The organism is Pseudomonas retamae (assembly GCF_043496865.1).
Classification (GTDB): Bacteria; Pseudomonadota; Gammaproteobacteria; order Pseudomonadales; family Pseudomonadaceae; genus Aquipseudomonas; species Aquipseudomonas retamae.
The window spans coordinates 576,382-633,809 of record NZ_JBIEIL010000004.1; the positions used below are offsets into that span (position 1 = coordinate 576,382).

50 protein-coding genes and 1 tRNA gene (2 of these 51 only partly in view) are annotated in these 57,428 nt (G+C 61.2%); 11 read left to right on the forward strand and 40 right to left on the reverse strand.

The window, feature by feature from the left end; translation table 11 throughout:
* Together ACGSLL_RS11405 and ACGSLL_RS11410 are read left to right on the forward strand one after the other, a co-directional pair.
* Nucleotides 1–584: the 3' portion of an ABC transporter ATP-binding protein gene (locus ACGSLL_RS11405; protein WP_394505809.1), read on the forward strand. It extends 232 nt beyond the left edge of the window; only the last 584 of its 816 coding nucleotides appear in the window; its start codon lies beyond the left edge, outside the window; it ends in the stop codon at nt 582–584.
* A 14-nt stretch (nt 585–598) separates the two neighbouring features.
* Nucleotides 599–2,209, forward strand: coding sequence for an arylsulfatase (locus ACGSLL_RS11410; RefSeq protein WP_394505811.1), 1,611 nt, complete (start codon nt 599–601; stop codon nt 2,207–2,209).
* Nucleotides 2,210–2,312: 103 nt separating this feature from the next.
* Here the strand turns inward: ACGSLL_RS11410 and ACGSLL_RS11415 are convergent, their stop codons facing one another.
* Entirely contained in the window at nt 2,313–3,386 is a 1,074-nt protein-coding gene (locus ACGSLL_RS11415; protein ID WP_394505813.1) for a fatty acid desaturase, read from the reverse strand.
* A gap of 100 nt (nt 3,387–3,486) precedes the next feature.
* Here ACGSLL_RS11415 and ACGSLL_RS11420 point away from each other — a divergent pair, with 100 nt between their 5' ends.
* Entirely contained in the window at nt 3,487–4,491 is a 1,005-nt protein-coding gene (locus ACGSLL_RS11420; protein ID WP_394505815.1) for an AraC family transcriptional regulator, read from the forward strand.
* 37 nt (nt 4,492–4,528) lie between these two features.
* Here the strand turns inward: ACGSLL_RS11420 and ACGSLL_RS11425 are convergent, their stop codons facing one another.
* From ACGSLL_RS11425 to ACGSLL_RS11435, 3 genes are all read right to left on the reverse strand, one after another.
* Entirely contained in the window at nt 4,529–4,774 is a 246-nt protein-coding gene (locus ACGSLL_RS11425) for a helix-turn-helix domain-containing protein (RefSeq protein WP_186632139.1), read from the reverse strand.
* A gap of 108 nt (nt 4,775–4,882) precedes the next feature.
* Complete coding sequence (locus ACGSLL_RS11430) at nt 4,883–6,271, reverse strand: heavy metal sensor histidine kinase (protein WP_394505818.1); 1,389 nt, start codon at nt 6,269–6,271, stop codon at nt 4,883–4,885.
* Nucleotides 6,261–6,941: a heavy metal response regulator transcription factor gene (locus tag ACGSLL_RS11435; RefSeq protein WP_090288178.1), complete on the reverse strand. Its 681-nt coding sequence runs from the start codon at nt 6,939–6,941 to the stop codon at nt 6,261–6,263. Before ACGSLL_RS11435 ends, ACGSLL_RS11430 begins: the two co-directional genes overlap by 11 nt.
* 136 nt (nt 6,942–7,077) lie before the next feature.
* On the opposite strand from ACGSLL_RS11435, the gene ACGSLL_RS11440 reads away from it, so the two are divergent.
* On the forward strand, nt 7,078–7,563 hold the full coding sequence (locus ACGSLL_RS11440; protein WP_394505820.1) for a GlcG/HbpS family heme-binding protein: 486 nt from the start codon (nt 7,078–7,080) through the stop codon (nt 7,561–7,563).
* A gap of 11 nt (nt 7,564–7,574) precedes the next feature.
* On the forward strand, nt 7,575–7,985 hold the full coding sequence (uraH, locus tag ACGSLL_RS11445; protein ID WP_394505822.1) for a hydroxyisourate hydrolase: 411 nt from the start codon (nt 7,575–7,577) through the stop codon (nt 7,983–7,985).
* 124 nt (nt 7,986–8,109) lie between these two features.
* Here uraH and ACGSLL_RS11450 read toward each other — a convergent pair whose 3' ends face one another.
* Nucleotides 8,110–8,787, reverse strand: a complete 678-nt coding sequence (locus tag ACGSLL_RS11450) for a Crp/Fnr family transcriptional regulator (protein WP_394505825.1) — start codon at nt 8,785–8,787, stop codon at nt 8,110–8,112.
* Between the two features lie 84 nt (nt 8,788–8,871).
* Here ACGSLL_RS11450 and ACGSLL_RS11455 point away from each other — a divergent pair, with 84 nt between their 5' ends.
* Nucleotides 8,872–9,396 carry an Mpo1 family 2-hydroxy fatty acid dioxygenase gene (locus ACGSLL_RS11455; RefSeq protein WP_394505827.1) on the forward strand — a complete coding sequence of 175 codons (525 nt, stop codon included), beginning with the start codon at nt 8,872–8,874 and terminating at the stop codon, nt 9,394–9,396.
* A gap of 146 nt (nt 9,397–9,542) precedes the next feature.
* Here ACGSLL_RS11455 and ACGSLL_RS11460 read toward each other — a convergent pair whose 3' ends face one another.
* From ACGSLL_RS11460 to dibA, 6 genes are all read right to left on the reverse strand, one after another.
* The gene (locus ACGSLL_RS11460; protein ID WP_394505829.1) at nt 9,543–10,532 is read right to left on the reverse strand and encodes a sulfate/molybdate ABC transporter ATP-binding protein; all 990 of its coding nucleotides are present in this window, start codon (nt 10,530–10,532) and stop codon (nt 9,543–9,545) included.
* Between the two features lie 3 nt (nt 10,533–10,535).
* Nucleotides 10,536–11,408: a sulfate ABC transporter permease subunit CysW gene (gene cysW, locus ACGSLL_RS11465; RefSeq protein WP_090288166.1), complete on the reverse strand. Its 873-nt coding sequence runs from the start codon at nt 11,406–11,408 to the stop codon at nt 10,536–10,538.
* Between the two features lie 12 nt (nt 11,409–11,420).
* Nucleotides 11,421–12,239 (reverse strand): sulfate ABC transporter permease subunit CysT, encoded by an 819-nt coding sequence (gene cysT / locus ACGSLL_RS11470; RefSeq protein WP_090288164.1) that lies wholly within the window; start codon nt 12,237–12,239, stop codon nt 11,421–11,423.
* 153 nt (nt 12,240–12,392) lie between these two features.
* Nucleotides 12,393–13,406 (reverse strand): sulfate ABC transporter substrate-binding protein, encoded by a 1,014-nt coding sequence (locus ACGSLL_RS11475; RefSeq protein ID WP_394505832.1) that lies wholly within the window; start codon nt 13,404–13,406, stop codon nt 12,393–12,395.
* A gap of 131 nt (nt 13,407–13,537) precedes the next feature.
* Nucleotides 13,538–13,720 (reverse strand): sulfur starvation response protein OscA, encoded by a 183-nt coding sequence (oscA, locus tag ACGSLL_RS11480; protein WP_007917682.1) that lies wholly within the window; start codon nt 13,718–13,720, stop codon nt 13,538–13,540.
* A 95-nt stretch (nt 13,721–13,815) separates the two neighbouring features.
* Entirely contained in the window at nt 13,816–15,768 is a 1,953-nt protein-coding gene (dibA, locus tag ACGSLL_RS11485; RefSeq protein ID WP_394505835.1) for a phosphodiesterase DibA, read from the reverse strand.
* A gap of 146 nt (nt 15,769–15,914) precedes the next feature.
* Between dibA and desA the strand changes: the two genes are divergently transcribed.
* Nucleotides 15,915–17,099: a delta-9 fatty acid desaturase DesA gene (gene desA / locus ACGSLL_RS11490; RefSeq protein ID WP_394505837.1), complete on the forward strand. Its 1,185-nt coding sequence runs from the start codon at nt 15,915–15,917 to the stop codon at nt 17,097–17,099.
* 146 nt (nt 17,100–17,245) lie between these two features.
* The gene (locus tag ACGSLL_RS11495) at nt 17,246–18,235 is read left to right on the forward strand and encodes a GGDEF domain-containing protein (RefSeq protein ID WP_394505839.1); all 990 of its coding nucleotides are present in this window, start codon (nt 17,246–17,248) and stop codon (nt 18,233–18,235) included.
* A 136-nt stretch (nt 18,236–18,371) separates the two neighbouring features.
* On the opposite strand, the gene ACGSLL_RS11500 is transcribed toward ACGSLL_RS11495, so the two are convergent.
* The 3 genes from ACGSLL_RS11500 to gabD all read right to left on the reverse strand — a co-directional run bounded on the left by ACGSLL_RS11500 (nt 18,372) and on the right by gabD (nt 22,628).
* Entirely contained in the window at nt 18,372–19,583 is a 1,212-nt protein-coding gene (locus ACGSLL_RS11500) for an HDOD domain-containing protein (protein ID WP_394505841.1), read from the reverse strand.
* A gap of 139 nt (nt 19,584–19,722) precedes the next feature.
* Entirely contained in the window at nt 19,723–21,000 is a 1,278-nt protein-coding gene (gabT, locus tag ACGSLL_RS11505; RefSeq protein WP_394505843.1) for a 4-aminobutyrate--2-oxoglutarate transaminase, read from the reverse strand.
* A 185-nt stretch (nt 21,001–21,185) separates the two neighbouring features.
* Nucleotides 21,186–22,628, reverse strand: coding sequence for an NADP-dependent succinate-semialdehyde dehydrogenase (gene gabD / locus ACGSLL_RS11510; protein WP_024011131.1), 1,443 nt, complete (start codon nt 22,626–22,628; stop codon nt 21,186–21,188).
* A 431-nt stretch (nt 22,629–23,059) separates the two neighbouring features.
* Between gabD and ACGSLL_RS11515 the strand changes: the two genes are divergently transcribed.
* Nucleotides 23,060–23,136: transfer RNA gene (locus ACGSLL_RS11515), tRNA-Arg, on the forward strand.
* A gap of 77 nt (nt 23,137–23,213) precedes the next feature.
* Here the strand turns inward: ACGSLL_RS11515 and ACGSLL_RS11520 are convergent.
* Entirely contained in the window at nt 23,214–23,444 is a 231-nt protein-coding gene (locus ACGSLL_RS11520; RefSeq protein WP_394505846.1) for a hypothetical protein, read from the reverse strand.
* A gap of 70 nt (nt 23,445–23,514) precedes the next feature.
* Nucleotides 23,515–24,075 (reverse strand): YbhB/YbcL family Raf kinase inhibitor-like protein, encoded by a 561-nt coding sequence (locus ACGSLL_RS11525; RefSeq protein ID WP_090288133.1) that lies wholly within the window; start codon nt 24,073–24,075, stop codon nt 23,515–23,517.
* A gap of 138 nt (nt 24,076–24,213) precedes the next feature.
* Here ACGSLL_RS11525 and ACGSLL_RS11530 point away from each other — a divergent pair, with 138 nt between their 5' ends.
* A complete protein-coding gene (locus ACGSLL_RS11530) occupies nt 24,214–25,737 on the forward strand; it encodes an FAD-dependent oxidoreductase (RefSeq protein WP_394505848.1) in 1,524 nt (507 codons plus the stop codon).
* A gap of 135 nt (nt 25,738–25,872) precedes the next feature.
* Here ACGSLL_RS11530 and pgaD read toward each other — a convergent pair whose 3' ends face one another.
* The 24 genes from pgaD to ACGSLL_RS11650 form a co-directional block, all read right to left on the reverse strand.
* Nucleotides 25,873–26,400 (reverse strand): poly-beta-1,6-N-acetyl-D-glucosamine biosynthesis protein PgaD, encoded by a 528-nt coding sequence (gene pgaD, locus ACGSLL_RS11535; RefSeq protein ID WP_394505851.1) that lies wholly within the window; start codon nt 26,398–26,400, stop codon nt 25,873–25,875.
* Nucleotides 26,397–27,752, reverse strand: a complete 1,356-nt coding sequence (pgaC, locus tag ACGSLL_RS11540; protein WP_258450962.1) for a poly-beta-1,6-N-acetyl-D-glucosamine synthase — start codon at nt 27,750–27,752, stop codon at nt 26,397–26,399. Before pgaC ends, pgaD begins: the two co-directional genes overlap by 4 nt.
* Nucleotide 27,753: 1 nt before the next feature.
* Nucleotides 27,754–29,751, reverse strand: coding sequence for a poly-beta-1,6-N-acetyl-D-glucosamine N-deacetylase PgaB (gene pgaB, locus ACGSLL_RS11545; RefSeq protein WP_394505854.1), 1,998 nt, complete (start codon nt 29,749–29,751; stop codon nt 27,754–27,756).
* A 12-nt stretch (nt 29,752–29,763) separates the two neighbouring features.
* Nucleotides 29,764–32,244, reverse strand: a complete 2,481-nt coding sequence (gene pgaA / locus ACGSLL_RS11550) for a poly-beta-1,6 N-acetyl-D-glucosamine export porin PgaA (RefSeq protein ID WP_394505856.1) — start codon at nt 32,242–32,244, stop codon at nt 29,764–29,766.
* A 260-nt stretch (nt 32,245–32,504) separates the two neighbouring features.
* Nucleotides 32,505–34,010 (reverse strand): YdgA family protein, encoded by a 1,506-nt coding sequence (locus ACGSLL_RS11555; RefSeq protein WP_394505858.1) that lies wholly within the window; start codon nt 34,008–34,010, stop codon nt 32,505–32,507.
* A gap of 291 nt (nt 34,011–34,301) precedes the next feature.
* The gene (locus ACGSLL_RS11560; RefSeq protein ID WP_093095998.1) at nt 34,302–34,937 is read right to left on the reverse strand and encodes an NADH:ubiquinone oxidoreductase subunit N; all 636 of its coding nucleotides are present in this window, start codon (nt 34,935–34,937) and stop codon (nt 34,302–34,304) included.
* A 93-nt stretch (nt 34,938–35,030) separates the two neighbouring features.
* The gene (locus ACGSLL_RS11565; protein WP_394505860.1) at nt 35,031–36,473 is read right to left on the reverse strand and encodes an efflux transporter outer membrane subunit; all 1,443 of its coding nucleotides are present in this window, start codon (nt 36,471–36,473) and stop codon (nt 35,031–35,033) included.
* The gene (locus ACGSLL_RS11570) at nt 36,470–37,360 is read right to left on the reverse strand and encodes an efflux RND transporter periplasmic adaptor subunit (RefSeq protein ID WP_394505862.1); all 891 of its coding nucleotides are present in this window, start codon (nt 37,358–37,360) and stop codon (nt 36,470–36,472) included. The genes ACGSLL_RS11565 and ACGSLL_RS11570 overlap by 4 nt, the downstream gene beginning before the upstream one ends.
* Nucleotides 37,357–37,566 carry a DUF1656 domain-containing protein gene (locus ACGSLL_RS11575; RefSeq protein WP_016772264.1) on the reverse strand — a complete coding sequence of 70 codons (210 nt, stop codon included), beginning with the start codon at nt 37,564–37,566 and terminating at the stop codon, nt 37,357–37,359. Before ACGSLL_RS11575 ends, ACGSLL_RS11570 begins: the two co-directional genes overlap by 4 nt.
* Nucleotides 37,563–39,626: an FUSC family protein gene (locus tag ACGSLL_RS11580; RefSeq protein WP_394505865.1), complete on the reverse strand. Its 2,064-nt coding sequence runs from the start codon at nt 39,624–39,626 to the stop codon at nt 37,563–37,565. Before ACGSLL_RS11580 ends, ACGSLL_RS11575 begins: the two co-directional genes overlap by 4 nt.
* Nucleotides 39,623–40,051 (reverse strand): MarR family winged helix-turn-helix transcriptional regulator, encoded by a 429-nt coding sequence (locus ACGSLL_RS11585; RefSeq protein WP_394505924.1) that lies wholly within the window; start codon nt 40,049–40,051, stop codon nt 39,623–39,625. The genes ACGSLL_RS11580 and ACGSLL_RS11585 overlap by 4 nt, the downstream gene beginning before the upstream one ends.
* Nucleotides 40,052–40,241: 190 nt before the next feature.
* Nucleotides 40,242–41,711 carry a Fic family protein gene (locus ACGSLL_RS11590; protein ID WP_394505867.1) on the reverse strand — a complete coding sequence of 490 codons (1,470 nt, stop codon included), beginning with the start codon at nt 41,709–41,711 and terminating at the stop codon, nt 40,242–40,244.
* Between the two features lie 187 nt (nt 41,712–41,898).
* Complete coding sequence (locus ACGSLL_RS11595; protein ID WP_394505869.1) at nt 41,899–42,144, reverse strand: type II toxin-antitoxin system Phd/YefM family antitoxin; 246 nt, start codon at nt 42,142–42,144, stop codon at nt 41,899–41,901.
* An 89-nt stretch (nt 42,145–42,233) separates the two neighbouring features.
* Nucleotides 42,234–42,479, reverse strand: coding sequence for a DUF2789 domain-containing protein (locus tag ACGSLL_RS11600; protein WP_394505871.1), 246 nt, complete (start codon nt 42,477–42,479; stop codon nt 42,234–42,236).
* Between the two features lie 78 nt (nt 42,480–42,557).
* Entirely contained in the window at nt 42,558–44,153 is a 1,596-nt protein-coding gene (locus ACGSLL_RS11605) for an efflux transporter outer membrane subunit (protein WP_394505873.1), read from the reverse strand.
* Nucleotides 44,150–45,217: an HlyD family secretion protein gene (locus ACGSLL_RS11610; protein ID WP_394505875.1), complete on the reverse strand. Its 1,068-nt coding sequence runs from the start codon at nt 45,215–45,217 to the stop codon at nt 44,150–44,152. Before ACGSLL_RS11610 ends, ACGSLL_RS11605 begins: the two co-directional genes overlap by 4 nt.
* Before the next feature lie 26 nt (nt 45,218–45,243).
* Nucleotides 45,244–46,782 (reverse strand): MFS transporter, encoded by a 1,539-nt coding sequence (locus ACGSLL_RS11615; RefSeq protein WP_394505877.1) that lies wholly within the window; start codon nt 46,780–46,782, stop codon nt 45,244–45,246.
* A 224-nt stretch (nt 46,783–47,006) separates the two neighbouring features.
* Nucleotides 47,007–47,924, reverse strand: coding sequence for a LysR family transcriptional regulator (locus ACGSLL_RS11620; protein WP_394505879.1), 918 nt, complete (start codon nt 47,922–47,924; stop codon nt 47,007–47,009).
* A gap of 175 nt (nt 47,925–48,099) precedes the next feature.
* Nucleotides 48,100–48,966, reverse strand: a complete 867-nt coding sequence (locus ACGSLL_RS11625; protein WP_394505881.1) for an ABC transporter permease — start codon at nt 48,964–48,966, stop codon at nt 48,100–48,102.
* Nucleotides 48,967–48,986: 20 nt separating this feature from the next.
* Nucleotides 48,987–49,847 carry an ABC transporter ATP-binding protein gene (locus tag ACGSLL_RS11630; protein WP_394505883.1) on the reverse strand — a complete coding sequence of 287 codons (861 nt, stop codon included), beginning with the start codon at nt 49,845–49,847 and terminating at the stop codon, nt 48,987–48,989.
* Between the two features lie 21 nt (nt 49,848–49,868).
* Nucleotides 49,869–50,765: a TauD/TfdA dioxygenase family protein gene (locus ACGSLL_RS11635; protein ID WP_394505885.1), complete on the reverse strand. Its 897-nt coding sequence runs from the start codon at nt 50,763–50,765 to the stop codon at nt 49,869–49,871.
* Nucleotides 50,766–51,127: 362 nt separating this feature from the next.
* Complete coding sequence (locus ACGSLL_RS11640; RefSeq protein ID WP_090288088.1) at nt 51,128–52,495, reverse strand: HlyD family type I secretion periplasmic adaptor subunit; 1,368 nt, start codon at nt 52,493–52,495, stop codon at nt 51,128–51,130.
* The gene (locus ACGSLL_RS11645; RefSeq protein WP_090288085.1) at nt 52,485–54,641 is read right to left on the reverse strand and encodes a type I secretion system permease/ATPase; all 2,157 of its coding nucleotides are present in this window, start codon (nt 54,639–54,641) and stop codon (nt 52,485–52,487) included. The genes ACGSLL_RS11640 and ACGSLL_RS11645 overlap by 11 nt, the downstream gene beginning before the upstream one ends.
* Before the next feature lie 33 nt (nt 54,642–54,674).
* Nucleotides 54,675–56,027 carry a TolC family outer membrane protein gene (locus tag ACGSLL_RS11650; RefSeq protein ID WP_394505888.1) on the reverse strand — a complete coding sequence of 451 codons (1,353 nt, stop codon included), beginning with the start codon at nt 56,025–56,027 and terminating at the stop codon, nt 54,675–54,677.
* A gap of 360 nt (nt 56,028–56,387) precedes the next feature.
* Between ACGSLL_RS11650 and ACGSLL_RS11655 the strand changes: the two genes are divergently transcribed.
* On the forward strand, nt 56,388–57,428 hold part of the coding region annotated (locus ACGSLL_RS11655; protein WP_394505890.1) for a retention module-containing protein (this coding region is incomplete at its 3' end). Its footprint extends 9,143 nt past the window's final position; 1,041 of 10,184 annotated nt are visible.

A 57,428-nucleotide genomic window follows, 5' to 3' on the forward strand; every position in this document is an offset into this window, starting at 1 on the left:
GCGAACGCGGCATCGTCTTTCAGGAGCACCGTTTGTTTCCCTGGCTGAGCGTCGCCGACAACATCGGTCTGGGCCTGGTTAATGAGCCGCTGAGCGCCGCGCAAAAGCAACAGCGGATCAACGATTTCATCGATCTGGTCGGCCTGCGCGACTTCACCCGCGCCTATCCGCACCAGTTGTCCGGCGGCATGGCCCAGCGTGTGGCGATCGCTCGCGGACTGGTTGCCAGCCCACGGATTCTGCTGCTCGACGAACCCTTCGGCGCCCTCGACGCACTGACCCGCCAGCAGATGCAGGACGAGCTGCTGGCGATCCGCGAACGCGCAAAAATCACCACAATTCTGGTCACCCATGATGTCGAGGAAGCGATCTTCCTCGCTGACCGCGTGGTGGTGATGGAGCCGCGTCCGGGACGGATCAAGCAATTGGTCGACATTGCCCTGGCGCACCCGCGCCAGCGCAGCAGTTTCGACTTCCATCAGTTGCGTGAAGAACTGCTGCACGAGCTGACCAGTGACGACCATTACCAACCGAGCGTGCCGGTGCAGATCCGCGATCTGCCGCTGACGTTCATAGCCTGCTGAACAGGAGTTTCGCAATGCCGCAACGTCCCAATTTCTTGGTGATTCTGGCCGACGATCTAGGCTTCTCCGACATCGGTGCGTTCGGCGGCGAAATCGCCACACCGAACCTCGACGCGCTGGCGAACAACGGCCTGCGCCTGACCGACTTTCACACCGCACCGACCTGCTCGCCGACCCGCTCGATGCTGCTCACCGGCACCGATCATCACATCGCCGGCATCGGCACCATGGCCGAAGCGCTGACGCCCGAACTGATCGGCAAACCGGGTTACGAAGGCTATCTCAACGACCGCGTGGTGGCGCTGCCGGAGTTGCTGCGCGAGGCCGGTTATCAAACCCTGATGAGCGGCAAGTGGCACCTCGGTCTGACGGCCGAACTGGCGCCGCATGCACGTGGTTTCGAGCGCTCGTTTTCACTGTTGCCGGGCGCGGCCAACCACTATGGTTTCGAGCCGACCTACGATGAGCAAACACCGGGCCTGTTGAAATCCACCCCGGCGCTGTACATCGAAGACGATCAATTCATCGACGAGTTGCCCAAGGATTTCTATTCCTCCGATGCCTTCGGCGACAAGCTGCTGCAGTACCTCAAGGAACGCGACCAGACCCGACCGTTCTTCGCTTATCTACCCTTTTCCGCCCCGCACTGGCCGCTGCAGGCGCCTGCCGAAATCGTCGCGAAATACCGCGGCCGCTACGACGCCGGCCCCGAAGTGCTGCGCCTCGAACGCCTGGAAAAACTCCAAGCCCTCGGCCTGATCGAAGCGGATGTCGAGCCGCATCCGCTGATCCAGCTCAGCGCGCAGTGGGACGCGTTGAGCGAGGAGCAGAAGCAGATTTCCGCGCGGGCCATGGAGGTCTACGCGGCGATGGTCGAGCGCATGGACTGGAACATCGGCCGCGTCGTCGATTACCTGCGCCAGCAGGGCCAGCTCGACAACACGTTCATCCTGTTCATGTCCGACAACGGTGCCGAAGGCGCGCTGCTCGAAGCGTTCCCCAAGTTCGGCCCGGAACTGATGACCTATCTGAACCAGCATTACGACAACAGCCTCGACAACATCGGCCGCGCCAACTCTTACGTCTGGTACGGGCCGAACTGGGCGCAGGTGGCAACCGCACCGTCGCGGTTGTTCAAAGCCTTCACCACCGAGGGCGGCATTCGCGTGCCGGCGCTGTTGCACTATCCGCAACTGGCGCTCAGAGGACAGATCAGCCACGGCTTCGGCACGGTGATGGACATCACTCCGACGATTCTGGATCTGGCTGGCGTGAGGCATCCGGGCAAGCAGTGGAAAGGCAAAGCGGTAGCGCCGTTGCGCGGTAAATCGTGGCTGGGCTTTTTATCCGGCGAGACCGCTCAGGTGCATGACGAACACACGGTGACGGGGTGGGAACTGTTCGGGCGTCGGGCGATCCGCCAAGGGTCGTGGAAAGCGGTCTGGATTCCTGGGCCAGTGGGGCCGGCGACGTGGCAGCTCTATGATTTGCACAGCGATCCGGGGGAGATTCATGATCTGGCGCTGAGTCAGCCGGGCAAGCTCGCTGAGTTGATCGGGCATTGGCAGCGGTATGTGGAGGAAACCGGGGTGATTCTGAGTGCTTCGCCGTTTCAGCCGGATTGATGTGACCTGCACTATCGCCATCGCGAGCAGGCTCGCTCCCACAATGAAATGCGTTTCCCTGTGGGAGCGCGCCTGCTCGCGATGAGGCCTTGGCAGTCGATCGTTAAGCTTGAGCCGTACGCACCTCTTTCTGCGCAACGGCATCCCGGCGCACAAACCGGTTCGCCCGCCCAAACGTACCGAAATCATTGAACCGCACCCCCATCTCACGCATCACCTTGTGCGCTGCCGGCACGGTCATCTGGCGGATGTAAAATGGCTCCTTGACCACAAAATGATGAATCCCGTGGCTGCTGCCGAAGTTAAAGCAGAACGCCTGCAACGGCCACAGCCACCAGGGGTTCAGCACCTGACATTGCTGCAGCACATTGCCTGGCTCGACGTCGCCGTAGTAATGCATGTTCGAACTGATGAAGTGCAGGCAAAACGTGCGCAGCACATTCGGGCCGATGATCACCACGACGGCGATATCAATCACCTGCATCACCGCCAGTGTATTGGCTGACCAGTCGATCGGCGCGCCCAGCAGAAAGGCAACGCCGTTCGCTGCGTGAAAACCCAAAAACACATACCACGCGCCCCAGTGCAGCAGCGCCAACGGCGCGTAGACCTTGAACACACGCTTGAGAATGCCGAGCCTGTGCGCCCAGGTTTTGGCCCGCAACAGACGGATGAAAGCCGACATCATGTTGTCGCCGACCATCAACAGTCGCGCCAAACCCCACGGCTCGCCGTTGGTGATCGCACGTTCTTCCATGTCGGCTTCGGTGCCGGAAACCTTGTGGTGATTGAGGTGCAGCTGGCGCCGAATCCACGGATTGATCGTGCTCGGCCGCGCCAGCCACACCAGGCCCATCATCAGGTTGTGCGGCACGCGCTGCTTGCGGAAATACATACTGTGGATCAGGTCGTGCTCAAGCTCATGGGTCAGCGAGGCGAAAAATGCGTTGAGCAACAGGCACGCCCACCACGCCAGATGGCCACTGATGTACAACGCGGCCGAGCCGACCATGCCGACCAAAGCAAACGCCAGAATCCCTGCGCCCAACGCGTCCTGATGCTGAAGAATCGGGTAGCGCTCGCGCAGCTCCACGCCTTTGCCCAGCACCACCTCGCGAATATGCGCTGATCGTTGCGCCGCATTGAGCCGCTGGGGGCTTGCAGAAGTACCGTCCATGCTTCCATCCTCGGGTCTAAGATGTGTGAATCGTGCCTTGTCGGGGCGCCAATCGCGCTAGCCAAGAACGCCAACCTGTTGACCGGACGCGCCAATCAGCATGAAGGAACCGACCTCCCTCGCCAGCTGGACCCGTGCCTTGCGCAAGCAACTCGATGCGCTGGGGCTGGACAGTATCGCCTTGTGCCAACAGGCTGGCCTTGACCCGAGCCTGATGGACGATCCCAATGCGCGCTATCCGTTGTCTGGCACCACACGGCTGTGGGCGCTCGCCGTTGAGGCCAGCGACGACCCGGCGCTGGGCTTGCGCGTGTCGCGCTTCGTCAGCCCGACCACTTTCCACGCCCTCGGCTATGCATTGGTCGCGAGCGGCAGCTTGCGCGAGGTGTTCGAACGTATCGTGCGCTACCACCCGGTGGTCAGCGATGCGCTGGAACTGGAGCTGAGCCGCAGCGCCGACCGCTATCAATTTCGATTGAAAGTCCCTGTGGACAACCCGGCGCCGGCCTTCGAAGCCATCGACGCCTTCGCGGCAATCTATGTGCGCACCTGCCGTAATCGACTCGGCCGTGATTACGCGCCGCTGGCGGTTTATCTGCGCCGCCCTGAACCGACCGATGCCCATCAATGGCACAAGGTCTTTCGCGCGCCGGTGCATTTCGGCTGCGTCGAAGATCGCCTGGAGTTCGCCCTCGCCGACTTCGACAGCCACCTCGACGACGCCAACCCGGAACTGGCCGAACACAACGAAGCGGTGCTCAAGCGCACCCTGGCGCAGCTGCAACCGCTGACCTGGGAGCGCAAGGTGCGCGACGCCATCGAAGAACAATTGCCCGAAGGTGAACCGAGCGCCGAGCGCATCGCCCAGGCCTTGCACCTGAGCTTGCGTAGCCTGCAACGGCATCTGGCCGATGAAGGCTGCCGCTTCGACACCCTGCTCAACGAAAGCCGCGAAAACCTCGCGCTGCTGCACCTGCGCGATCCGCAGTGCTCGTTGAGCGAAGTGAGTTATCTGCTCGGCTTCGCCGACACCAGCAGCTTCAGCCGCGCCTTCAAGCGCTGGACCGGGATGACGCCGGGGCAGTTTCGCGATGGCTTGCGTTGAGTTACAACCAGCACAAGCCATGAGGCAGTGGAAGTACTCAAGTGTGGAAATTTTCCTTCTTGAGCATATCGAGAGTGGGACGGGCTGGTCGACGAACCGCGTCTAGTACATAGCCGAAGCCATTCAAGATTACCTCTACCTTACGCAGACCAATGTCAGAGACCGTGTTGTTCTCGATGCCGGAGATGGTCGCGCGACTCATACCGTACTTCAGAGCGAGGGCTTGCTGAGACAGCCCATTCGCTTTTCGGAGAGTTCTAATTAATTTGCCTATGTTTTCCATCTGAGCCGCCTGCATTATTTACGATGCATTTTTTCATTTTCAGCCGATATGCATTCTATTGAATGCATTTTCTTGCAAAAAAATGACCTTCATCCGCTTTTCAAATGATCAATGTCGCACCAAAAACCCCAACTCAAACACAGTACCCGCCGCATCACTCCTCACCCCCACTTGCCCCCCATGCAACTGCATGATCGACTGCACGATCGCCAGCCCCAACCCACCCGAATCCCCCGGTTCCGCCCGTGAGGGATCGACGCGGTAGAAGCGGTCGAACAGTTTGCCCAGATGCTCGAACGCGATGGCGGGGCCGTGGTTGTGCACTTGCAGCCAGACCCGGCCCGGCTCGTCGCGGCGGCGCAGGCTGATAACGGTGCCGGGGTCGGCGTGGCGTACGGCATTGGCCAACAGGTTGCCGAGCGCCCGTTGCAGCAATTGCTGATCGGCGAGCAGTTCGCCGTGTAACTGATTGTCCAGGCGCAGGTCGCGATCGTCCGCCAGGGCTTCGAAGTAATCACACAGTTCATCGCCGACGCTGTGCAGATCCAGCGGTTGCAGATTCAGTGCGCGCTCGGCCTGTTCGGCGCGGGCGAGGAACATCAGGTTTTCCGCCATGCGTTTGAGCCGTTCAAACTCTTCCATGTTCGAGGCCAGCACTTCCTGATATTCGGCTGTACTGCGCGGGTGATTCAACGCCTGGCCGTTGCTCGCCAGCAAAGTATGCAGCGGCGTGCGGATTTCATGGGCGAGGTCGGCGGAGAACTGCGACAGGCGCTGCACGCTGTCATCCAGCCGCGCGAGCATGCCATTGAGTGCTTGTACCGGCTCGCGCAGTTCTGTCGGTGTGCCCTCGGCGGGCAGGCGTTGATCGAGGCTGCGCAGGTCAATGACGCGCACCGCTGCGCTCAACTGGCGCAACGGTCGCAGGCCGCGGCGCAACAGCAACAGGCCAAGCGCAAAAGCGAGCAACGCGCCGAGGCCGACGGAGAGATACAGGCGCAGGCGATAACTGCTCAGCATCTGTTCACGCTCGCTCAGCACCTTGCCGGCAATCACGGTCAGAGATTCACCGTTCGGGCCCTGCGCCTGACCGGACAACAGCGCCACTTCGGCACCGTCGGCGGCCTGCCATGTCAGCACGTCGCGACGTTGCGGCATCTGCTCGCGGGCAATCGCCTCCAAGCTCGGCAGCTCGCGCTGACGCGGGTTGATGGTGATCACGCTGGAGCCATCCGCGCGGCGCACCAGCAGCAGGCTGTCGAGATTGCCAAGCATGTTCTGATACAGCCGCGGCCGCGCTTGCAGGGCATCAAGGCTGTCACTGTCGGCGAGCAAGGCGCGTACTTGTTCGAGGCGACCAAGCAGGGCCATATCGTCACGAAAGGCCAGTTCCGAAGCCAGCGAGCGATAAAGAAACACGCCAATCGCGCTCAGCACCAGTGCACAGACCATGGCGAAAGCCAGCGCCAGACGCCAGGCGATCGACTTACTCCACATCGTCGGGCGCTTCCAGTTGATAACCGACGCCGCGCACGGTGTGAATCAGTTTAGGCATATACGGATCATCGACCTTCGAGCGCAGCCGGCGCACGGCGACCTCGACCATGTTGGTGTCGCTGTCGAAATTCAGGTTCCACACCTGCGAGGCGATCAGCGTGCGCGACAACACTTCGCCCTGGCGGCTGGCGAGCAATTGCAGCAGGGCGAATTCCTTGTTGGTCAGGGCGATACGCTGGCCGCCACGACTGACCCGGCGGCGCAGCACATCGATTTCCAGATCGGCGATCTGGTAAGACTCGGCCTCGCGCATCGGCCCGCGGCGCAGCAAGGTACGCACCCGCGCGAGCAGTTCGGCGAAGGCGAAGGGTTTGAGCAGGTAATCGTCGGCGCCCAGCTCGAGGCCACGTACGCGGTCTTCAATGGCGTCTTTGGCCGTAAGAAACAACACGGGTGTGGCGCCGCGCTGGCGGATCAGTTGCAGCAATTGCCAGCCGTTGAGACCGGGCAGCATCACGTCGAGGATGATCAGGTCGTATTCCTGCTGCTCGATAAAGTAGCGGCCATCGAGGCCATTGAGCGCTACGTCCACGGCAAAACCCGACTCGCCCAGGCCCTTGGCGAGGAAATTCGCAGTCTTGGCTTCGTCTTCTACAACCAGCAAACGCATGGCACACCTCGTTCATTAAGGCACACAGGCTAGGCGCCTTCGGCGGCGTTGCCCATTACAAACTTGTAATCCAACTGACGAGGTTCTGACGAGGACCGGCCGTTAAGGTGACGACCTTCGCTTCTGGAGCTCGTCCATGACCGTCAAATACCTCGTTGCAAGCCTGATGATCGGCCTGAGTGGCGCCGCTGTCGCCAGCCCGGAATTGCCACGCCACGCCGACCTCGATCTGAAAACCGCACGCTGGCTCGCCGACAAGGCGATGAGCACCTGCACCGGCACAGTCTCGGTGCTCGATCGTGGCGGCAATCTGCTGGTGACCCTGCGCGGCGATGGCATCGGCCCGCACAACACCGCCGCCAGCCAGCGCAAGGCCTACACCGCACTGTCGACCAAGACGCCGACGCGACTGTTCGCCGAGCGCGCCCGCAGCAACCCGGAAACCGCCAACCTCAACACCCTTGATGAATTGCTGTTGCTGGGCGGCGGCATTCCATTGTTCGCCGGCAGCGAACTGGTCGGCGCCATGGGCGTGGCCGGTTCCGGCGGCGGCGAGCAGGACGAAAACTGTGCCCTCGCGGCCGCCGACAAGGCCGGCTTGACCATCACCTCTTCCCACTAAGGAGAACCACCATGACCACCCTGCGCATGACCCTCGCCGCCCTTGGCCTGAGCGCTGTTTCGAGCCTGGCGCTGGCCGCCGGCAACCCGTTGAGCGTGCACGTGCTCAACCTGGAAAACGGCCTGCCCTCGCCGGGCATCAACGTCTCGCTGGAAAAGCATGTCGGCACGCAATGGCAGCCGCTGGCGCAAGGCACCACCAACGAACAAGGGCGAATCGCCGAACTGTTCCCGGCCAGACAGCCCTTTGAAGCGGGTGAATACCGCGTGGTGTTCAAGACCGGCGAGTACTACAAGAAGATCAAGCACGACACGTTCTTCCCGGAAATCCCGGTGATCTTCGAAGTGAAGCAGACCGACCAGCACTACCACATCCCGCTGCTGCTCAGCCCGTATGGCTTCTCGACCTACCGCGGTTCCTGAAAACAGCACTGAACCCTGTGGGAGCGAGCCTGCTCGCGAAGGTATTGGATCAGTCGACATCATCGTTGAATGACCCACCGCTTTCGCGAGCAGGCTCGCTCCCACATGGGATTTCAGGCGCCCGTTAGAGTGTGGTCAGCGCCCGCAATCGCGCGGCATCGAGGATCTCGATCTCGCCGTATGCCAGACCAATGATCCCCTGCCCCTGCAGATCCTTGAGAATCTGGTTGGTGGTCTGCCGCGACAGCGACAGCATCGCGGCCAATTGCTCTTGCGGCAATTGCAGCACCCGGCGTGGCGCGTCGAGTTCGCCGTAGCCCTCGGCAATCATCAACAAACGATGGGCCAGCCGCGCCGGGGCCGGCAGCAGGCTGAGCTGTTCCAGACCGATGAAGGCCAGGCGCAGTTTGTGGCTCATCAGCAAGGCCAGATGGCGCCAGTACTGTGGTTGTTCGTCGAGCAGTTTCAGCAACGCGGTTTGCGGGATGTTCAGCAGCAGACACGGGCCGACAGCGTAAGCATCATGGGTACGCGGCTGACCATCAAACAGGCAGATTTCGCCAAACCAGTGCGGCGCCTCGACCAGACTCAACAACGCCTCTTTGCCCTGCTCGCTCACCGCGCCAATGCGCACGGCACCATCGAGCACCGCGTACAAGCCGCACGGTGCGTCACCGCGCTGAAACAGGCGCTGTCCCGCCGTCAGGCGCCGCTCGCGGCCCGCCGCCAGCAGACTATCCTGAAAGGATGCCGGCAGATGACTGAACCAGTGCCCGGTCAGCAGCCGTGAACGTATGTGCATAAACCCTCCTGGATTGTCGCCTGCCTGACAGAGCGAACCCGGTTGCCGAGGGATGATGCAACCAATCCCACTGGAGGAACAACAATGAAAAGCCTCGTCGACCACCTCAGCCAATACGCCGCCTACCACCGCGACCCGCGTAACATCGCCAGCCACTTTATCGGTATTCCGCTGATCGTTGTGGCGGTGGCGGTGTTGTTGTCACGCCCGCAATGGTCGCTGGGCGGTCTGTGGATATCTCCCGCCGTTCTGCTGGCGCTGGCTTCGGCGTGGTTTTATCTGCGTCTGGAATTGAAGCTCGGCGTGCTGATGACGGTGCTGATGGGCTTTTCAGTCTGGGCCGGGCATGCACTGGCGCAGCAGAGCACCATGGTCTGGCTGAGCAGCGGGCTGGGGATGTTCGTGATTGGCTGGGTGATCCAGTTTGTCGGGCATCACTACGAAGGGCGCAAACCAGCGTTTGTCGATGATGTGTCGGGGCTGATTGTCGGCCCGTTGTTTGTGGTGGCCGAGCTGGCGTTTTTGCTCGGGCTGCGCCATGAACTGAAAGCTCAGATCGAGGCGCGGGCGGGAGGGGTGCGGGTCAATCCGAATCGTGCGGCTGTCTAAATCGCTTTCGCGAGCAGGCTCGCTCCCACAGGGATTTTCCGCTCGTTCCCACGCTCTGCGTGGGAACGCCGCCATGGACGCTCCGCGTCCACTGTGACGCGGAGCGTCACGGGATGCATTCCCACGCAGAGCGTGGGAACGATCAGTTAAAGGTTGGCGACTTTCTGCCAGACCTTCGGTTTGAAGAACAGGGTTTCGCCCTTGGCCAGGCCGATCAGGCTGTCGTGATCCTTGACCACTTCAGCCTCGATCAGATCGCTCTGCCCCTCAACCTTCAACGTCACCCGCGTGGTCGCGCCCAACGGCCGAATGTCGCGCACTTCAGCGGCGTGGTGATCTTCCAGCTCATGCTTGGACAACGACACTTCGTGCGGGCGGAACAGCACGTGGTTGTCGTCGCTGAGCAGCAAGCGATTCGAATCGCCGAGGAAGTGATAAACGAAGTCGCTGGCCGGGTTTTCGTAGACGTCGCCCGGTGAACCGATCTGTTCGATCACGCCCTTGTTCATCACCACGATACGGTCGGCGACTTCCATCGCTTCTTCCTGGTCGTGGGTCACGAATACCGAGGTCAGGTTGATGTCCTCGTGCAAGCGCGCCAGCCACCGGCGCAGTTCTTTGCGCACCTTGGCATCGAGGGCGCCGAACGGCTCGTCGAGCAGCAGCACTTTCGGCTCCACCGCCAAGGCACGGGCCAGGGCAATGCGCTGGCGCTGACCACCGGACAACTGCTCCGGGTAACGATCCGACAGCCAGTCCAGTTGCACCATGTTCAGCAGTTCGTGAACCTTGGTCGCAATCTGGCTTTCGCTCGGGCGCTGGTTTTTCGGTTTCATGCGCAGGCCGAATGCGACGTTGTCGAACACCGTCATGTGCCGGAACAAGGCGTAGTGCTGAAACACGAAACCGACGTTGCGATCACGCACGTCGTGGCCGGAGACGTCTTCACCGTGGAAGACGATGTTGCCCTGATCGGGAGTTTCCAGACCGGCAATGATCCGCAGCAGCGTGGTTTTGCCACAGCCCGACGGCCCCAGCAGCGCCACCAGCTCGCCGCTCTGGATGTCCAGGCTGATGTTGTCCAGCGCTTTGAACGCGTTGAAATTCTTGCTGACGTTACGCACTTCGATCGACATGAATTATTCCTCCGCGGCGCTGGCGCGCAGGCGGTTGATACGGTTTTCGCTCCACTGCTTGAGCAGCAGGATGAAGAGCGCCAGGATCAGCAACAGGCTCGCCACGGCGAACGCGGCCACGTGGTTGTATTCGTTGTAGAGGATCTCGACGTGCAGCGGCAAGGTATTGGTCACCCCGCGAATGTGCCCGGACACCACCGACACCGCCCCGAACTCGCCCATGGCCCGCGCGGTACACAGCACCACGCCATAGATCAGGCCCCATTTGATGTTGGGCACGGTGACGTGCCAGAACATCTGCCAGCCATTGGCGCCGAGCAGGCGCGCAGCTTCTTCTTCCTGGGTGCCTTGTTCCTGCATCAGCGGAATCAGCTCACGGGCCACGAACGGCACGGTGACGAAAATCGTCGCCAGCACGATGCCCGGCAGGGCGAAGACGATCTGGATGTCATGATCCTGCAGCCACGGCCCGAACAGGCCCTGCGCGCCGAACATCAGCACGTAGACCAGACCGGCGATCACCGGCGACACCGAAAACGGCAAGTCAATCAGCGTTACCAGCATGCTCTTGCCACGGAACGAGTATTTGCTCACACACCAAGCGGCGCTGACACCGAATACCAGGTTCAGCGGCACCGAAATCAGCACCGCGAACACCGTGAGTTTCAGCGCCGACAGCGCGTCCGGCTCGAAGATCGCCGTGAAAAACGCGCCGAGGCCGTTCTTCAAACCCTGCGATACGACGATGAACAACGGCAGCAGCAGAAACAGGAAAAAGATCAGCCAGCCAAGACCGATCAGAACTCTGCGTGAAGTGGCACTGCCACGCCGCGCAGCGTTGGCCGCAGAGGCGGCCGCAATAGACGATTGGGACATGTGCGCGCCTCCTTATGGGGTTTCGATGCGCCGCTGCAACAAGTTGATCAGCAGCAACAGGACAAAGGAAACCACCAGCATCAATACGCCGATGGCCGTGGCGCCGGTGTAATCGTACTGGTCGAGTTTGACCATGATCAGCAACGGCAGGATTTCGGTTTTCATCGGCATGTTGCCGGCGATGAAAATCACCGAACCGTACTCGCCAACGCCACGGGCAAACGCCAGAGCAAAACCGGTCAGCCATGCGGGCAGCAGCGCCGGTACGAGAATATGGCGGAACACCTGGATCGGTTTGGCACCGAGGCACGCGGCAGCTTCTTCGACTTCGCGAGGAATGTCGGCCAGCACCGGCTGCACCGTGCGCACCACGAAAGGCAGAGTCACAAAGGTCAGCGCAAGGGTGATACCCAAAGGCGTGTAGGCGATCTTGAAACCCAGATCGGTGGCGAACTGCCCGACCAGGCCGGTCGGGGCATACAGCGCGGTCAGCGCGATACCAGCCACTGCCGTAGGCAAGGCGAAGGGCAAATCGATCATCGCATCGATCACCTTGCGCCCGGGAAAGGTGTAGCGCACCAGCACCCAGGCCAGCAACGTGCCAATGATGCCGTTGATGATCGCCGCGCACAGCGCAGTGCCGAAGCTCAGCTTCAACGCCGCCAGCACGCGCGGTGCGGAGATGATCGCCCAGAACTGCTCCCAGGTCAGTTGCGCGGCGTGGACGAACATCGCCGCCAGCGGGATAAGCACAATCAGACTGAGGTACACCAAGGTGTAGCCCAGCGTCAGCCCGAAGCCGGGTATGACGGGGGAGATACGACGCGACATAAAAGTCCCTGGTTAAAAACGCATCATTGTGGGAGCGAGCCTGCTCGCGAAGGGGCAGTATCAGCCAACATTCCTGCCGCCTGAAATACCGCCTTCGCGAGCAGGCTCGCTCCCACATGTTGTGCCCAGATAACAGGCTGGTTGAAGGTCAGATTACTGCGCCTGATAAATCTGGTCGAACACGCCGCCATCGTTGAAGAATTTCGGCTGCGCGGATTTCCAGCCGCCGAAGTCCTTGTCGATGGTCACCAGTTCCAGTTTCGGGAACTGCTGGGCGTATTTCGCGGCGACGTCCTTGTCACGCGGACGGTAGAAATTCTTCGCCGCGATTTCCTGACCAGCCGGGCTGTACAGGTGCTTGAGATAGGCTTCGGCGATCTGCGCGTTGCCCTTCTTCTCGGCGTTCTTGTCGACCACGGCTACTGGCGGCTCGGCGAGGATCGACAGCGACGGCACGACGATGTCGAACTTGTCGGCACCGCCGTCTTCTTTCAGTGCCAGGAACGCTTCGTTTTCCCACGCCAGCAGCACGTCGCCCTGGCCGTTGTTGACGAAGGTGATGGTCGAGCCGCGTGCGCCGGTGTCGAGAATCGGCACGTGCTTGAACAGGGTTTGTACGTATTCCTTGGCTTTGGCTTCGTCACCGCCGTTGGCTTTCAGGCCGTAGGCCCACGCGGCGAGGAAGTTCCAGCGCGCGCCACCCGAGGTTTTCGGGTTCGGCGTGATCACCGAGACGTCGTTCTTGACCAGATCGCCCCAGTCCTTGATGCCTTTCGGGTTGCCCTTGCGCACCAGGAAGACGATGGTCGAGGTGTACGGCGTGCTCGCTTCCGGCAGACGCTTCTGCCAGTCAGCAGGCAGGCTCTTGCCGAGCTTGGCCACTTCGTCGATGTCGCCGGCCAGGGCCAGGGTCACGACGTCGGCGCGCAGACCATCAATTACCGCACGGGCCTGCTTGCCCGAACCACCGTGGGATTGCTGGATCTTCACGGTGTCGCCGGCGTGGTCTTGCTGCCAGAACTTGATGAATTCGGCGTTGTAGTCCTGATACAGCTCGCGGGTCGGGTCATACGAGACGTTGAGCAGTTCGTAATCCTTGGCAACCGCGGAACCGGCAAACACGGCACTGGCCAGCGCGGCCAAAGCGTAGCGGCGAATCGACGACATGGTGAAAGCTCCTGGAATTCTCGGTGGTGGCTTTTTCTTATGGATTGCGTAATCGGCTGCCGGTCAAAGATCGCCGCCTGCGCCAGCTCTTGTCTGAAGCTCCCCGCAGGAGCTGGCGCAGGCTGCAATCTTTAGCCCGGTTGCTTACCGGGTTGCTGCAAGCGGAATTTCTCTTTGCGTTCGATCTGCACGACCTGGGCGTTGTGCACAGTGATTTCCACCGCGCCAAACCGCAGATCGCGCAGGGCGCTCTGGATTTCCCGCAAGATCGTGCTTTCGTCCTGACCGTCAACGCTGCGAAGGGATGCGCTCATGGTGCTGCTCCTTTGAAGGGGATATGCCTGGCAGTGGGCGGCACTGCGTTCGGCGTGGGAGCAATATAAGAGAGGTACTGATATTCTTAAAAAGACTATTTAAGAATGTTTATATAACCAGAAAAACCGCTCTTCCCACCCACCTCGGGGCAATGCTCAATCTCCCTCGCCGGCACCGGCCGGCCAAACCAATAGCCTTGCCCCAGATCGCATTCCTGTTCGAGCAGAAATTTCGCCTGCTCAACCTGCTCAATGCCCTCGGCATGCACCTGCATCCCCATGCTGCGGGCCAGCGCGATGATCACCCGGACAATCGCCACGTCATCCTCGTCCCATGGCAAACCGGCGACGAAGCCCTGATCAATCTTCAGTTTCTGTACCGGCAAGCGCTTGAGCCGCAGCAGCGATGAATAGCCGGTGCCAAAGTCATCGATCGCCAGACGGATACCCAGTTCACGTAGTCGATGCATCTGCTCCAATGCGACTTCCGGGTCTTCCATGACCGCACTTTCGGTCACTTCCAGTTCCAGATACGCCGGTTCCAGCCCGGTGTCGTGCAGCACCTGCGCCACCTGCTGGTACAACTCGCGGCGGGCAAACAGTCGCGACGACACATTCACCGCGACGAACGACAGCACCCCGCCGGCCTGCTGCCACTGGCACATCTGCCGGCAAGCCTGCTGCATGACCCAGGCATCGATTTCGGCAATCAGCCCGGTGCGCTCGGCAATCGGGATGAATTCTGCGGGCGAGACCAGACCGCGTTGCGGATGCTGCCAGCGCACCAGGGCTTCTACGCCGATCAGGCGGCCGCTTGGCAGGTCATGCACCGGTTGGTAATAAACCCGCAGCTCCTGTTGTTCCAGCGCACGGCGCAATTCAAAGGCGAGCTCCACGCGTTGTTGGGCATGGGCGGTGAGTTCTTCGGTGTACAAGGCGTACCCGTTGCGCCCGCTGCTTTTGGCCTTGAACAACGCGGCGTCGGCATTGCGCAGCAGTTGCTCGGCGCTCAGGGCATCGCTGGGAAACAGGCTGATGCCGATGCTGGCGTTGATCAACAACTCGTGGCCATCAACGCGAAACGCGTCCTTGAACGCATCGAGCATGCGTTGCGCCAACGCCGCTGCCTGCACCGGCTGTGGACAACTTTCGGCGAGCACGGCGAACTCATCGCCGCCCAGCCGCGCCAGGGTAACGCCGGGACCGAACAGCCCCTGCAAACGCGCCGCCACGGCCTTGAGCAAGCGATCGCCCACGTTATGGCCGAGGCTGTCATTGATCATTTTGAAGTGATCGAGATCGAGCATCAGCAACGCGCAACCGCGTTTGTGAATTTGCGCCGAGGCCAGCGCCTGCTCGGTGCGGTCGCTGAACAACAGGCGATTGGGCAGATCGGTCAGCGGATCATGGTGTGCGAGGTGTTTGAGTTCGTCCTCGGAGTGCTTGATCGCACTGATGTCGGAAAACACCGCGACGTAATGGCTGAGCCGGCCGTGATCATCGTGAATCACGCGGATGGTTTGCCACTGTGGATAAATTTCGCCGCTTTTGCGCCGGTTCCAGATCTCTCCGCTCCATTCGCCCTGCGCCTGCAACGTGGCGAACATGGCCTGATAGAAACCCGGCGGGTGATGACCGGATTTGAACAGGCTCGGCTGCTGGCCGAGAACTTCTTCGCGCTGATAACCGGTAATCGCCATGAACGCGCGATTGACGTGGACGATCAGGCCCTGATGATTGGTGACCAGCACGCCTTCGCGGGTGCAGTCGAACACCGCGGCGGCCTGACGCAAACGCTCACGATCGACATGGCGCTCGCGCAACCGCGCGCCGATGCCGAGAAACCCGTACAGGCGCGCCCGCGCCAGAAAGATCACCCCGGCACTCACCGCGGCGAACAGGTAACCGTTGATCAGTTGCCATCGGGCGATATCGACGGGGTCATCGAAGAAATTGTTTAATAAATGATCAGCTCCTTGCAGCCAGACCGTGGCAAGTACGAGATAGAGCAGCGCTGCACGCAAGGCATCGCGGTAAGTGGCAGGCATTCGACTGTCCATGTCCCTACAAAAAGGTTGGAATTATAGGTCAAGAAACATCCAGCGACTCTTTCCTTGAAGGGCGACTGGTTTTATCCGTGTGCTTGGTGATAATGCAACGGCAGTTTTTATCTTTATCGAGGGCCCTATAGCCTATGTGGTACGAAGGTTTTCTTGGCTTGTCGGCCTGGTCGCTGGTCGCGGTCACCCTGCTGATGACCCATGTGACGATTGTTGCCGTCACGGTCTATCTGCACCGTTATTCCGCGCATCGCTCGCTGGAGCTGAATGGCGGTCTGAAACACTTTTTCCGCTTCTGGCTGTGGCTGACCACGGCACAGAACACCCGCGAGTGGACCGCCATCCACCGCAAGCACCACGCCAAATGCGAAACCGAAGACGATCCGCACAGCCCGGTAATCAAGGGCCTGTCCACAGTGCTGCGCACCGGCGCCGAGCTGTACCGTGCCGAAGCGCAGAATCCGGAAACCCTGCGCATCTACGGCAAGAACTGCCCGGAAGACTGGATCGAGCGCAACCTCTACAGTCGTTTCCCGCTGCTGGGCGTGGCAATCATGGGCGTCATCGACCTGCTGCTGTTCGGCACCATCGGTATCACCATCTGGGCGATTCAGATGATGTGGATTCCGGTGTGGGCGGCCGGTGTGATCAATGGTCTGGGCCACGCGGTCGGCTATCGCAACTTCGAATGCCGCGACGCGGCGACCAATCTGGTGCCTTGGGGCATCCTGATCGGCGGCGAAGAACTGCACAACAACCATCACACCTACCCCAATTCGGCCAAGCTGTCGGTGAAGAAGTGGGAATTCGACCTCGGCTGGGCGTGGATCAAGGTCTTCAGCTTCCTCGGCCTGGCCAGGGTTCAGCGGGTAGCGCCCATCGCGCACCGGGTCGAGGGCAAAGGCAGCCTGGACATGGACACCGCCATGGCGATCCTCAACAACCGCTTCCAGATCATGGCCCAGTACCGCAAGCTGGTGATCGGCCCGCTGGTCAAGCAGGAGCTGGCCAAGGTCGATCATTCGGTGCGCCACCAGTTCCACCGTGCCAAGCGCCTGCTGTCGCGCGAGACCAGCCTGCTGGAAGATCGCCATCACTTGCGCATCCAGACCATGCTCGAGCACAGCCAGGCGTTGAAAGTGATTTACGAAAAGCGTCTGGCGCTGCAACAGATCTGGGTCAAGACCAGTTCCAATGGCCACGACATGCTCGCCGCCATCAAGGACTGGATTCACGAGGCCGAAGCCAGCGGCATTCAGTCCCTGCGTGAATTTGCCGACCAGTTGAAAACCTACTCGCTGCGTCCTGCAGCAGTCTGAGACCGTTGATCGGTGCACTCGCCCAGGCGAGTGCACCGTTTTGAACTTCGCCGAAAATCACCTATCTCAAAGACACTTCGCCACCCCCGGCGGGCTGTATTGTGGCCGCTGTCGAAATCGCGGCACGCCCTTTGAGATTTGTGCCGATGGTCAACAACAATCCAAAAGACTCATCCGTCCCGCAGTGGCCCGAGGCCGCGCAAACCCTGATGGCGCTGATGCATGCGCAAGGCGAGGTCGCACGCCTGAGCGAGCGCGAACAGCTTTTCAGCTCACTGCTGGTCAGCGTCAACGCTGTGCTCTGGGCGTTCAACTGGGAAACCCGTCAGGTGCTGTATGTCAGCCCCGCCTATGAACGGATTTTCGGTCGCTCTGCCGGGCTGCTGCTCGGCGACTACAACCAGTGGCGCGACAGCATCTACCCCGACGACCTCGACTACGCTGAGCGCAGCCTCGCCGAAGTGCTGCACAAGGGCGCGGTGGAAGATCGCGAGTACCGGATCATCGCCGCCGACGGCCAAGTGCGCTGGCTCAGCGACAAATGCTTCATCAATCGCCAGGACGATCCAGACCAACCGGTGATCATCGTCGGCATCGCCGAAGACATCACCGACAAGAAGCACATGGAAACCGAGCTGCAACGCCTGGCGACCACCGACGTGCTGACGCAAAGCAGTAACCGCCGACACTTCTTCGAATGCGCCAACCGCGAATTCGAAGAAGCACGCCTGCGCGGTACGCCGATGGCGTTTCTGCTGCTGGATATCGATGACTTCAAAGCGATCAACGACAGCTACGGCCACCCGGAAGGCGACAACGTGCTGCAACGGATTGCCGAGTGCGGACGCAGTTCATTGCGCCGTGGCGATCTGTTCGGGCGAATTGGCGGTGAGGAATTTGCCGCGGTGTTTCCCGGTTGCGCACCGGAGATGGCCATGCAAGTGGCTGAACGCTTGCAGCAGGAGATTCAGCGCTTGCGGTTCAGCCATGAGGGCCAGACGTTCGGCATCACCGTAAGCCAAGGGCTGACCAGTCTGACCGACGAAGACAAAAGCCTCGATAACCTGTTCGCCCGGGCGGATGCGGCGATGTATGAAGCCAAGCGCCAAGGCAAGAACCGCATCATCTCTGCCTGACGCCAAACCTCAGTCCGGCACAACACCCCTGTAGGAGCGAGCCTGCTCGCGAAAGCGGTGTCATTCAGCGCATCATTGTCTGAGGTGACGCTTTCGCGAGCAGGCTCGCTCCCACAGGGGTAAGAGGCGAAGCAGGTTATTTGCGCATCCGCATCAATTCCGGCAAACCAATCTTCAGCAACCGTGCCGTACGGCTCTTCGCAAGTTCCTCGACACCCTCATGCTCGGTCAACCGCGCCATCTGCGCCGCCATGTTCATCACCAGCGCCTCACGGGAATACACCCCACCGCCAAGCTGATAGACCGAGGCGATCAGTTCACGCAGTTCCAGCGGCAGACGCCAGCGCGTACGCAATGCAGAGCCATACGCCGCGCCGAACTGTGCCAGCGCTTCGCCGACTTCCTCCTGCTCGTCCAGCGCCCCGCCCGCCTGTTGCCACTCTTGCAGACAACGCAGCAGCGCCAGATCACCGAGGCGGTGAAGCATGCCGGCGCAATAACAGCGTTCCTGATCCAGATCGAGCAATCGCGCCAACGTGCGCGCATATTCGGCGGTATGCAGTGACAAGCCCCAATAACGTTCGGCGTAATCCGCCAGACACGGATCGCTGAGCCGGGCACTGCGCTTGAGCGCCAGCCCGAGGATCAGATTCATGCTTTGCCCCGTGCCCAGCCGATGCAGGGCTTGCGCCAGCGTCTGCACGGGCGCGCCATGGTGCTGCGCCGCGCTGTTGGCCGCGGCGATCAATACCGCGGTGATTTGCGGGTCGGTGCGAATCTCTTCTTCGAGCAGCTTCAGGTCGAGGCCATCGGGGTTGAGGCTGCGCTTCACCGCCACTTGCACATCGGTCATCAACGGCGCGCCGTCGGTTTGCTCACGGCGCCGCTCAAGAAAAACCGACAGGGTCATGCCCGGCGCCAGAGCAGGCACTTCACAGAATACTTCTTGCCCGGCGTTGAGCAGCAAACCCTGCAAACGCTCGGTCAGGCCCTCCATGTTCAAAGGTTTGGTCAGATATGCCGTCGGCGCCAGCGGGATGGCTTCGCGCACGCTGGCACTGTCGTTGCGGCTGCTCATCAGAATGAATGGCAGCGGTGGGTTGCGCTTGCGCTGACGCACGCTGCGCAGCACGTTCAAGCCGTCAACGCCGGGCAATTCCCAATCGACGATGGCCAGGTCATAAGGGATGTCTGTGAGCATCGACAACGCTTGCTGGCCATCGGCACACAGATCCAGCCGCGCGTCACAACGCACGTTCAGCAGCACTTGTTTGAGCAGATCGCGCGACCACGGATCGGCTTCGGCAATCAACACGCGCGGTACGGCGGGTAATTCAACGGCAATCATGCACGCACTCCCTGGCAATGCCTTGACCTTAGCCAATGCTGGCCAATCGTTACAGCGCTAAACGCCGATATGTTTGCGTCGGCATGAAAAAACCCGCCGAAGCGGGTTTTTTGTCGAGCTGATCACAGAATGCCGGGGCTTACAGCTCCGAGAAGCACTCTTCGATAATCGCCAGACCTTTGTCCAGTTGCTCGTCCGGCGACGTCAGCGGTACCAGTACACGCAACACGTTGCCGTAGGTGCCGCAGGACAGCAGGATCAGGCCTTTGTCGCGTGCCTTGGCCACCACGGCTGCTACGGCAGTCGGGTTTGGCTTGTGGCTGTCGCCGTTCTCGAACAGCTCGACCGCGATCATCGCGCCCAGCGCACGCACTTCGCCAATGACCGGGTATTTGGCCTGAATGTTTTTCAGGCCAGTGACCAGACGCTCACCGACAGCCTTGCAGCGGTCCAGCAGTTGCTCTTCTTCGAACACTTCCATCACGGCCAGCGCAGCGGCGCAAGCGATCGGGCTACCGGCGTAGGTACCGCCCAAGCCGCCTGGTGCGATGGCGTCCATGTATTCGGCCTTGCCGCAGACACCAGCCAGCGGAAAGCCGCCAGCAATGGACTTGGCGAAGGTGGTCAGGTCGGCAGCAACGCCCATCTGTTCCATGGCGAAGAAGGTACCGGTACGGCCAGCGCCGGTCTGCACTTCGTCAGCGATCAGCAGAATGCCGTGCTGGTCGCACAGCGCGCGCAGGCGCTTCATGAATTCTTTCGGCGCGACGTAGAAACCACCTTCACCCTGAACAGGCTCGATGATGATCGCGGCGATGTCTTTCGGCTCGGCGTCGTTCTTGAAGATGCGTTCGATCGAAGCGATCGAATCGTCGATGCTCACGCCGTGCAGTTCGTTCGGGTACAGCGCGCGGAAGATGCCGCCTGGCATCAGGCCCATGCCGGCCGAGTACGGTACGACTTTACCGGTCAGACCCAGCGTCATCATGGTGCGGCCGTGGTAGGCGCCGGTGAAGGCGATCACACCAGCGCGACCCGTGGCGGCACGGGCAATTTTCACGGCGTTTTCGACAGCTTCGGAACCGGTAGTGACCAGCAGGGTTTTCTTGGCGAAATCACCTGGGACCTTAGCGTTGATTTTTTCGCACAGCTCAACGTACGGCTCGTAAGCCAGCACCTGGAAGCAGGTGTGAGTCAGCTTGTTCAACTGCTCAGTCACGGCAGCAATGATCTTCGGATGCACGTGGCCGGTGTTGAGTACCGCGATACCGCCCGCGAAGTCGATGAATTCACGACCTTCGACGTCGGTAACGGTCGCGTTCTTCGCGGATTCGGCGAAGATCGGGTGAATCTGGCCAACACCGCGTGGTACAGCGGCGGTACGGCGGGCCATCAGTTCAGCGTTAGTCTTGCTCATTACAGTCCTCATTCGCCGCTCATCGGGCGGCGTGGTTCAAGGATGAAGCGGGAGGAATCGGCGGTGGCAGCATGCGATGATCGACTGCCACGGCGTTCCTGGCCGCAGAGAAAATGCAGGTTTGAAACCACGCAAAGGGACAGCGCTCTCGTGCCCTTTGCGTTTACAGCGAGCTCTTGCAGGGCTTAGATGCCCAGGCAGAGGTATTTGATTTCCAGGTAATCTTCGATGCCGTACTTGGAGCCTTCACGGCCCAGGCCCGAGGCCTTGATGCCGCCGAACGGCGCGACTTCGTTGGAGATCAGCCCCGTGTTGACGCCGACCATGCCATATTCCAGCGCTTCGGCGACACGGAACACACGACCGAGGTCGCGCGCATAGAAGTACGAAGCCAGACCAAATTCGGTGTCGTTGGACATCGCGATCACTTCGGCTTCGTCTTTGAAGCGGAACAGTGGCGCCAGCGGACCGAAGGTTTCTTCCTTGGCCACGGCAGCGTTTTTCGGCACGTTGGTGAGGATGGTCGGTTCGAAGAAGTTGCCTTCCATCGCCTTGCCGCCAGCCAGCACGGTGGCGCCTTTAGAAACAGCGTCAGCGATGTGCTCTTGCACCTTGGCCACGGCTTTTTCGTCGATCAGTGGGCCAGTGGTGGTGCCGTCCTCCAGACCGTTGCCGATCTTCAGCTTGGCGACTGCCACTTTCAGCTTCTCGGCGAACGCATCGTAGACAGCGTCCTGAATGTACAGACGGTTGGCGCAGACGCAGGTCTGGCCGTTGTTGCGGTACTTGGAGATGATCGCGCCTTCGACGGCCTTATCCAGGTCCGCATCGTCGAACACGATGAACGGCGCGTTGCCGCCCAGCTCCAGCGAGACTTTTTTGATGTCTTTGGCACATTCGGCCATCAACTGGCGACCAATTTCGGTCGAGCCGGTGAAGGACAACTTGCGCACGATCGGGTTGCTGGTCAGCTCGCTGCCAATGTCGCCGGCACTGCCGGAAACGACGCTGAACACGCCCGCCGGAATGCCCGCGCGCTGGGCCAGTTCGGCCAGGGCGAAAGCGGAGAATGGGGTTTGCGAAGCCGGTTTGAGCACCATGGTGCAACCGGCGGCCAGCGCAGGACCGGCCTTGCGGGTGATCATCGCCGCCGGGAAGTTCCACGGGGTGATCGCGGCGGTGACGCCGATCGGCTGCTTGATCACGATCAGGCGCTTGTCGGGCTGATGGCCCGGAATCACGTCGCCATAGATGCGCTTGGCTTCTTCAGCGAACCACTCGATGAACGAAGCGGCGTAAACGATTTCGCCCTTGGCTTCGGCCAGCGGCTTGCCCTGCTCAAGGGTCATCAGGCGCGCGAGGTCGTCCTGGTTTTCGATCATCAGTTCGAACCAGCGACGCAGCTTGCCGGCACGCTCTTTGGCGGTCAGCGCACGCCAGGCCGGCAGCGCCTTGTCGGCGGCTTCGATGGCGCGACGGGTTTCGGCAGCGCCCATCTTCGGCACGGTGCCGAGGATTTCGCCAGTGGCCGGGTTGTTGACCTTGATCGTCTGACCGTTGTCCGCATCGACCCAAGCGCCATCAATGAAGGCTTGCTGGCGGAACAACTGGGTGTCTTTAAGCTGCATGTCGGCTTTCCTTAACAGCACCGCGGCCTGCGCGGAGCAAATTATGATTGTAGAAAGGCGCCTCGCAAGGCTGCCGTCAGGGAAATCAGTGACCGGGTGTGGCGCATCAACAGTGCACGATTCGATACACCAGCGCTTCGACACCCAGCAAAGAGCGTTTGAAATCTCAAACGGATCGTAGGATCAAAGGGGTTAAAGGACAATAGGTCGTTCGAAAAAAAGAACAAAAACCCCGTTTTTCAGATCAACGCACCAAAAACCCGTACCGCAGGAAAAACCTTAGATCAACCCCGGCAAAGCGCCAAGCGAGGGTTTTGCAGGACGTTACCGCTTTCTGGAATGCAGCCATTTGCACCGACACGCGCCCTGACAAAACCCGCCGAAACCCGGCATGGACGCCCCGAGTCGACCTAGGTATGATGTCGCCCGCTGCACCAGTAGCTCAGCTGGATAGAGTACTGCCCTCCGAAGGCAGGGGTCGTGGGTTCGAATCCCGCCTGGTGCACCATGAATCAAAACGAGAAAGCCCCGGACTGTGATGGTCCGGGGCTTTTTTGTGGCTGATGGGTAACCGTTGGATCAGCGTCACTCCGTCGTCCAGTCAAACTCATCATATTCATCGTCGTCGCCCTCCTCCTCAACCTCGTCAAACACCTCGTCTTCATCAACAAGATCTTCCTCCGGCTGATTCAGCAAAAACTCCTTGCGCGTCTCGGTAACGGCACGCCGCATCTGTTCGCCCTTTTCCGGGCAGTTGAGCAGTTGGGCGATGCGGTCGATTTTTGCTGCCACGGTGTCCTCCAGCGCATTGGCCATGGCCCGATAGTGCGCGTTTTTGCGGGCCAATGCCAAATGGCTGGCGGTTTGGGGCGGTCAGCCAGAGACCTTAGCGGTGATAACGCCGTACCGCACTGCTGTTGCGCAGCACGTGGCCTTTGATTTTTTCCATCAGCTCGGCGCGGGTCAGGCCGGCGGGCAAGGCGTCGGGGGCTAGATCCAGGGCGTAGATCTGGATGATGTAGTGGTGCGCGCTGTCGCCCACGGGCGGGCATGGGCCCATGTAATGGGTGTTGCCTTTGCTGTTGGTGCCGCCGACGCCTTCGAGGGCGGATTTGGCGCCGACGCCGGCGGCGATCTGGCGGGTGGCGGGTTTGATGCCGTAGTGAATCCAGTGGTCGACACCCAGGCCTTTCTGGCCGTCCGGGTCGTGCATGACGATGGCATAGCTCTGGGTTCCGGCAGGGCCGGCGTTCCAGCTCAGCGCGGGCGACTGGTTCTTGCCGCCGCAACCCGGGGCGTCGCTGGCGGCGGCCGAGGTGAACAGGCGGTTATCGGACACACCCGGGATGCTCAGGGTGAAGCGTTCCTGGGCCTGCGCCGGAAACTGCACGCAAAGGGCGACGGCAACGGCCGCCAGCCAAGGGTTGAGAGAGGTCAATCGGGTCATTCCGGGAGCACCTTGTGCAGTGGGGCCGTCGTCGGCCTGCAAACTATAGCCGTACCGTTCGTGCCGTGGCAGTAGCAAATGGCTGAACCTCGAAATGCCGCACGCGTTCACAAGAAAAACGCCTGTGAGGAAACCACCATGCCCCTGCACCGTGTCGCCCGTTTCGCTGATGTTCCACAAGATCGAGGCCTGCAAGTGGAGATCGGCGACTGCAAGATCGTGCTGTTGCGTGCCAACGGCCAATTGCGCGCGTTTCAGGGGCTGTGTCCGCATGCCGGTGCGCCGTTGGCCGAAGGCGCGCTGTGCCATGGGCGGTTGATCTGCCCTTGGCATAAAGCCGCGTACCGCGCCGAGGATGGCGCGTTGTGCGAGCCGCCGTCACTCGACAGTCTCAAGCGTTATCCGCTGGAATTGCGCGGCGATGAGATCTGGGTCGATGACCAGCCGCTGCCCGATCCGCATACGCCGCCGGCCGACGATCCGCGAACGTTTGTCGTGGTCGGCGCCGGTGCGGCGGGTACCGCTTGCGCGGCTGCGCTGCGGGAGAAAGGTTTTGGCGGACGCATTGTACTGGTCGACGGCGACGCGGATGCCGGCTATGAGCGCACGGTGCTGAGCAAATTTGTCCTCGCCGGCGAGATGTCGCCGAAAGAAGTTCCGCCCCTGCGAGATGAGGCGTTCTATCAAGCGCAGCGCATTGAACGGGTGCAAGGCGAAGTCAGCGCACTCGACGCACCGGGCAAGACCCTTCATCTGAGCAACGGCGGCGTTCTGCGCTACGACGCTGCAGTACTCGCCACCGGCGGCGCACCCAAGCCGCTGAAGCTGCCCGGCGCCGATCTGGCGAATGTCTTCGTGCTGCGCTCGAAAGCCCAGGCCGAACAGATCATCGGCGCCGCTCAAGCGGATCAGCGCGCGGTGATCATCGGCGACAGTTTCATCGCCCTCGAATGCGCTTCGGCGCTGCGTCAGCATGGCCTCGACGTCACGGTGCTGGCCCGCCATGCGACGCCCTTTGCCAAGCAATTCGGCGAAGCCGTCGGCAAGGCGATTCGCGCCTTGCATGAAGAGAATGGGGTGAAGTTCATCACTGGGCATGAGGCCACGGAAATTCTTGGCGAAGACAAGGTCGAGGCGGTGCTGCTGGACAACGGCCTGCGCCTCGCGGCGGATCTGGTGCTGGCAGGGATCGGTGTGCACCCGGCCACCGAAGCGTTCGCGTCATTGCCCAGGGAAGACGACCAATCGTTGCGCGTCGATGGCGGCATGCGTGTGAGCGAGGGGTTATGGGCCGTCGGTGATATCGCCACGTTCCCGTTGAATGGCCAGCCGCAACGCATCGAACACTGGCGCCTGGCGCAACAACACGCACGCATCGCTGCCGCCAACATGCTCGGAGGCGATGAGCATTACCTGGATGTGCCGTATTTCTGGACTTATCACTTTGGCAAGAACTACGACTATCTCGGGCACGCCGACGCGTGGGATGAGGTCGAGTTCGATGGCGAACCGGAGAAGCCCCCGTTCATTGGCCTGTTCGCCAAAAACGGCGTCGTGGTCGCGGCGGTGGCGTGCGACAGGCAACGGGCGATTGCGCTGCTTGCCGAGCGGATGAAACAGCCGCTATCGATGGCCGAAGCGTGGAAGCTGATTCGCGATTAGCTGCACCGATCGTCTCTCGCGAACTGATCGTTCCCACGCTCCGCGTGGGAATGCAGCCCGTGACGCTCCGCGTCACTGGACGCGGAGCGTCCCTGGAGGCATTCCCACGCGGAGCGTGGGAACGATCAGATTTGGTTAACGGATCAGGGTCTCGCGCTGGTCGTCATCCTCGGCATGCAGAAAAATCACCCGCGGATGCTCCAGCGGCGCCAGCGGTGGCGGCAGCTCCGCTGGCTGGACTGGCCTGAAATGCGTTTCCACGTGGCTGATGTCGCCGTCCTGATCGTTGTGAATGGTCATCACCCCCGGCATGCGCAGTTTCTGCAAGCGCTCATCGCACAGTTTGAAGCTTTTGCTCAGCCCTTGGTCATCGATCACTGGCGAGGGCAGACGACGCTGAGCGAAGCTGCGGCTTTTACGTTGCTGATAACGCGCCCAGCCAATCAGCACCACCGCGTTGACCAACGCCACCCACAAATAGATCTGCAAAGTGCCCAGCGCATCGAATGCCGAGTTGTCGATGCGCGGCCCGCCGGCGTGGGTTTCGACCAACGGCCAGAGGCCGCGAATCAGCAGGAACAACAGGCCGATCCACGCCACCAGCGTGATCAGCACATCGATCACCAGCAGAACGGGGCGCTGGCGGGTCCGGATGATTTTCATTTGATGACCTCCTCTTCGTCGTCGCCGAGCGGTTTGATGCCCCGGTCAGGACTGACCCAGCGCGCACGTTGCTGATGTTGGCCGAACAAGACTTTGGGGAAACTGACCAGCGTGGTCAGCAGGCTGACGAACCAGAACGCGATCGGGTACCAGACCACCCAGAACATGGTCTTGCCCAAACCCGGCTCGTAGCGGCGGTCGATGACGATGCTGACGGCGAATTGCACCAGGCAGACGAACGCCAGCAGCAGCCCGGTAAACGCCGGCGGCATCAAGTGATGCACAGCGATCGCTTCGGGCAGGACCACGAACTTGCCCACGCCCCAGAAAATCACCGAGAGCAGGAAGGTGAAGGCCCAACCCGTCGACAGGCAATATTCGAACAGCAGCGGCCACAGGTAACGATGGCGGTACTGCCAGATGCCGCGAATGTTCTTGAACAGCACTTCGGCGCCGCCCTGGGCCCAGCGCAAGCGCTGCTTCCACAGGCCGCCGAGGGTTTCCGGCATCAGGATCCAGCACAGCGCGCGTGGCTCGTAGAAAATGCTCCAGTGATCGAGTTGCAGCTTCCAGCTGATGTCGATGTCTTCGGTGATCATGTTCGGGCTCCAGTAGCCGACCCGATTCAGCGCCGTGCGGCGGAACGCGACAATCACCCCGGACACGGTGAAGATTCGCCCGAACACCCGTTGCGTGCGTTTGATCAGGCCGATAATCGACGAGAACTCGCCGACCTGAACCCGCCCGACCAGCGTCGATCGCGTGCGAATCCGTGGGTTGCCGGTCACTGCTCCAAGGCGGGCGTTATCCAGCATCGGCGCGACCAGATAGGCCGCGGTGTTCGGCGCCAACAGCGCGTCGCCGTCAATGCACACCAGATACTCGCTGCGCGCGGCAATGGCGCCCATGCGCAGGGCCACGGCTTTGCCCTGGTTCTCCGCCAGATGCAGCACGCGCAGGCGTGGATCTTCCTTGGCCAACGCATCGAGCACTTCAGCGGTGTTGTCCTTGGAACCGTCGTTGATCGCGATGACTTCGATGTTCGGATAATGCTGGGCCAGCGCCGCGTGAATCGTGTCGGCGGCGTTATCACCTTCGTTGTAGCAAGGGATCAGGATCGAGATCAGCGGCTCGCCTGCCAGCGGCGGCGGCAAGGTGTCGTCTTTCCATGGCCAGTGGCGCTCCCAGTGCAGCCAGAAATACAGGCCACCGGCAATCCACAGGCCGGACATGAACAGCGGGTAGAAGAACACGAAGTCCATCAGGAACTGCCCGGTGACCAGGAAGATCAGGCCCAGCGGCACGCCGAGGACGAGCGCCAGAACCAGCAGGGCTAACAGTCTATCCAGCATCTCAGGGATTCCACTTGTTGGAGAGCGCAGGCCGTACGGTTTTCAGGTCCGGCAGGTTGTCGAGAAAGTTGTCCGGGTAATAACCGAAGCTGGTCGCCCCCTGACGCTTGAGACGGCCCATCCAGTCGGCCAGCTGTGCAGCGTCGATGTCGGCCTGGTCCTTCTTGGTCCAGTCCCGGGCCTGCAATTCGAAAACGGTGCGGTTCAGCGCGCCGGGACGTTTGCTGACGGTGGCGACCAATCTTTCCAGCCAGGGGCCCGACTCTGCCTGGGTCTGTTTTTCCATCAGCGGCATGGCCATCGGCGCGGTCCAGTCGTAGGTCGCAAGGAAATCATCGAGGTTCTGTGCGAACCAGGCTTCGCTGTCGGGATTGAGCATCGGCTCGGCAAAAATGTTGCGCGCAGTCAGCACTTGCGGACCGCGAATGGCGCGGACCTTGGCGGTCAGCTCGTTGGTGAAATCGATGAGGTAGCGGCTCTTGAAACGAGTCCAGCGTTGCATCGCCGCAGGATCCTCGCGCAGCGCGGCAATCGACTCCGGCAAACCCTGAGCGGCGTAGGCTTTCAGCGCTTGCGGACCGGCGTCTTCGAAGTCCGAAAGCACCGCGTCATCGTGGTAGAGAATGCCATCGACCGAGGTCAGTCGCGCCACGTCCTCGTAGATTTCACCGATGATGCGCCGCACTTCGGGATCGAACGGTGACAGGCGTTTGTACTGATCCGGATCCACCGACGTGGTCGCGGTTTTCGGATCCCAACGGGTCACGCGCGGCAGTTTCGGGTCCAGCGCGAAGCTGAGCACCGGCATCCACGCGTAGACTTTTACGTGAGCCCGGGTGCGCAACTGCCAAGCGACACGGTCGAACAGATCGGCGCGTACCGGCAAGTGGCGATTGGGGAAGTACAGCGAGTGCACCAGACCATCGCCCTTGGGATCGGCGAAGGCTTGCAGAAACACCGTGTTGGCGCCCAGATCGGCCATGCGCTGCACCAGTTTGCCGAGATTGATGTCCTGCTGCGCCGGGTCCGGGTCGTAGACGTTGTCCAGATCGACATGCACCACGCGCATGGCCTGCTGCGCCTGCACACCGACCACGCTGTTGGCGAAATGCTCGCCGTCCGGGTCAGAGGCGACGAGGAAACGCGGGCTGCTCATCAGGTTGTCGAGGGCGTCGAGGCCGTCGTCCAGGGTCAGGGCCATGTCATAGCCCTCCTCGCCGACCACCGTCAGTGACGTGCCGTCCGCCGCGCCATACGGCCAGACCCAGACCCGCGGTTTCTTGCCGGTGACCTTGCGGATCTTCTCGGAAATATCGCCCACGTCGGTGCGAATCCGTGCGCGGAAATCAGCTTCGGACTCATAGCGCTTGGTGACCGGGTCGTAACCTCGGGTCGCCGCGGCAGGCTGCAGGTTGCCTTGCGGATTGGCGAGGATGCCCTTGTGGTTGGCGTCGGTGTGCGCGGCGATTTCCACCAGACCGGATTGCGAGATCTCGCGCACCTGATCCCAGGTCAGGAAGTCGGAGCGCGCCCGCGGCGTGCCGGCGAAATCCACCGGTTGATTGAGCGGCGTGTCGACCCAAGTGCCGACCGGCGCCAGCAGCGCGTGCCAGTTGTACGCGCGCAGCACCGGCAGTACGCGGGTGTAGAAGCTCGCATAACCGTCGTCGAAGCTCAGCAGTACGGCTTTCGCCGGCAGCTGCGGCCCGCCCTTGCGTGCAGCCATGATCTGGTCGACCGTCACTGGCTGGTAGCCGTTTTCGCGCAGCCACGCCAGTTGTTCGATCATGCGCTCGGTGCGCACCGCCACGACGGCCTGATCGGGATCACGATCTTCGACATCGTGATAGGCGATGCCGAGGAAATGGTTTTTCGGCCATGGCTGTTCACTGGCAACCACCGGGCGCTCGGAGGGTGGCGCGAAGGCCGGGGCTTGCTGGGCGCAGGCACTGATCAGCAGCGCTCCCAGCAGAAGGATCAAACGCGAGATAAAAGGCATGTTCAAACTCTTCTAGAAGCGCAAAGTCAGGTCGACGAGCAGGCGCAGATCGGTTTCTCGATCTCCGTCGTAGGGCCGGTTGATCACACTGAACAGGCCGCCAACCTCGAACACATCGTTCCACGCATAACGTTGGCCGTAGCCGAGCAACGCCATGCCGCCGGTGCCGTGATCACGCTGACTGTAGGTCCCCGCGCCGGCCTGGAACTGCTGGCTCCAGGCTGTTTCGTAGCGGTGATAGAGGACGTGATTGACGTTGACCAGCGGCATCACACTGAAGTCGGATTTCGGGTTGAAATACGGCACGTCATCGGATTTCGAGTTGTGGCTACTACCGACTTCCAGACCGGCATCGACCTGCAGGTTCGGCGCGGTATAGACGCCCTCGCGACCGGTCAGCAAGGCTTCGACACGGTTGTTGCCATCGCTGAAGTGCGACGGGCTGACTGACAGGCGCCACTCGCGGCTTTCGTTGGCGCGCCAGCGCAGGAACGCGCTGCCGCCATTGGCCTTGATATCGCTGTTGAGCGCGCGCAAAGGCGTCTCCGCCGACAGGTATTCGAGGCTGCCGCCGTACTGCCAGTGATCGTTGATGTCGCGGGCCAGCGCCAGCCGTGCGCCCTGCTTGTCGCCGAAACCGTAGTCATGATTGGAGACTTCGGCTTCAAGGGTCATGTCACGGCTGCGCCGCTCCAGACCGACACGCTGAAAGCGATGATGGCCGGTGCCTTCGGCGAAATCGCCAGTGGCATAACCGAGGCCGGCGAATACCCGCCAGTCTTCATTGATCGGCGGGCTGTACAGAGTACTCTGGATGCCAAAATCGCGGCTGCCACTGACCGCGCCGGCATCGCCACTGCCGCCGCCATTGGCCTTGCCGCCGTAGGCTTCGACGCGCAGCTCGGCCATGTCGTGAACTTCGCGTTCACGGGCCAGACGCTGTACCTGGCGGTTGTCCGGGTTCCGCGCCACCACGTCGTCGACCAGCGCATCGTTCTGCCGCCATTCCTGCAATTCCATGGCAGTGCGCGCCTGCGCCACTTCCAGCCCCAGGTCGCGTGGCGCAATACTTTCGGTTTCCTTGAGCTGGTTTTCCGCGCGGCGCGGCCATTGCCGGGCCAGGTACAGATCGGCCTGGGCCAGACGCAAACCGACATTGCCCGGTGCCTGATCGACCAGCGTTTGCAGGCGCTCCTCACCGTGGGGCAGATCGGCGCTGTAAGTGCCGGCCTGTGCCGCCAGTTGCTGGGCGTCCATCCACTCATCGTTGGGGTTGCCGATCGGCAGGCCTTTGAGCTCAACACGCGGGCGCTGTGATTTGGCGAGGTCTTCGGCGACCTTGCGCGCTTCGTCGGCGCGGTCGCTTTCCAGCAACGAGTAATACAGTGCCGTGGTGTCTTCGAGGCGATTACCACTATCGGCGTCCGGTGCCGAGAGCACCTGGCGATACAGGTCGGTGGCGATTTCCGGCTGACGCTGATCCAGATAGGACGCCGCGACCCAGCGCAACGCGTAGGTCGGAATCTTCACGCCTTCGTCTTGCAGCTTTTGGTATTCGCTGATGACCTCAGCCGTGCGTGCCCGCGCCTTGAGCGCACCCATGCGGTCGATGCGCCAGCGGATCACGTCGTCGTGAGCCGTGGCGTCTGGTGTCCAGGTGGCGAGCAACTGGTCGTAATCGGCCAGTGCGCGGTCAGCGATGACGTAGCGTTCTTTTTCGCTGCGCGTGGCGAACTCGGCGAGGCGCACGCGCTCGGCGGCCAGATCGCCTTCGAGGCGGCGCAGGGTCACCGGATCGATCAGCCCCGGACGCTGCCTGGCCAGACGCAGCGCCGGCTCCGGCAAGCGCGCCTTTTGCAGCGCAACCACGTATTCACGGGCGACTTCCGGTTTGCTGCCGGCGCGGATAAATGCCTGATCGTATTCGAACAACGCGTCGTATTGCTTGCCAGCGCGGGTCAAGGCATAGCCCAGCGCCAGACGCCGCGCAGGATCATCGGGCTTGGCCGCGACCAGCGCTTTGGCGCGGGTCACCGCTTCATCGGGTTTGCCGGCATCCGCCTGAGTCAGGGCCAGACCCAGTTGCAGGTCAGCGTTATCCGGCTCCACGGCCAAGGCCTTGTTGTAGACCTCAGTGGCTTTATCCCAGCGCTTGAGGTTGCGGTAGGCGCGCGCGGTGGCCGTCAGCGCCTGCACCGGCAGCACGCGGTCGCCGCCCTGGGCCTCGTAGACCTGCACCACTTCGGCATCAAATCCGGCCCAACTGGCGATTTGCAAATGGTCGCTGATCTGCCCGGTACTCGCTTGGCCCGGCGGGACCTGGCGCAGAACCGTCAGCGCAGGCGTGTAGTGCCCCACGCGCGCATCGCGCACCATCTGATCGTAGGCTGTGTCGGCGAACGCGAAGGCCGGCCAGAGCAACTGGCTGCACAGCGCGACTCGAAACAAAGGGCGTAAACCACGATGTAATACAAAACCATCAATACGCGGCATTCGTCAGCATCCTTACATGGCCAGCCGGGTCGCGATGCCCCTCTTTGCCCATTCGTAACGGTGGCCGATTGCAACGTCCAGAGGCCACGCTTAGTCAGGCAGTGTTGCACGCAAGCGTAGACCAGTTTTCGCAACGCAATAATTGTTCAGAATCCTCGCAGCAGCCCGACCGGGAGCGCGAAAAAACCCGAACGCCAGACAGCAAAACGCCCGGCGTCTGTGGGTGACAGAGGCCGGGCGTTTCTATTAATGCCGCTGAATCACTGCACTTGCGTGACGCCAGCGAACTTGCTCATCAGGAAGCCGACGAACTGCTCGACGGTCATTTTCTGGCCGTTGAACTCCACCTGATTGGCCGCGTAGTGCAGCTTGGTCACAACGTTGGTGCCATCGACCACTGCGAGTTGCGAACCGACCGCCATGCCGGCAAACATGTCAGCCGCTTCCTTGGACTGGTCGACAATGGCTTTGGCATCGGTCTGGCCATCGAGTTGCGCCTGCACGCTGAGCAGATCGACAAGCATCGGTTTTGACACCTGGATATTCAGGTCGAGCAATGCGATCAGTTGCTTGCCGAGTTGGTCCGGCGGCAGATCCATCGACTGCGGCTTGGTCAGGTCGATGACCAGGTTGGCGCGGCTTTCGCCGTTGGCGGTGTTGAACGAGAGGTTTTCCAGCGCCAGTTGAGGGCCAGCGGCCAGCAGTTTCTGCAGGTCGGCTTTGACTTGCGCATTTTCTGCTTCGGTGAGGTTCAGCTCTGGTGCCGGCAAACCTTGAGCGGCCGCTTCGGCGGCGGCTTTTTCATAAGGCTGCAGCTTGGTCTGGTAGATCTGCATCAGGGACATTGTCGACGGAATGTCGAGGTTCTTCAGGCTCATGGCCATCGCCGCCGAACCGACTTTCTTGTCGTTGAGCGTCACTTCGCCAATCTTGTAGTCAGCACGGCCGGAAGCATTGCTGGCGTTTTCTTCGGTGCGGTTCTTCATTTCGAAGTTCTTCACACCCAGCACCATCGGTTGCGCACCGAAGGTAGTTTTGCTGCTGGTCACTTCCAGGGTGTTTTCCCCGGTGTAGTAGCCGTAGCTGCTCTTGGCCAGATTGCTGGCCAGGGTCAGGCCGTTGATTTCGACCTGCACCGGCGTCTGGTCTTCGGCCACGGTGACCAGTTTCAGGTTGTCCATGTAGCCATCCGCCTTGACCTTCTGCGCTTGGGCGCTGGCGGAGATGTCCATGCTCAGGCCGGAAAATTTCAGGTTCGACTGGGCATCCAGCGCGGTCTCGAATGGCACCAGATCCAGCGTGCTGGTGGTCGATTCGTCATAGCCGATGTTGGTCACACCTTTGAGCGGTGCGGCGCCCTTGGTCGCGGCGAACCATTTTTCCGTGGTCGGGCTCTTTTCCAGCTCGTAGTTGCTGGTGGCCATGACCGGCAGCCACTTCAACGACACCAGACGCGAAAATGGCAGCGGGCCGTGTTCGATGTGGTCGACGAACAGCAGCTCGACCGGCGCATCGCCGAACATCTCGCCCTCGCCTTTGAGGCGATAGTGCGCGGTGCTGGTGAAGGTGTGGCGCTCCAGCGACACCAGCTCCAGCGACGCCGTGCCGTTGGAGCCGGCCATGGCGGTCTGCAGCTCTTTGTTGGCATTGCTGACGGCGTTGTTCAATACGCCCTCGATCTTGGTCCCGGTGTACCAGGCCCCGCCCGCGCTGATCGCGCCGATGGCAACAACAATTCCAAGAAGCACGCCTGCTGATTTATTCATGAATGACCTGATCGATTTCCGTGGCTGTGAGTGTGGTCGTCTTCCCTGAACCCGTGACCGGGTCGCGGCTCGACTGCGCTGAATTCAGCGGTGGAGATTAGCACCGGGCGCGGGTCCGGGCCCAATGTTTAAAGGTTAAAGAGTGTCCATGGGGGGAATTGACCGCTGACAGGCTGTAAGAGTTTCGGTGTTTTGCAGGCCGCCTTCGCGAGCAGGCTCGCTCCCACAAGGCCAGCGCTGAACCTGTGGGAGCGAGCCTGCTCGCGAAGGGGCCCGTGAGTTCACAACAGATCAGGAATACTCGGCCTCGATCTCATCGAGTTGATGATCAAAGCTCTTCAGCCGCGCCGTCCAGGTGTAAACCAGCACTTCAAAGTCGCGGTCGATCACCGCCCCCTCCGGCCCCTCGGCGCGCGGGTCGCAGAAATCCAGCTGATAGCGTTCACGGGCCATGGCGGTGGCGACGTCGGACAGTTCGCGGGCGTTGTTCAACCAATGCCAGCCCTCGTCGGCGATCTGCTTGTCGAGTTCCAGGCACTGCTTTTTCAGGGCTTCGAGGCTTTTTTCCAGCGGGGTGCCGGTGAGTTCGCCCATGACTTCGGCGAAGGTGCGCCCGGGCTGCCAGTAGCTGCCCCAGAAATACCGGTCGAACACGGTTTCGACCCGGCGCAGGGCGACTTTGGTGTCCCAGATCAGCACCAGGACCTTGCCTTGTTCCAGTTGGCGTTTCTTGACCCGCTGCACCTGAACCGAGGCCCACGCGACCACGACGATCGCCATGACCGCGATCAGCGCCACGGCGCTGTCGAGGAAGATCATGGCCGTGTCGATCTGGTGGGCCAGCATGATGCCGTAGAAATAGGTGGCCGATAGCAGCACCAGCGCTATCAAGGCGCACCAGAAGCCCAGAGCATAAGGGTTTTTCATTATTGGTTTCCCCCGGACCAGCGCCAGCGATGCGTGCAGAAGGCGCGCTTTGTACGGGGCGCGCCTCCAACACTTCAAAGCATAGCAATGGCCTCAGGGTTTGCCGGGACTTGAAGCGTGCGTTCGTCCGCTTTCCCAGCCGCCGCCCAGGGCGAGGAACAAATCGATCTGGCTCATGGCGACTTGCGTGTTGGCGGCGGCCAGTTGCGCCGTTACATCGGTGTAGGTGCGGGTCGCTTGCAGGTCGGCGAGGAACGACTCGCGGCCGGCCTGGAAAAAGCGATGCGTCTGCTCGGCAGCCAGTTTTGCCGACTGCTCGGCCTCGGCCAATGCGTCGCGGCGTTGCAGCAGCGCACTGTACTGGGCCAGACCGGTCTGGGTTTCGCGGATAGCGTTGAGCACCACGCCATCGAAATGCGCCAGTGCGCCCTGGGTATTGGCTTCGGCTTCGCGGATGCGCGCGCGGGCGCCGTTGGTCGGCACTTTCCAGTTCAGCGACGGGCCAAAGCCCCAGCGGTTGGTCGACGGATCACCGAGGTCATCGATGATGCCGACCGTGCCGATGGTCGCGCCGATGCTGATGTCCGGGTACAACTCACCAGTGGCGATGCCGATCCCGGCCGTGGCCGCGGCCAGACGCCGTTCGGCCTGACGGATATCCGGGCGCCGCTTGAGCAATGCGGCGCCATCACCAACTGGCAGCAACTGGGCGATTTTCGGCAGTTCGGCGCAACTGGCGGTGCCGGCGGGCAACTGGTCGACCGGTTTGGCCAGCAGCATCGACAGCCGGAACAACCCGGCCTGACGCGCCGCTTCGTAGCGCGGCAGGTCGGCGCGAAGAGACTTGAATTGGGTTTGCGAACGGGTGACCTGGGTCTCGTCGCCACGCCCGGCATCACGCAGACGCTGGATCAACGACGTGCTTTGCGATTGCAGGTCGAGGGAATGCTGAGCGATCTCGCGCTCTTCGTTGGCGGCACAGACCTGGGTGTACGCGCGCACAACGTCAGCCACCAAAGTGATGCGCGCGGTATCGGCGGCAGCCTGAGTCGCATCGGCATTGGCTTTCGCCGCTTCGATGCCGCGTTGCAGCGTGCCCCACAGGTCGAACTGGTACGAGGCGCTGATGCCGATATCGGCAATGTTGGCTACCGGCACTTTTTCCGGCAGCAAAAATGCCTGTCCGGATTCCTGCAAACGCTGGGCGCCCATTTTTACTCCGCCGCTCCAGCCGCCCGCCGCTTCGGCTTCATCGACCTGCGCTCGCGCGCGCTGCAGATTAGCCGCCGCCACCCGTAAATCGGTGTTGGAAGCCATGGCCTGCTGCACCAGTTGATCCAGACGCGGATCCTGATACAGCCGCCACCAGTCCGCCGGTACCGGCGCGGACACCACCGGTTTGCCGGCCACCGCCAGTTCGCCCTGAATGTCCTTGCGCTGAATCGCCGCGTCGTCAGGCACCTGATAATCCGGCCCGACCATCTGACACGCCGACAGCATCAGGCCGAGCCCGGCGATGATCAGCGCTCTGTTCATTGCGCAGGCTCCCGCGGTTGATCATCCTCAATGATCGACACCGTGGCCGTGCGGCCGGCGATCATGCGGAAATCCGCCGGCACCTCATCAAAGGCGATACGCACCGGGATCCGCTGCGCCAGGCGCACCCAGCTGAACGCCGGGTTGACGTTGGGCAACAGGTTGCTGCCGCTGGTGCGGTCGCGGTCTTCGATGCCGGCAACGATGCTTTCGACGTGGCCGCGCAGTCTGGCGCGGTCGCCGATCACGCGGATATCCACCGACTGACCAACGTGTATGCCGTCGAGTTTGGTTTCTTCGAAGTAGCCGTCGATGTGGAAGGAGTTGCTGTCGACCACCGATAACACCGGACGCCCGGCGGTGACAAATTCCTGCGGACGCGGCGCGCGGTCATTGACGTAGCCGTCGACCGGGCTGCGGATCACCGAACGGTCGAGGTTGAGCTGCGCGCTGTCCACCGCCACCAACGCTTCGGCCAGCGCCGATTGCGCACGGGCTACGCGCGACTGGCTTTCTTCCAGTTGCTCGGCCGGCACCAGATTACCCAAGCCACGGTTACGCTTGGCTTCACGCTGCGCCTGGGCGAGGGTTTCTTCGCGATCAGCAACGGCGGCCTTGGCCTGACGCAGGGCCAGTTTGAAACGGTCCTGGTCGATGCTGAACAACACCTGGCCGCGCTTGATCAACTGGTTGTCCTTCACTTCCACCTGCTGGATCAGCCCGGAGACATCCGGGGCGATCTGGATGATGTCGGCGCGGATGTGGCCGTCGCGCGTCCACGGCGCAAACATGTAATACATCACCATGCGCCAGACGAGGACCACGGCGAACGTCACGATCAGCAGGGTCAGGACCACGCGACCAATAGTCAGAAACGGTTTTTTCATGTCATCAGGTATCGACTGAGTGAGTCCACGCCGTACAGCAGCACGGCATAGAGCGCCACGTTGAACAATGCCCGGTGCCAGACCAGACGGTAAAAGTGCAGGCGTTGCAGCACGCCATGCACCAGCAAAAACAACACGTAAGTGATGCCCATCAAGACCAGCAGCGTCGGCAGAAAAATGCCGCTGATGTCCAGGTCACCGATCATAGGGGCGCTCCATCAGGCAGCGGTTCTTCGGGCTCGGCGCTGGAGACGAATTCGACGCCGGGCAGCAAGGCCAGACGCAACCCGCTCAGGGCGTGCAGCAGATGCAGACGGGTTTCATCGTCACCCTGGCCGTTGAGCGCACGCCGGGTACGGTCGAGGGTCATCAGCAGACCGCTCGGCGCTGGCAGGCGTTCGCCAGCCTTGAGGCAGGCGCGAAAATACTCGCCGACCTCGCTGACCACTTGCTGCAGCAAGGCCTTCGGCGCACCGCTGACGCGCGGGGTGTAGGCCAACAAATCGAGCATGTTCAGCCCCACGCGTACTTCGCGCATGGCGATGCCGGTGTCTTGGCCGGTCAGGGCCAGACGCGGCAAATGCTGCATCAGCCGATCAAGCAGTTGCACGCCCAATTGCCGGTGCTCGGCGAGGCTGGCCGGCTCGGTCATGCGGACGATGTCCTTCCAGCTGAAACGAGTCAGACGCTTGGCCGCCAGTTCCGCGCCGAACGGCCGCGCCACCAAGGTCCAGATGAACGCGAACAGCAGGCCAATCGGCCCTGCCAGATTGGAGTTCACGAAGGCGAAAAAGTCGGCATCGTAAGCGCCTTGAATGCTGATGAACGACGAGGTGTTGACCAGCGTCAGCAGCATCCCCAGATAAAAACGCGGCTGCACGGTCAGCGTGCCGACGCAGATGAACGGCACCGAAAACGCCAGCACCAGCATCGGGAAGTCATGCAGGTTGGGCAGGATCAGAAACAGATAAAGGCTGGCGAACAGCACCGACATGCCGGTCCAGAAAAAAAACCGGTAAATCTGCGGTGCCGGGTCATCCATCGAGGCGAAGAAACTGCACGCGACCGCCGCCAGAATCACCGCGCTGCCGCCGTCCGGCCAGCCGAGCAGGATCCACAACACCGATGCAACAATGATCGCCAGAATGGTCGAAGCCACCGAATACAGCATCAGCCCACGGTCGATAAACGGCGTCAACCGGCCGAGGCGCCAGTGGCGATAAACCGCACGCCAGCTGTCCTGGCGTTCGCACAGAATCGCATCCTGCAGACTGCGACAGTCCTGCCACAGATCGATGAATTCACCGAGACGATACAGCGCGTTGGAAAACAGCAACTGTTTGCGATCCTCCAGCGCCTCAGCGCTCGGCTGTAAAGCGTCGAGCTGATCTTTCAGCGCTTGCCAGCGACCGAGGTCAGCATCTGCATGGCTCAGCCATTCGCGAGTTGCCATCAGCAGCGGCTGGAATTGTTCGACCAGTTCCGGGGTGCGCCGCTCGAGGGCATACAGCGAATCTTCCAGCGCATCGATCACCGGCAGCAGGTGGATCATCCGCCCGCGCAGTTCCTTGGTGTTGCGCACGGTCTGCGGACGCGCGCCTTCGTGGGGCAACTGGCCGATCATCAGTTCAAGACTGTTGAAACTAGCAACCATGGCCATGCGCAGAGCCGCAACTTCCTCAGGCTGCACATCGCGGCTGAGAAACTTCTGGCTGTAGGTGGTGGCGTCGGCAAACCACTTGCCCACCGCATCGTTGAACACCGGTGCCAGGCGACGTGGCCAGAACATCGCACCGACAACGGCCGCGACAGCAATGCCGAGAAAAATCTCTTCGGTCCGCGCTTCCGCCACATCCCATACCGCCAGCGGGTTATCGACCACCGGCAGGGCGATCAGCGGCAAGGTATAGCCGGCGAGCATCAACGCGTAGCTGTTGGCGGTGCGCAGGTGCAAGGACATGAACAGCAGGATCCCGGTCCACAGCGCAATTACCACCACCAGTACGTACGGGCTCTGCACGAACATCGGTACAAACAGCACCGCTGCCGTAGCGCCGAGAAAGGTGCCGATTGCACGGTATAAGGCCTTGGAACTGGTCGGGCCGAGGAACGGGCTGGAGACGATATACACCGTGGCCATCGCCCAATACGGCCGCGGCATCTGCATGAGCAGGGCGATGTACAGCGCAATCATCGACGCTGCAAAGGTACGGACCCCGTAGAACCAGTCCCGGGCCGGCGGAATGCCAGTGAAAAAACCGTTCAAGAATTGACCACCACAGGCGGACTGGCCGCCTCAAAAGCCCTGAGTACCCGAAGCGTAGCTTCCAGATCGCTGCGCTCGATGCCTTCGAGCACCTTGTGGCGCAAGCGCACCAGCTCAACCTCCACCGCTTGCACCAGCTCACGACCGCGGTCGGTCAGGCTCAGGCATTTGGCGCGGCGATCCTGGGCATCTTCGGTACGGCAGACGTAACCGGACTGACACAGCTGATCGAGCAGGCGCACCAGCGACGGGCTCTCCATGCCGGCGGCCTGAGCCACCTGAACCTGGCGCACACCTTCGCCAAGACGCCCGATCATCAACAATGGAACGGCGCAGGCTTCGGAAATTCCATAGTTCACCAGCGTGGTCTGGCAGATTTTCCGCCAATGCCGCGCGGCCACCACCATGGCGCTGCTGATGTTCATCTGGAGATTATCGAGGGAATCGGACACGGGAAACGGACACTGTTAGTTTGCTAACTATCAATATCGCATTGGAGAGGAAATTCAGTCAAGTTTTGAAACAAATATGTGAGCGGGGGTTCGCCACAGCCCTTTGATTGAACGCCTTCAACAGTCCAGGGCCTGGCACCAGTGCTCGCACTTAACTGAAGCTTTAGCCTCCATAGGCTGAGGACATTTCCTCGATAAAGTCGAACACCTCCTCCGGCACGCTGTACTGAAATTGCTTTCGGCGATGTTTTGAAACTTTCCCAGCGTTGTCCAGGCACATCATCACCAACCTCGAAAGATCGCTTCCTCGAACATCGAAACGATCATTTACCGCTTTGATGACGAAATCGTATTTTTCAAGAAATTCAGTCTCTTCTCGTAGCTCAACCTCAAGCGCTCGCAAGGCCATCTGCAAAGTAAATTCTGCGCAATGAGTAGCATCCCAGAATCGGTAGATAGCGTCGTGACCGATGAAATCGAATGTCATCTGGTCGGAGTCCAGCCAAGTGACACTCCAAAACTCTCTCGCTGGTTTCGAGAACGCTTTCAGCGTTTGCAGATAGTTGGATTCCTCATGCTTCATCGCCACGGAAACGGGTAACAAAAAGCCATTTCGCAGAGCACCGGACTGGCAGAGGATCTGGTGAATGAGGAAGCGTGAGAGTCGCCCGTTGCCATCCATGAATGGGTGAAGAAAAACAAAACCGAAAGCCACAACCGCTGCCGCTATCAGCGGCTCCACCTGCTTCGCTGAGTGATTGGCGAACGTCATCAACTCCTCCATCAACTCACGACACAATTGCGCAGCTGGCGGCACATAACTGACGCCCGCGGCGCCTCTCAAGCCGTTGTGTAAATGGTTCTGTTGATGACGGAAGAGCACTGCTTTATCGAAGGGATTCGAGACCGTGCTGTTTTGCAACTCGACCAGATAGTCCTCGCTCAGTTCTGTACGCTCGTGAGCTTGGCGCAAAAGTCGAACAAATCGCCGCGATTTTTCTTCGCTGGGCTCTTCTTTCTCGATAGCGAAGGAATCGCGAGTCTCATGCAGATAGGCCCAATTGATTGCCCGATCCATCATCTCCGGCGGCAACGTCGCCATGAAAACCTGGGCTCGCCCAACGATGTCCAGATCGATCAGCTCCTGTAGCCTCACCGTTCGTTCAACGGTGGCGCAGTAATGCAATGACCCCAAACCATTGAAATCGACTCGCCAGCGACTATTCCGAACCGCTGGCCCGGTGACGTATCGCTTGGGATCGAACAAGGCGACGACGCTGCCTCGAACCGGGACGGAGTAGTCCAGCTGTTTGCCGGTAAAGCTTTCCCATAGAAAACAGGTCTTACGGATAAATACGCCGTTAGGGGATCTGCCCAGCTCGCTTGATAAATCGCTCGCTTCAACAAATTCCAGCGCCTGGGCAAGAATGCACAGGTTTATTCCTTCATGCTTTAGCGCAAACAGAATGTGCTCTAGCGTTGATCCCTGTGCAGGCGCAACGGCGGCTGGAACAGCAAGACAATCACCGATCAAGGTAATTCTGGTGACCGGTTTGATCATAGCGATGCGCTTTGGAGTGAATGCCTTGAGCTTCAGCGCGTCACGCAGGTAGGCGTATCCAACAGTTGGCATCGTCATCTTCCACAAAAAATCTACAGCGACGATTAAAGCCCAGATTTTTTTACAGCAACCATGTTTTTTTTACATTTCAGCCCTTTCCTACATTTTTTTTTACACGCTGCACCCCTTGCGTGATTGCTCCCGCTACGAATGACGCAGCTTGCTCCACTCGTGGTTCCCCGACGACAGAAACTTAAACCTACAAATCATCCAGACGTAACGAAATGGGTGTTTCGTGAGCTCGGGAACTCATAATTTGCATAAGCTCAAGATCATCAAGCCGCTCGACCAACGCTCCATACACGTCAGCAGGCACCATGTAGCCCACGACCCGGTGGTGATTGAGTATTGCCACAACACCGCCTTTCGCGCCTTTTAGCACGGCAGAAGGATTTTTCTTCAATTCAGAAATACTGACAGCCATATCGGCCAGAACGTCTTGCATGGTGAGGGCCTTGAATGCGATCGAAATTTCGGTCGATATCGAAGCTTATCAATTGTTGCGGTGACAGAGGTCGCAAAGGATCACTCTAGTCATCTCACTCGCCCCTTACGCAACATCACATCCAACTGATCCACCACCTCCGCCCAATCCGCGTCCTCCAGAATCTCGTCGCGCAAGAACTGCGCCTGGCTTTTCGACCAGAAAAACGCATCTGCCAAATGCAAATCCGGCTTGAGTGGAGAATGGCTGGCAATGAATTGGTCGATGCTGATCGGGTCGTCAGCCAGACCGAGCTGTTTGAACAGGGCCGGGAGGCTGTGTTGTGGATTTTCCATGCTGCAACTCCTCTGGCATTCAGGCGCGGCGTTGAACCGCTTGATCCAGTGGAGTTGAGCATAGCTGGCGCTGTTGGTTCAGGGCGTCGCGACGTCCGGCGTGGCCGCAGCCATCGGCTGCGCCGGATACACCGATTGCCATCCGCCACCCAGTGCCTTGTACAAGCCGACCACCGCCAGCGAAACGCCGGTGGAGCTTTCTACCCACTGTTCCTGGGTCGCCAGCAAAGCGCTCTGCACGGTGAGGACGTTGACGAAATCGGACACGCCTTCGACGTATTGTTGCTGCGCGGTGCGCAGGGCGATCTGGTTCTGGCGCACAGCTTCGGCGAGGCTGTCGCGGCGGCGCTGGCTGGCGTTGTAAGCGCTGAGCTGATCGTCGATTTCATGCCAGGCGCGCAGCACGGTTTGCTGATAGGCGATGGCCGCTTCTTGCTGTTGCGCTTCGCGCAGTTGCAGCATGCCGCGCAGGCGCCCGCCGTCGAACAGCGGCAGGCTGAATTGCGGGCCAATGCCGAACGCGCGCGCGCCCCATGAACCGAAATCGCTGAGTTGCATGGCTTGCGTGCCAAGGTTGCCGGACAAGGTAATGCGCGGATAGAAATCACCCTTGGCCACGCCGATAGTGGCGGTGGCCGCGTGCAAGCGTGCTTCGGCCTGACGGATATCGGGACGTCGTTCAGCCAGTTGCGACGGCAGGCCGATCGCCACTTGCTGCGGCGACTGCGGCACCGCTGCGTCGGTGGATAGCTCTTTGGCCAAGGCCTGCGGCGGTTCGCCCATCAACAGGCTGATGGCGTTGATCAGTTGCGCCTGGCGCTGCTCCAGCGCCGGCAGGCGCGCCTCGATGGCGGCGACTTGCGCGGCGGCTTCGGCGACGTCCAGATCGGTCGCCACACCGTCGGCCAGACGCAGCTGCGAAAGCTTGAGGCTATGGCGGGCGACGTCGAGGTTCTGTTCGGTGACGGCGCGGGTGTTTTGCACGCCGCGCAACTGGATGTAGTTTTGCGCGGTATCGGCGAGCACGGTCAGCAAGACGCCACGGCGGTCGTTTTCGGCGACTTGCAGATTGGCATCGGCGGCTTCGGTTTCGCGGCGCACGCGGCCCCAGAAGTCCAGCTCCCAGGAGGCGGAGAAACCGGCGTCCCACAGATTGAAAGCCGAATCACCGTCATGCCCGGAAGGATCGTTGAGGCCTTCGCCACTGTTGCGCTTGCGTCCATAGCTGCTGCTGGCAGCGGTGTTCGGATAGCGCTCGGCGGTGATCACCTGACGCGCGGCGCGGCTTTGCTGCAGGCGACTGCTCGCCAGTTGCAGATCAAGGTTGCTGCGCACGGCACGCTGGGTGAGTGCCGAGAGTTGCGGATCGTTGAAGACCTCCCACCAGCGCTCGTTGAGCGGTTCGCTGACGGCCTGGCTGGGGGCGGATTTGGCGGGTTTGGCCCAGTCGGTGATTTGCGTGGCTTCGGGTTTCTGGAAGTCCGGGCCGACGGTGCAGGCGCTGAGGCACAGGGTGAGCAAGGCACTTGAAGTGATTGGCTGCCACTGGCCCCATCGCTGGCAAGCCAGCTCCCACAGGGATTGTGCGGGGTTTCCAGATTTTTCAGGGCTGCCCATGGACCCTGTGGGAGCTGGCTTGCCAGCGATGAGGCCAGTCGATTCAACACCGGTCATCGTTGTACCACCTCGCGGTCCACCTTCACATCCGCGGTATGAATGCTCGCCTCCACCGACATCCCCACCCTTAACCGTTCGGCCAATGGCTGGCCCGGCTCCAGCACGATCTTCACCGGAATCCGCTGCACGACTTTGGTGAAGTTACCGGTGGCGTTGTCCGGTTTCACTGCGGCAAACGTCACGCCGGTCGCTGGCGCAATACTTTCGACGCGACCGCTCAACGCCTCACCGCCCAGACTGTCAACGCGCACCTGTACGTCCTGCCCCGGCTGCACGTCGGTCAGTTGGGTTTCCTGAAAATTCGCCACCACGTAGGCCTGCTGCAACGGCACCACCGCCAACAGCTTGCTACCCGGCGTCACGTAGGCACCGACACGCACCGCGCGCTCGCCGACCATGCCGTCCTGCGGCGCGGTGATGCGCGTATAGGAGAGGTTGAAACTGGCGATTTCCAGCGCTGCTTGCGCGTGTTTAAGGCTGCCTTCGGCGGCGTCACGCTGGGCCGTGAGGATTTCCACTTGCTTGCGCTCGGCAGCCAGTTTCGCCGTCGCCGTGTCGAGCCGCGCCGAGGCCTGATCGATCCGTGTGCGCGCCTGTTGCGCGTTCTGCACCGTGCCGGCACCGACACCGGCGAGGTGGTTGTAGCGGTTCAGTTCCTGCTGGGCGAAGGCCATCTCAGCCTTGGCCGACACCACGGAGGCTTGGGCCTGGGCAATCAGTGAGGTCTGGCGCTCCAGAGTCGCCTGGGCATTTTGCAGTTGCGCACGGGCGACCAGGGTTTGCGCATCCGCCGCTTCAGCCGCGGCACGCAAATCACGGTCATCGATCAGCGCCAGCAGTTGCCCGGCCTTCACTTGCTGGTTGTCCTCGACCAGCACTTGCTTGATGAACCCGGCGACGCGCGGCACCACCAGCGTGTAGTCCGCCGAGACAAAGGCATCGTTGGTGGTTTGCTCGGTGCGCTTACCAAACAGGCCAGGCAGCGCCAGGTACACCAGCACGCCGACGGCCAGCGCAGCGGCAACGGCCACCGCAAGTTTTTGCTTTGCTTGAGTCGTCATAAAAACCTTCTGTTTCCGTGCAGCAATCAAGTCGGCGCGCGCGGCGGATAGATCCGCGTCGGCAGCCAGAAAATCAGCAGAATCAGCGCCAGCGCGACGCCGGCCATGCAGATGTAAAGATCCGACGAGGTCAGCACCACGGCCTGTTCGTGCAGGCGATGGGCGAGCCCCGGGTCGCTGCGATCGGCCAGCGGCGAATTGCCGAGACTGTCGACCAACATGCTCGAATGAAAATGCAGGCGCGAAGTGGTCAGCGCCTCGATCACCCCGGTGGCGATCACCGCCGACAGCCCTTTGACGGTGTTGAACCACGCCGAGGCGAACGGTCCATCCAGCGGAGTGATGCTGCCGGTGGACAGCATCAGCAACGGCAGCACCGCCATCGGCTGGCCGAAAATCTGCAACCACTGCAACACGTAGAAATCATCGCGAATCCACGCCGAGGTCAGGTGCGACCCGCCCAGGCACGACAGCGCCAGCAGGCTCAGGCCGATGCCGAGCACCCAGCGGCAATCGACCCAGCGCAGGTTGCACAGCGCCGCCACCAGCGGCAGCGCGAGCAACTGCGGCAAGGCGGCGATCAGCATGATCGGCGCGGTCTGCACCGGGCGATAACCTTGCACCTGGGCCAGATAACTCGACGGGATCAGCACCACAGCAAGCAACACGACCAATACGCCGGCCAGCGTCATCAAGGCGAACGACAGATTGCGAATGCCGAGCATCTGCAATTTGAAAAACGGAATCGGCTGCGACCACTCGTTGATCAGAAACGCCACCAGCAACAGCGAACCGGCGCCGAGCAAGGCGCAGATCAGATTCGATTCGAACCAGTCCAGGCGATTGCCTTGCAGCAGGCCGATGACCAGCATGCAGATCGCCGGAAACCCCAGCAGCAAGCCTTTCCAGTTGAACGCTTTCAGGCGTTCCAGACGCAGCGGATCCTGCGGAATGCCGTAGGCCACCGCCGCCATGGCGATCAGGCACGGCACGACGATTTGCCAGAACGTCCATTGCCAACCGACGTACTCGGTCCACAAACCGGCCAATGGCGTGCCCAATCCCGGACCGAAGGTCGCGGTGAGCGCATAACCGGCCAGCCCGTACAGCTTGATGTTCGCTGGCAGGAAACGCAGGGCGACGGTCATCAACATCGGCGGCAAAGCGCCGCCCGCCAGGCCCTGCACAGTGCGCATCAGCAGCAGGCTTTCGTAGTTCGGCGCGAACGGGCACAGCACACCGAGCAAGGTGAACAGGCTGATCGCGCACAAGGTGAATCGCCGTAGCGAGAAGGTCACCGAACACCACGGCGCGAACGCCATGGCCGCAACCGAGGTGGCGGTGTAACTGGCGACCAGCCAGGTGCCTTCGTCATAACCGATATGCAGCGCGCCGCGAATATCGGCGAGGGCGACCTTGGTCACCATCTCGTTGAGGCCCGACACCAGCACCGCCAGCAGTACGCCGACCAGGCCAATGATGATCCGCGTCCCGAACACCGGTGGCGCGGCCGCCGTCGCCGGATTGGCCGCAGCAATAGGTGCAGCAGCCGTCAGGGATGTCATGAATACACACTCCGGAGAGAAAAATACCGGAGCATTTTAGTGGGGCTTGGCAATGCCGAAAATTGACTTATTGGCAGGTTATAAGTGCATCAGACACAACGATAAATCCTTGCGTGGGAGCGAGCCTGCTCGCGAAAGCGGTGGAACAGTGACCACGGAGGTGGCTGACCCGGCGCTTTCGCGAGCAGGCTCGCTCCCACAGGGAATTGAGGGAGTTCGATGATTTAAGGCTGTGCCGCCAACCACGTCTCATCGCAGCAGGTTTTCAGGGTTTCGCGCAGCCAGCGGTGCGCGGGGTCCTTGTCGAAGCGCGGGTGCCAGGCTTGGGTCAGCATCAGCATCGGCAAGGGGATCGGCAGGTTGAACGAGCGCAGTTTCAAACCCAGGCGCCGGACACTCAGCAGGGCTTCCTTGGGCACCGGCAAAATCAGGTCGGAGTCCGGCAGGGCGAACATCGCCGCATGAAAGCTCGGTGCGATCACCGCCACCCGCCGCTCCAGGCCCAGCGCATTCAGCGCCGTATCGATCGGACCGCGGGCGATGCCCCGGCGCGACATGCTGATATGGGAAAACCCGGCGTAGCGCTCAGCGTTGATTTCGCCATCGAGCAGTGGATGGTCCTCGCGCACCAGACCGACAAAATGCGTCGAGAACAGGTTCTGCACTTTTACTTCCGGCGTGACCGGCCGGGTGTTGCTGACGCTCAGGTCGATGCGCCCTTCGCGCAGCGCCTCGTCGTCGCCGTCGCCTTCCGGGACGAAGCGCAGTTCGCAGTGCGGGGCGAGTTTGTCGAGGGTGTCGAAAAGCTTGCCGCCGTAGACGCCGACGAAAAAGTCATTGGCGCGAATGCTGAAGCGTCGGCGCAGGGTGCCCAACTCGACGCTGTCGGCAGACCGGAACAGCAGCGCGGCCTGCTCGACCACGTCGCGCACCTGCTCGCGCAGCTCAAGAGCCTTGGGTGTCGGCACCAGACCCCGACCGGCGCGGACCAGAATCGGATCGCCGATTGCCTCGCGGATCCGCGTCAACGTGCGGCTCATCGCCGCCGGGCTGAGATTCATCCGCCGCGCCGCGCCGACCACACTGCCCTCATCGAGCAAGGCGTCGAGGGCGACCAGCAGGTTCATGTCCGGGAGTTGCATGCTGAGCACTCTTGGCTGATCAGGATTGATCTAGGCGCAATGCTAGCAAACATCCTTAATGTTCGGCGGTGGCAAGACTGACGCCTTCGCGAGCAGGCTCGCTCCCACCTTTGGAATGCGTTTCCCTGTGGGAGCGAGCCTGCTCGCGAAAGGGCCGGCCCTGCTATCCCAGATTTCAGCGCTGCATACCCCACCGCTTGACGGTCACTCGCTCCAGCGAATCAAACACCAGGTTCTCCACCAGCAAGCCAATCAGGATCACCACGGCCAACCCGGCGAACACCTTGTCGGTGTACAGCTCGTTGCGGTTCTGGAAGATGTACCAGCCGAGCCCGCCCTTGCCGCTGGTGGCACCGAACACCAGTTCTGCCGCGATCAAGGTGCGCCAGGCAAACGCCCAGCCGATTTTCAGCCCGGCCAGAATCGACGGCAGCGCCGCCGGAATCAGGATGAACCGCACCAGGCGCAAGCCCTTTAAACCGTAATTGCGCCCGGCCATGCGCAGCGTCTCGGAGACGCCCATGAATCCGGCATAGGTGTTCAGCGCCAGCGCCCACAGCACCGAATGCACCAGCACGAAAATCAGGCTGTTCTGCCCCAGGCCAAACCACAGCAGCGCCAGCGGCAATAGAGCAATCGCGGGCAGTGGATTGAGCATGGAAGTCATTGTGCTCAGCAGATCGCGGCCCAACTGCGTCGACACCGCGAGCGTGGTCAGGGCGAAGGCGAGGACGATACCGATCAGGTAACCCTTGATCAGCACCACCAGGGAAATCCATACCTTGGCCAACAGTTCTCCGCTGAGCAAGCCGTCGAACAGCGCATGGCTGGTCTGCAGGAAACTCGGCAGCATCAGGTCGTTGTTCTGAATCCGCGCGACCACTTCCCAGATGATCGCCAGAACGATCAGGATCAAACCCTTGCGCAGCCAGCCCTGCTGCCACAGCCGCGTACCCAGCGCCAGTTCACGCTCGACCGGCACCGCCGTCAGCGGCTCGAGCTCGATTTCGAATTCTTCACGCACGAATGATGAATGGCTCATCGGGTAATCCTCCTGGCCGCTCAATAGGCGATGCGAATGTCGTTGAAGTGGTGATCACGTTCGGTGTCGGGCGACTGGCCTTCATCGAACAGCAGCCGGTGAATGCGCCGCGCCGACTCTTGAAACGCTACACCGCCAAGGCTGTGCAGATCGTATTGATGACTGTGCACTTCAGCGCGCACGCGCCCCGGATGGGGTGACAGCAACAGAATGCGATTGCCGACCACCAGCGCCTCCTCGATCGAGTGGGTGACGAATAGCAAGGTGAACCGCACCTCCTCCCAGAGCAGCAGCAGTTCCTCCTGCATCTTGCGTCGGGTCAGCGCGTCCAGCGCGGCGAACGGCTCGTCCATCAGAAGGATTTTCGGCTGCATCGCCAGTGCCCGGGCAATCGCGACCCGCGCTTTCATGCCGCCGGACAAGGTGTGCGGGTAGGCATCGGCGAACGCCGCCAGTCCAACCTTCTCCAGATAGTGCAGCGCGCGTTCTTCGGCGTGTTTTTTGTTCAGCGTGCGCGAGGCCAGCAGCGGAAACATCACGTTCTGTTTGACGGTTTTCCACGGCGGCAGTTGGTCGAATTCCTGAAACACCACAATCCGGTCCGGCCCCGGCGCATCGACGCGCTGGCCTTGCAAACGGATCTCGCCTTCGGACGGCTGAATGAAACCGGCGACAGCCTTGAGCAAGGTCGACTTGCCGCAACCGGACGGGCCGAGCAGCACGTAACGGTCGGCAGGGTCGATTTCGAAACTGACCTGATGGGTGGCGCGCACCACGCGTTGCGGCGTGCGGTATTCGAGGCTGACGTGATCGACCGCCAGCAGCGCGTCGCTGCGGGCGATCGGGTTGCTGGCCGCGTGGCCTGGCAAGGGAGCGTTCATGGTTTGATCAATCTCCGCGGATCAGAAAGGCGCATCGCCCTGGATGGTCGTGCGATACAACTTGCGGCGCAGGTGCGCGGGGCAGCCGGCAGCGAGGTGGATCAGCGAGCGGTTGTCCCAGAACACCAGGTCATGCGGTTGCCACTGATGGCGGTAGATGTTTTGCGGCAGCACGCTGTGGGTGTAGAGCTCACTCAGCAGTTGCTGACTTTCGTCTTCCGGCAAGCCGACGATGCGCGTGGTGAAGCCTTCGCTGACGAACAGCGCCTTACGCCCATTTTCCGGGTGCGTGCGCACCACCGGATGCACGACTTCGGCGACTTGCGCCAGTTGTTCCGGGGTCAGGGTCGGGCGCCAGTTGCCCTCGAACCTGGTTTCGCTGTAGCGCGCGGTATACGAGTGCGCAGCGAAGCGGCCTTCGACAGCGTTACGCAACGCGGCGGGCAGGTTGTCCCAGGCTTTGTGCATGTCGGCGAACAGCGTGTCACCGCCCTCCTCTGGCAACTCCTGGGCATGAAGCATCGAACCGAGGCTCGGCAGTTCTTTATAGGAAAGATCGGAATGCCAGAATTTGCCGGCGTCACCGAGGCCGATGTTCTGGCCGTTTTCGATGATGTTGGAAACGATGAGGATTTCCGGGTGATTGGCCAGCAGGAACTGCTTGAGCACGTGGATCTGCAGCACACCGAAGCGGCGGCTGAAATCGATCTGCTGTTGCGGGGTGATCCGTTGGTCGCGGAACACCACGACATGGTGATCGAGGTGCGCGCGATGAATGCGCGCGAAATCCTGGTCATTGACCGGTCGGCTCAGGTCGAGGCCAACGATTTCGGCGCCGACAGCGCCGCTGAACGGGCGAATTTCGAAGGTTTGTGGCGCGGCGGTTGCGGCGCTCGGGGTGGCGGTAGCTGCGGACATCTTTCCATCTCCCACGCACGGCGCGCTCATAGGCGCGCTCGTCGATCAGACACTCACGCTCGATTGCGTGTCGGTTCAGGTCGTGCGGCGCGCCGATTGGTCGGCAGGTACGCAGGGGGATGACTTTATAGGTATAAAAATTGGAACTTAAATACCGTTAGTGAATAACGATATGGCGGTTGGTAAGGGGGGCGAGTGACCATTTGTGTCACTTACCGACGGATATGTAGCGCTCCGGCAGACGCCTTCGCGAGCAGGCTCGCTCCCACAGGGAGATTCGCCAGACACATTATCTGTGCTCATTGGAGATCACCTGTGGGAGCGAGCCTGCTCGCGAAGAGTCCATCAACCGCACCGCTGATCTAGCGTTCGTGCAACGCCTCAGCCCGCGCGCGAATGATCGGTTTGAGCAGGTAGCTCAGCACCGACTTCTTGCCCGTGATGATGTCCACCGAAGCGACCATCCCCGGAATGATCAGCAGCGGCTTTTCATCGGTGCCCAGATGGCTGCGCTCGGTGCGCACCTTGATCATGTAGTAGGTGGTTTTCTTGTCTTCATCGGTGATCGTGTCGGCGCCGATCTGCTCGAGCTGCGCCTTGAGCCCGCCATAAATGGTGTAGTCGTAGGCAGTGAATTTGACGATCGCTTCCTGACCCGGATGCAGAAAAGCGATGTCCTGCGGACGAATTTTCGCTTCGACCAGCAGGGTGTCATCCAGCGGCACGATTTCGACCATGTCGCTGCCTGGCTGGATGACGCCGCCGATGGTGTTGACCAGCAACTTGTTGACGATGCCGCGCACAGGTGAGGTAACCAGCGTACGGCTGACGCGGTCCTCCAGGGCCTTGCCGGTGGCCTGGGCCTTGTTCAGGTCGGTGCGCGCTTCGTTGAGCTGGGTCAGCGCTTCGCTGCGGAATTTGCCACGGGTCTCGTCGATCTTGCGTTGTACTTCCTTGATCGCCGATTCGGCACGCGGAATGGCCAGGGTGGTCGCGTCGAGCTGACCACGGGTTTCGACCTCGGCACGCTTGAGCCGCAGCACTTCCACCGGCGACACCGCGCCCTGAGCCACCAGCGGCTCGGACATGTTGATTTCCTGACGCTGCAGGCCCAGTTGCTGGCGATACTGCGCCTGCTTGGAGCTGAACTCGCGCAGCTCTTGCTGGCGCTGAATCAACTGCTCCTGCAGGCCGCCGATCTCGTCGTGCAACTGCTGACGGCGGCTGATGTACAGCGACTCTTCGCTTTTAGCCTGGCCCGGTACCGCTTTGAGCACGTCCTCGGGGAAATTCAGCGGACGATCATCGACTTCCGCGCTCAAGCGTTCTACACGCAGCAGCATCGACAGGCGATCGGCTTCGGTTTCGCCGACGTTGGAGGCAAAACGCGTGTCGTCGAGACGAATCAGCGGCGCGCCGGCCTCGACGATCTGTCCTTCCTTGACGAACAGCTCCGAGACGATGCCGCCCTCGAGGTTCTGGATTTTCTGGATCTTCGACGACGGAATTGCTTTGCCGTCGCCTTTGGTCACTTCGTCGATCACCGCGAAGTTGGCCCAGAGCATGAGGAACACGAAGAAGCCGATGATCGCCCAGATGGTCAGGCGCACGACGCGCGGGGCGTCTTCGATCAGCGCCTTGTTGACCTCCGGCAGCGGCTGGCCCTGCAGCGAAGCAGAACCCTTGAAGTAGCGACGGATCGATTCCTTGACACCGGACTTAAGCAACACTGATCTGCCCCTTTTTCAACGCTTCCATCACCGCGGCTTTCGGGCCGTCGGCGAGAATCTGCCCGCGATCGACCACCAGCAGGCGATCGACCAGCGACAACAGCGAAGCCCGGTGCGTCACCAGCACCACAGTCTTGTTTTCGATCACCGCCGCGAGGCGTTGCTTGAGGCGTTCTTCGCCGGTGTTGTCCATGGCGCTGGTTGGCTCGTCCATCAGCAGAATCGGCGGATTGAGCAACAGCGCCCGGGCCAGGGCAACGTTCTGCCGCTGGCCACCGGAGAGGTTCTGCCCGCGCTCGCCGACTTGCAGCTCATAACCCTGCGGGTGCAGGCGGGCGAATTCGTGAACCCCAGCCAGTTCGGCAGCTTGCAGTACCAGTTCGTCTTCGACATAACGCGCGCCGGACACCAGATTGTCGCGCAAGGTGCCGGCCAGCAGTTGGATGTCTTGCGGGACGTAGCCGATGTTGTAGCGCAGTTCGCTGACGTCGATCTGGCGGATGTCCACGCCATCGACCAGCAGCGCGCCGTCGTCCGGTTGATAGAGGCCGACCAGCAGTTTCGCCAGCGAGCTCTTGCCCGAGCCGCTGCGGCCGATAATGCCGATCTTCTCGCCCGGACGAATCACCAGATTGATGTTTTTCAGCGCCGGGTTCTGTTGTTCCGGGTAGGTAAAGCTCAGCTGGCGGCACTCGATGGCGCCTTGCAGCACCTTGCGACTCAGCGGCCGTTCTTCGAAATTGCGTTCCTGCGGCAGCTCCATCATCTGGTCGACCGAAGTCATGGTCACCCGCGCCTGTTGGTAGCGCGTGAGCAGACCGGACAGTGAGGCCAGCGGGCTGAGCGCACGACCGCTGAGCATGTAGCAGGCGATCAGCCCGCCCATGCTCAGGTTGCCGGCGATGATCTGGTAGACGCCGAAGACGATCATGATCACCCCGGCCAGTTGCTGGATCAGCAGGGTGATGTTCATCGCCAGACCGGAAAGCATTTTCACCCGCAGCTCGAGGCGGCTGAGGGTGCCGATGGTCTGCTCCCACTGATACTGACGCTCGCTTTCGGCGTTGTTGACCTTGACCGCGTCGAGGCCGGCGAGAGTTTCGATCAGGCTCGACTGGCGCTCGGCACCGAGGGCCATGGTGCGCTCCATGGTCGCGACCAGTGGCTTCTGCAACGCGTAGCCAATCAGCAAGGCGATCGGGAAGGCCAGCACCGGGATCCACACCAGATGCCCGCCGAGAATGGCGATCACGATGAAGATCAGGATGGTGAATGGCAGATCAATCAGGCTGGTCAGGGTCAGCGAGGCGAGGAAGTCGCGCAGGCTCTGAAATTCATGGATGTTCTGCGCAAAGCTGCCGACCCGCGCCGGACGGTACTTCATCGCCATGCCGACGATGCGTTCGAACAGCGTCGCCGAGATGATCAGGTCGGTTTTCTTCCCGGCCAGGTCCAGGCACAGACTGCGCAGGCTTTTCAGGATCAGATCGAAGATGTACGCGCCGGTAATGCCCAGCGCCAGCACCCACAGGGTCGCTTCGGCCTGGTTCGGCACCACGCGGTCATACACGTTCATCACGAACAGCGGCGCGGCCATGGCGATGATGTTGATCAGGAAACTCGCGGCGATCGCATCGGCGTAGAGCCAGCGCGAGCGCTTGAGGGTGTCGCGAAACCACGAGCGCGCACGCGGGATCAGCGTGCCGTGGTTGACGTCGAATTTGTGTTGCGGCTGAGCGAAGAAGACTTTGCCGATGTAGTCGTCGGCGAGCAGCTCGCGGCTGACGGTCGACTCGCCGCCATCGCTTTCGCTGAGCAGCACTCGCGCATCACTGTCACCCTGCCAGCCGAGCAAAACGGCACTGCGACCATCCTTGAGCAGCAGCAAGGCCGGCATGGCGATTGCCGGAATTTCTTCCAGTTTGCGCTGCAGCACCCGCCCTTGCAGGCCGGCGCGAGCCGCCGCGCGCGGCAGCAGCTCGACACTCAGACGCTGTTTGGGCAGCGGCAGGCCGGTGGTCAGCATCGCTGCGCTGGCCGGCTTCTGGTGCAGCATGCAAAGGGCGAGCAGACCGTCCAGTAACGGATCGTCATGCAACGCGCGTGGATCATGGCTGAGATGAACTCGACTGACTTCTGATTCCACGCTCGACACTCTTCGACAGTTGAAAGGGATAACTCAATTCATCCCAGGCAGCTGGACCTTGGGCTTGACATCGTTCTGCACAACGGATGCCAACGGCGCAACCACGCCCTGACTTCTGAGCAATTCGCCCATGGTCGCCTTGATTCGGTACTGAGTAAATAACTGAATGTTCTTGATTTCCGCCAGACGCCGCGACGCGGTGAACAGCTCGTTTTCGCTGTCGAGCAGATCCAGCAGGGTGCGTTCGCCGAGGCTGAACTGGCGCTGGTAAGCCGTGCGCACCGAGGTGCTGTGGTCGACGTATTGCTGGGCGATCGGCACCTGGGCGTTGGCGTTGTTGAGGGCGTTCCAGGCCAGGCCGAGCTCTTCGTTCAACTGGCGCAGGGCGTTGTTGCGGATGTCCAGCGCCTGGTTGGCGAGGTACGACTTGGATTCCAGATCAGCCTTGTTGCTGCCACCGGAATACAGGTTGAAGCGCATGCGCAGCATCGCCTGCCATTCATTGTTGTGGCCGTTCTGGCCGTCGAGGTCGTTGTCGGCGGTGCGGCCCAGCTCGGCATCGAAACGTGGGTAGAAGGTCGACTTGGCGGTGGCGTACTGCTTCTCGGCAGCGGCGATATCCGACTCGGCCGAACGCAGGATCGGGCTGTTTTCCAGCATCTGCGCGCGGGCCTCGTTGAGGTTGGCCGGCATCAATGCCATGAACGGCGCCGGGCGCTCCAGTTGATCGGGCATCTGGCCGACGGCGCTGAGGAAATTGGTTTCCGCGTCGGCGAGGTTGGTCTGTTCGGTGATCAGGTTGTTGCGGGCCTGGGCCATCCGCGCTTCGGCCTGATCGAGGTCAGCGCCGCTGCCCACGCCACGCTGGGTGCGCAACTGGATCTGGTCGTAAATGCGCTGGTGGCTCTTGAGGTTTTCCTCGGCCAGACGCACGAATTCGCGGCGGGTCAGCACATCCAGATAAACCTGGGCAACGGTCAGCGCGGTGCGCTCGGAAGTGCCGAGCAGCGAGTAGGCACGCGAGCTGACGTTGGCTTGTTGACGCGCAACCTCATTGGAGGTCGCAAAACCGTCAAAAACCATTTGCGAGAGACGTAAACTTGACTCGCTGCGATTCAAGGTCTCCCAGTGGTTGCCGCCGCCGTTGGCGCGAGTGGTCACGCTGTCAGTGCCCTCGCGACCATACCCGCCCAGCAGATCGACCTTGGGCAGGTAGCCGCCCTTCGCCGCCTTCAACTGATAATCCGCCGCCAATCGACTGTTAACCCCCGCCTGGATCTCCGGATGGACATCCAGTGCCTGTTGCATGGCTTCTGGTAAGGATTGTGCTTGTACGAATGAAGCGGCGAGAGCGAAGGGTGCAGCAAGGAGCAAAAGCGAACGCATGGTTGGAATTTCCCAGAACTTCTTGTCTTGAATCACAGCAAAAACGTGGCGCTGCGTCGGATGATGGCAACCCGAAAGACCGTATGTCGGAAAGTTCAAAAGAGGAACTGGATGACAGGCTGAAGGACAGGTCGCCGCGGAAATATCAATGTGACATTAGTGGGGCGATTGTTTAGGATGGCACCCATAAGGTCAATAGTTTGGCATAAAGTTAATCGCGAAAATTTATAGCCAAATAATTGACAGAATACAGCGTCAACAAGTTATCCATTTTTCTAGAAACACGTCCAGACTGAAGTGGCGCCGACGCCCGTCAGGTCCATGGAAGTCAACTGAACGCGACACCCCGGAGAGTCTTCAATGAGCAGTGTTGTTGCCATCGTCAAAAGCATTGTCGGTCAGGTTTTCGTGGTGTCCCCAGAGGGCGTGCGACGCGTACTCGTTGAAGGCGATCGCCTATATGTAGGTGATCAGATCGACACCGGTCTGTCCGGTGCCGTGTCGCTGGAACTGGCAGATGGTCGCACCCTCGATCTGGGTCGCGATACCCAGTGGAGCGCCAGTGCGCCCGATTCCAGCACCGACCTGGCAGAAGCCACCGCGCAGGCTGCGCCGTCGGTTGAAGAACTGCAGCAAGCCATCGCCGCCGGCGTCGACCCGACTACCGCCCTTGAATCCACCGCTGCTGGCCCAAGCGCCGCGGGTACCGGTGGTGCCGCCGGTGGCGGCCACAGCTTTGTCATGCTCGACGCGACCGCGGGCCGTGTCGATCCGACCATTGGTTTCCCGACTGCCGGGATCAACTCCGCCGGGCAAGTCACCCAGGACACCACTGGTGGCCTGACCACCGATACCACCACCAATGCTTTGCGCGCCTCGACCCTGAGCCTGAGCGCCACGCCGACCATTACCGAAGCCGGCGGCGTGCTGGTGTACACCGCGACCCTGACCCAGGCGCCGCTGACCGACCTGACCATCACCCTGTCCAACGGCTCGGTGATCATCATTCCGGCCGGCTCCACCACCGGCACCGTCAACGTGCCGCTGGCGCCGAACGACACGGTGTACAACGACCCGACGCAAATCGACGTGACCGTCACCGGTACCACCGGCGGCAACGGCATCACCATTACACCACCGACTACTCCGGCCACTACTCAGGTCACCGATACCATCGACACCACCACCGTCACTCTGACGGCGGGCCCGAGCGTTACCGAAGGCGGACAGATCACCTACACCGCGACGCTGACCGATCCGGCGCAGACGCCGGTGACCGTCACCCTGTCGAACGGCTCGACCATCACCATCGGTGCCGGCCAGACCACCGGCAGCGTCAACGTGCCGACGCCGGCAAACGACGTCTATAACAACGGCAGCACCGTCACTACCACCATCACC

Bases quoted from the DNA above. Each gene is read 5' to 3' on its own strand.
- ACGSLL_RS11410 (WP_394505811.1), top strand. From the start codon at position 599: ATGCCGCAACGTCCCAATTTCTTGGTGATTCTGGCCGACGATCTAGGC.
- ACGSLL_RS11415 (WP_394505813.1), bottom strand. From the start codon at position 3,386: ATGGACGGTACTTCTGCAAGCCCCCAGCGGCTCAATGCGGCGCAACGA.
- ACGSLL_RS11420 (WP_394505815.1), top strand. From the start codon at position 3,487: ATGAAGGAACCGACCTCCCTCGCCAGCTGGACCCGTGCCTTGCGCAAG.
- ACGSLL_RS11425 (WP_186632139.1), bottom strand. From the start codon at position 4,774: ATGGAAAACATAGGCAAATTAATTAGAACTCTCCGAAAAGCGAATGGG.
- ACGSLL_RS11430 (WP_394505818.1), bottom strand. From the start codon at position 6,271: ATGTGGAGTAAGTCGATCGCCTGGCGTCTGGCGCTGGCTTTCGCCATG.
- ACGSLL_RS11435 (WP_090288178.1), bottom strand. From the start codon at position 6,941: ATGCGTTTGCTGGTTGTAGAAGACGAAGCCAAGACTGCGAATTTCCTC.
- ACGSLL_RS11440 (WP_394505820.1), top strand. From the start codon at position 7,078: ATGACCGTCAAATACCTCGTTGCAAGCCTGATGATCGGCCTGAGTGGC.
- uraH (WP_394505822.1), top strand. From the start codon at position 7,575: ATGACCACCCTGCGCATGACCCTCGCCGCCCTTGGCCTGAGCGCTGTT.
- ACGSLL_RS11450 (WP_394505825.1), bottom strand. From the start codon at position 8,787: ATGCACATACGTTCACGGCTGCTGACCGGGCACTGGTTCAGTCATCTG.
- ACGSLL_RS11455 (WP_394505827.1), top strand. From the start codon at position 8,872: ATGAAAAGCCTCGTCGACCACCTCAGCCAATACGCCGCCTACCACCGC.
- ACGSLL_RS11460 (WP_394505829.1), bottom strand. From the start codon at position 10,532: ATGTCGATCGAAGTGCGTAACGTCAGCAAGAATTTCAACGCGTTCAAA.
- cysW (WP_090288166.1), bottom strand. From the start codon at position 11,408: ATGTCCCAATCGTCTATTGCGGCCGCCTCTGCGGCCAACGCTGCGCGG.
- cysT (WP_090288164.1), bottom strand. From the start codon at position 12,239: ATGTCGCGTCGTATCTCCCCCGTCATACCCGGCTTCGGGCTGACGCTG.
- ACGSLL_RS11475 (WP_394505832.1), bottom strand. From the start codon at position 13,406: ATGTCGTCGATTCGCCGCTACGCTTTGGCCGCGCTGGCCAGTGCCGTG.
- oscA (WP_007917682.1), bottom strand. From the start codon at position 13,720: ATGAGCGCATCCCTTCGCAGCGTTGACGGTCAGGACGAAAGCACGATC.
- dibA (WP_394505835.1), bottom strand. From the start codon at position 15,768: ATGCCTGCCACTTACCGCGATGCCTTGCGTGCAGCGCTGCTCTATCTC.
- desA (WP_394505837.1), top strand. From the start codon at position 15,915: ATGTGGTACGAAGGTTTTCTTGGCTTGTCGGCCTGGTCGCTGGTCGCG.
- ACGSLL_RS11495 (WP_394505839.1), top strand. From the start codon at position 17,246: ATGGTCAACAACAATCCAAAAGACTCATCCGTCCCGCAGTGGCCCGAG.
- ACGSLL_RS11500 (WP_394505841.1), bottom strand. From the start codon at position 19,583: ATGATTGCCGTTGAATTACCCGCCGTACCGCGCGTGTTGATTGCCGAA.
- gabT (WP_394505843.1), bottom strand. From the start codon at position 21,000: ATGAGCAAGACTAACGCTGAACTGATGGCCCGCCGTACCGCCGCTGTA.
- gabD (WP_024011131.1), bottom strand. From the start codon at position 22,628: ATGCAGCTTAAAGACACCCAGTTGTTCCGCCAGCAAGCCTTCATTGAT.
- ACGSLL_RS11520 (WP_394505846.1), bottom strand. From the start codon at position 23,444: ATGGCCAATGCGCTGGAGGACACCGTGGCAGCAAAAATCGACCGCATC.
- ACGSLL_RS11525 (WP_090288133.1), bottom strand. From the start codon at position 24,075: ATGACCCGATTGACCTCTCTCAACCCTTGGCTGGCGGCCGTTGCCGTC.
- ACGSLL_RS11530 (WP_394505848.1), top strand. From the start codon at position 24,214: ATGCCCCTGCACCGTGTCGCCCGTTTCGCTGATGTTCCACAAGATCGA.
- pgaD (WP_394505851.1), bottom strand. From the start codon at position 26,400: ATGAAAATCATCCGGACCCGCCAGCGCCCCGTTCTGCTGGTGATCGAT.
- pgaC (WP_258450962.1), bottom strand. From the start codon at position 27,752: ATGCTGGATAGACTGTTAGCCCTGCTGGTTCTGGCGCTCGTCCTCGGC.
- pgaB (WP_394505854.1), bottom strand. From the start codon at position 29,751: ATGCCTTTTATCTCGCGTTTGATCCTTCTGCTGGGAGCGCTGCTGATC.
- pgaA (WP_394505856.1), bottom strand. From the start codon at position 32,244: ATGCCGCGTATTGATGGTTTTGTATTACATCGTGGTTTACGCCCTTTG.
- ACGSLL_RS11555 (WP_394505858.1), bottom strand. From the start codon at position 34,010: ATGAATAAATCAGCAGGCGTGCTTCTTGGAATTGTTGTTGCCATCGGC.
- ACGSLL_RS11560 (WP_093095998.1), bottom strand. From the start codon at position 34,937: ATGAAAAACCCTTATGCTCTGGGCTTCTGGTGCGCCTTGATAGCGCTG.
- ACGSLL_RS11565 (WP_394505860.1), bottom strand. From the start codon at position 36,473: ATGAACAGAGCGCTGATCATCGCCGGGCTCGGCCTGATGCTGTCGGCG.
- ACGSLL_RS11570 (WP_394505862.1), bottom strand. From the start codon at position 37,360: ATGAAAAAACCGTTTCTGACTATTGGTCGCGTGGTCCTGACCCTGCTG.
- ACGSLL_RS11575 (WP_016772264.1), bottom strand. From the start codon at position 37,566: ATGATCGGTGACCTGGACATCAGCGGCATTTTTCTGCCGACGCTGCTG.
- ACGSLL_RS11585 (WP_394505924.1), bottom strand. From the start codon at position 40,051: ATGAACATCAGCAGCGCCATGGTGGTGGCCGCGCGGCATTGGCGGAAA.
- ACGSLL_RS11590 (WP_394505867.1), bottom strand. From the start codon at position 41,711: ATGCCAACTGTTGGATACGCCTACCTGCGTGACGCGCTGAAGCTCAAG.
- ACGSLL_RS11595 (WP_394505869.1), bottom strand. From the start codon at position 42,144: ATGCAAGACGTTCTGGCCGATATGGCTGTCAGTATTTCTGAATTGAAG.
- ACGSLL_RS11600 (WP_394505871.1), bottom strand. From the start codon at position 42,479: ATGGAAAATCCACAACACAGCCTCCCGGCCCTGTTCAAACAGCTCGGT.
- ACGSLL_RS11605 (WP_394505873.1), bottom strand. From the start codon at position 44,153: ATGACCGGTGTTGAATCGACTGGCCTCATCGCTGGCAAGCCAGCTCCC.
- ACGSLL_RS11610 (WP_394505875.1), bottom strand. From the start codon at position 45,217: ATGACGACTCAAGCAAAGCAAAAACTTGCGGTGGCCGTTGCCGCTGCG.
- ACGSLL_RS11615 (WP_394505877.1), bottom strand. From the start codon at position 46,782: ATGACATCCCTGACGGCTGCTGCACCTATTGCTGCGGCCAATCCGGCG.
- ACGSLL_RS11620 (WP_394505879.1), bottom strand. From the start codon at position 47,924: ATGCAACTCCCGGACATGAACCTGCTGGTCGCCCTCGACGCCTTGCTC.
- ACGSLL_RS11625 (WP_394505881.1), bottom strand. From the start codon at position 48,966: ATGAGCCATTCATCATTCGTGCGTGAAGAATTCGAAATCGAGCTCGAG.
- ACGSLL_RS11630 (WP_394505883.1), bottom strand. From the start codon at position 49,847: ATGAACGCTCCCTTGCCAGGCCACGCGGCCAGCAACCCGATCGCCCGC.
- ACGSLL_RS11635 (WP_394505885.1), bottom strand. From the start codon at position 50,765: ATGTCCGCAGCTACCGCCACCCCGAGCGCCGCAACCGCCGCGCCACAA.
- ACGSLL_RS11650 (WP_394505888.1), bottom strand. From the start codon at position 56,027: ATGCGTTCGCTTTTGCTCCTTGCTGCACCCTTCGCTCTCGCCGCTTCA.